The following is a 57,671-nucleotide window of genomic DNA, read 5'->3' on the forward strand; positions in this document are numbered from 1 at the left end:
CTGATCCCTTCCCGAACTCAGAAGTGAAACCTCTTAGCGCTGATGGTAGTGTGGGGTTACCCATGTGAGAGTAAGTCATCGCCAGCTCATTATTCCAAACACCCCCATTCTAAAGAGTGGGGGTGTTGCTTTATGGGCGGACTTTAATTTTTAATAAAAGATAGGTCCAAAATTAGATTTGTATTGTTACTATATTCTATGAATATAATGATGAACTCTATTATTTTTGGGTACGTCCATGAAAATCAATTCTTTCTCTCCAATACCTGAAGATGATGAAGAGCTATCTTTGCCTGCATTGATTTATTGGGCATCTCTAGGTGATATCGATCAAGTAAAAGAATTACTAATAGAGGGAGAGGATCCTAATCAGATAGATGATGAGGGATATAGTGCTCTACAAGCAGCTGCTGAAAATGATCATTTAGAAATAGTTCAACTCTTAATTGAAAAAGGTGCGCGTGTCGCTTACAAAAGTGAATACACAGCATTAGAGCTTGCAGAAATGGCAGGTAATACTAATATAGTGGAGTATTTAAAGAGTTTATAAAATTAAAAAGGCCTCTTTTGTTTAGAAAAGAGGCTTTTTGTTCAATTTAAGACAAATGATATTTTTGCAGCTTTTCAACAATTGATTGAAGTCCTTTTACTTCAAATTCATTGGCTTCAAATTTTTCATCTTTATTGCGTTTAAAGATATCTCGTATTTCTATTACAGCATTTGGGTCAACAATATTTAAACTTGAAGTGACTTGGCGTATTTGGCTAATAGAACGAGAGCCATTTGTTGAGCCATAGCCAATAAATGCGGCTGGTTTACCACTCCATTCTTTACCTACATAGTCGAGTGCATTTTTTAAAGCTGGACTGTAACCATGATTGTACTCGGGGCTAATAAAGATAAATGCATCAGCTTTGGCAATTTTATCTGCCCATTCTTGTTGTTTAGGTTGATCATAAATACCTGTTGCAGGTGGGTGAGAGCCTGAAAATAATGGTAAATTCCACTCTTTTAAATCAATTACTTCTGTCTGAAAATCTTCTAGATTAAATGATGGAATTGCTGTTTCTAACCAATTGGCAATTTTAATAGCTGTGCGTCCTTCACGAACACTTCCTACGATGATATAGACCAGCATATATTTTTCCTAAGGATTTTTATCTTTATAACTTAATTCATTACATAGGACGTGAGAATATAGAATTTGTAAGGATTCTTATGTCATGCATAAAACTTAAATAATAAAAAAGCCCTCAATCGAGGGCTTTTTTTACATTAACTTAATGCCTTGCTGGCCAGTTGGAGTTACTTTGAATATCTCTACTTCAAAAGTAATATTTTTGCCAGCTAAAGGGTGGTTGAAATCAATTTCAGTAATATCATCATTCACTGACTTCACGACGCCAAATAAAGTTGCTTTTGCTTTATCTTCAAACTCGATCATGTGACCAGGAATAGGTCGTTGTTCGAATTTAACCGTATCAAAAGTTTGTATATTTTCAGGGTTCCAAGGACCAAAAGCATCTTCTGGTGGAAGATGTACAGTACGTCGATCACCTGCACGTAAGCCGAATAAGGCTTTCTCAAAACCTGGTAACAAGTTACCGTCGCCAATAGTCAAGCTAACAGGTTCTTCACGGCTACGTGTATTGTCAATTTCTACGCCATTTTCAAGAGCAACAGAAAAGTGTAGGTCAACTTTAGAACCGTCAGTAATACGAATTTCTTCATTAGGTTGAATAATTTCGGTCATATTATGCATCCGAATTTTTAGGTCTTTGCTTCTCAAGGAAGAATGTATCGATGAGTAGCAAAATGGTACCTAGAGTAATGGCACTGTCCGCAATATTAAAAGCTGGAAAGTGATGATTTTGGTAATAAACATGAATGAAATCGACCACATAACCTAAAGTAATACGGTCAATTAGATTACCGAGTGCTCCACCTAAAATTAAAGCGATAGCTACAGGTAGCACCACCATTTTTTTAGGCATACGCAGCAACCAAAATACAAAAAGTATTGAAACTAAGCCTGCCAAAGATGTGAAGAAATAGCGTTGCCATCCCCCCGCATCAGATAAAAAGCTAAAGGCTGCACCATAGTTATGTAATAGTGTCCAGTTTAAAAATGGAAGCACAGGTACAGGATCTGCATAGTTCAGATGTGTACTTGCAATCCATTTTGTCCATTGATCCAAAACAATGGCAAGGACAGAAAGTCCAAGCCAAATGAGGTTGTGCGGATAAAACTGGAATAAGCCTTTTTTAGCTTGTGAATTAGGCATATTTTCTCACTTCGCCACGACCAGTGACGTTCACAATACAACGACCACATAAACCAGGATGATCGGCGTGTGTATTTACATCAGGAAGGACATGCCAGCAACGTGCACATTTTTCACCTTCAGCTGCAGATACTTGTACACGTAAGCCTTCCATTTCAGTTGCTTCACCTTGTTCAGCAAATGGATGTACTACTACTTGCGAAGTAATAAGAACAAAACGGAGTTCATCAGCCAGTTGGTTTAAAACTGTTTGTAATGATTCATTTGCCCAAAGTTCAACCTTGGCTGAAAGATTACTACCGACAAGTTTAGCGTTACGAGCTGCTTCAATCTGTTTATTTACTGCAGATTTTACGCTAATCAATGTTTGCCAGTCTGCTTCAGAAAGCAAGTTTGCTTTTGATGAAACAGGTAGGTCATACCATTCAGCTGTAAATACATACTTTTCAGTTTGTTCTGGAATAAGTGGCCAAGCTTCTTGAGCTGTGAAGCTTAGAATAGGACTCATCCAGCGAACAAATGCTTGTACGATATGGTAAAGCGCTGTTTGTGCAGAACGACGTGCTTGTGAGTCAGCCTTAGTGGTGTATTGACGGTCTTTGATGATATCTAGGTAGAAACCACCTAAGTCATTAATACAGAAGCTTGTTAACGCACTACACACGACATGGAAGTTCATTTCTTCATATGCAGTGATAATAGTTTGTTGTACTTCATTTGCACGTTGCAAGATGTATTGATCAAGAGCGATAAGATCATCTACTGCTAAAGCATCTGTACTTGGTTTGAAACCATTTAAGTTTGCAAGCAAGAAGCGTAGCGTATTACGGATACGACGGTAGCTATCACTTACACGGCTAAAGATTTCTTTTGATGCTGCAATTTCATAGCGATAGTCGCTAGACGCTACATATAAACGTAAACCGTCGGCACCAAGTTGTTTGATGATTTCTTCAAGCGGAATATAGTTGCCTAAAGATTTCGACAATTTACGGCCATTTTCATCCACTGTGAAACCATGTGTTAACAAGGCTTTGTATGGCGCACGATTATGAATTGCCATAGACGTTAATAAAGAAGATTGGAACCAGCCACGGTGTTGGTCTGAACCTTCTAAATATAAGTCAGCAGGGCTTTCTAATTCTTCACGTTGCTCAAGTACAGCGTAATGCGTTGTACCAGAGTCAAACCATACATCAAGCGTATCGCGAACCGCATTGTACTGTTCAGCATCTTCACCAATGAAGTCTTTGGCTTCACGGTTAAACCATGCATCAATACCTTCTTTTTCGATAAGTTTTGCAACTTCTTCGATGAGTTCAGGCGTACGAGGGTGCAATTCATTCGTATCTTTATGAACGAAGAAAGGAATTGGTACACCCCAAGTACGTTGACGTGAAATACACCAGTCTGGACGGCCTTCAATCATTGATTCAATACGGTTTTTACCCCAGTTCGGTACAAACTCGATATCATTTTCAATGGCGTTAAGCGCACCTTCACGTAAACCTTTTTGATCCATGCTGATAAACCATTGTGGTGTAGCACGGAAAATAATAGGAGTTTTATGGCGCCAGCAGTGTGGGTAGCTGTGTTTAATCGGTTGATGAGCCCATAAGCGGCCTACAGCACCTAAAGCTTCAATAATCTTTGGATTGGCTTTATAGATGTGCTCACCAGCAAAGATTGGTGCGGTTGGTAAGTAAACCCCGTTACCACCCACTGGGTTTTCAACTTTAAGGTTGTATTGAATACCTACTTTATAGTCGTCTGCACCGTGGCCAGGCGCAGTGTGTACAGCACCTGTACCGCTTGTTGCGATAACGTGTTCACCCAAAATAACCGGAACTTGGCGATCGGTAAGTAAAGGGTGTTGTAAAGTAAGGTTTTCAAGAGCTGAACCAGTAAAGTCAGCTAAAACAACTGGGTTTTCAAGCTTGTAACGCTCAATTGCAGAAGCAACTAAGTCTTTAGCAAGAATAAAGTTTTGCTTACCACGTTCAGTAGTCACTTGTACCAATTGATATTCAATTTCGGCATGCAATGCAACTGCTTGGTTCGCTGGCAATGTCCAAGGTGTAGTGGTCCAGATCACGATATCAGTTGGATCTTGAACATCTACATTTACACGAGCGCTTAAGTCTTTTAAATCTACAACGCCAAAACCAACGTCAATTGCGTCAGATTTTTTATCTTCGTATTCAACTTCAGCTTCAGCAAGAGCTGAACCACAGTCCATACACCAGTTCACTGGCTTTAAGCCCGGCTGGATATGACCATTTTTTTGGATTAAACCTAAAGCACGAACGATATCGGCTTCTTGATTGTAGTTCATGGTGAGGTAAGGATTATCCCAATCACCTAAAACACCAAGACGTTTAAAGTCAGCACGCTGTAAATCAATTTGTTTTAGCGCATATTCACGGCAGAGTTTACGGAAAGTCGCTGCGTCAACTTTTTCGCCTACTTTACCTACTTTTTCTTCAACTTTTAGTTCGATTGGCAAGCCATGACAGTCCCAACCCGGAACATAGGGCGCATCGAAACCTGCCAAAGTACGGCTTTTTACGATGACGTCTTTGAGTACTTTGTTAACCGCATGGCCCAAGTGAATTGTACCGTTCGCATATGGAGGACCATCATGCAAAATATATTTTTTCTTGCCAATACGCGATGCACGAATCTGCTGATAAATGTTGTCGGTATACCACTCTTCTAACCATTTCACTTCACGTACTGCCAAATTTGCTTTCATTGCAAATTCAGTATCCGGCAGGTTTAGCGTGGCTTTGTAGTCCACTGCATTTTCAGTAGTTTGCTTATCGCTCATGCAAGTTGTCTTCCAGTTTAATCAGCTTGGGAGCCGACATGTTTTACAATCAAAATTCGAATTAAAAAGGAAATTGTGTCGTGTCTTTACGATATTGTCGTAATTGTTGCACGTCATTATCAATTCCTGCCTTAAGTGCCTCAAGCGAAGGGTAGTTCAATTCACCATGAAGATAGTGAAGAAAAGTCACCCGCATAAATAAGCCATACAGATTAGCAGAAACATCAGGGAAATGTACTTCTAATCTCCACTCTGGATGCTCTTGCTGAATGGCTGGGCGAGTACCGACATGACCTGCACCATAAAGGCTATTTTCATGATATCCGGCAATTCCCGGTTTTTCAGGCGAGTCCTGAAGCACTTTTTGAGTTAGCGAAATTGTTTCGCAAATGACTTCAACGCCATAAATACCATTTAAACAAGGCTTATGGCGGTTGAGACGGACATTAATCGTTGGAAAATCTAAAGTTCGTCCAATTTGGTCGCCATATTGAACTCGTCCAGTAATACTGTATGGACGGCCTAATAATTTAGCAGCTAAGGCAAGATTTCCTACCTGAAGCACTTGGCGAATACGAGTTGAACTGACGCGTTCACCTTCGAGTTCAATCGTATGTAAATTTGTGACTTGAAAGCCGTAATTTCTTAAAAATTCGCTGTTGCCTTGACGGTCTTTGCCGAAATGAAAGTCATCTCCTAAAACCAAAGCCTGCGCATTTAATTTGTCTTTTAATAAATCTGCGAATTCTGATGCGCTCATGCTACGGAAATGCTGGTCAAATTTGGCAACCGCAATGTAATCCACCCCAAGTTCAGCTAGATATTCAACTTTTTCCCGTAATGAATTAATACGAGGTGGAGCATCGTAGCCTTTAAAGAACTCAAGCGGTTGGGGCTCAAAAATCATGACCAATGTTTTTAAGCCTTGTGCTGCAGCAATTTTTTTGAGTTGAGCAATCATCGCTTGGTGACCTAAATGGACACCATCAAAATTACCAATAGTTACCGCTGTTTGCGGCAACTGGAAATTGGGCGATAACGCATTAAGACGAAGCAGTTTCATGAACTTAAAATATGGCTATTTTTGCAAGGGCTATATATTGCCATAATCTCACAGATTCGTCTTGTTGTTGTGTTTTTACTCAGGTATTTTTCAATATGAATATCTTTTATATCTAAAAAATTGATGAATTAAATAAAAATAAATCAATTTTTCTTATTATTAATTTATCCTACTATAGCTTCATCCACTCTTTGACTAGAGATTCAAGATGAAAAGACCCTTTTACCAATTAAATCAAAGTAAAGATGTTATACGGCATTTTACCCCAAATTGGTTTACAGCAACTATGGGTACTGGTGTGGTGAGTATGATTTTAATTCAGCTTCCATTTGCCAAATCATTTTTATTCACACTAGCAACTTTGTTATGGCAATTTAATATTGTTCTATTTAGTGTTTTTTCCGGTCTTTATTTATTGCGGTGGTTTCTTTTCCCTCATGAAGCGAAGCAAGTATTTAATCATCCAAATATGAGCTTGTTTTTAGGCGCTATACCGATGGGGCTCGCAACCATATTAAATGGCTTTTTAAGCTTCGGTGTCGGGCTTTATGGTGAAGTAGCAATCCATATTGCTCAAGCTTTATGGTACGTCGATGTCTTTTTAGCGTTAGCAATTGCTTGGATTGTGCCGTTTTGCATGTTTAGCCGTCAGAACCATCAGCTACATACCATGACTGCAATCTGGCTTTTACCTGTCGTTGCTTGTGAAGTAGCAGCAAGCTCTGCGGGCATGTTGGTTGCACACTTACCAGCAGATTTGCATAGCTTTCATTTATTAATGGAGGGCTACGTACTTTGGGGAATTTCTGTTTTACCTGCATTCGCTATTTTGACCATTTTAATGCTGCGTATGGCTTTGCATCAGTTACCGGAAAAAGAAGTCGCAATTTCTAGCTGGTTATCTTTAGGTCCAATTGGAACAGGTGCGTTAGGTCTATTGTTGCTAGGTGAACAGGCAAAAAGAGTGGCGCCAAACGTAGGATTTCACCAATTTGCGAATGTCTTTCAAGCTTTAGGAATTGTGGGCAGTCTTGTGCTTTTAGGCTTCGGGTTATGGTGGCTTGGTCTTGCAATTTTAACAACGCTTCGTCACGCAAAGACAGGTATTCCATTCAATTTGGGTTGGTGGGGCTTAACCTTTCCATTAGGCGTATTTATTCTTGCACTGTTTAATTTAGGAGATCAAGTTGAAATTGTATTTTTACAATACGTTGCTGTGGCATTGAGTCTTTTATTATTGACAATGTGGAGCGTTGTAATGAAGAAAACCTTAGCCGGAGCCTATAGTGGGCAACTGTTCTTCTCTCCATGTTTAATCGCCTTACAACAAAAAATGCAGTAATAGTGAAAAGGTGCAAAAAAGCTTTTGCACCTGATTTATACTTATTTTCTAATTTATTTAATTTTGATTTGAGCTTTTTGAATGAACAAAGATATCGCTTTAATTATGGCACTTCCCAATGAATCTAAAGGTTTATTTGAGCAAGCAGGTATTGAAGTCCATTATAGCGGTATCGGTAAAATCAACGCTGCCTTTAAAGCATTTGAAGTCATTCAAAAAACAGGCTGTAAAACTCTAATTAACTTAGGTTCGGCAGGAAGTTCATCTTTTAATCGACATGATTTGGTCGAAGTAAAAACTTTTGTGCAACGTGATATGGATGTTTCACCATTAGGGTTTGAAGTCGGTGTAACGCCGTTAGATGAGCACTTACCTGCTGAAATTCATCTTCAATCACATTTTTCTGATTTACCAAAAGGCATTTGCGGGACAGGGGACTCATTTGAAACGGGTCAGCCGAAAGTCGCGTGTGATGTGGTAGATATGGAAGGGTATGCCTTGGCCAAAGTTTGTCACAAGCTAGGTGTACGCCTAATTTCAGTCAAGTATATTACTGATGGCGCAGACAATACCGCTCATTTAGATTGGGAAGAAAATTTATTATTGGGCGCGCAAAAACTCTTGGCTCTTTATCAAAATCATTTCTAAAAAAAGATCGGCAAATTTGCCGATCTTTTTTTGTTTTAACGAGGGATTACGCCGTAGAGCATGAGATGTACTGTATGCTCAATTGAGCGCTGGAACATACTGCGGTTACGAAGTGTTTTACCAGTCACCATTTCCATTTGAGTGGCAAAATCGGCATAGTTTTGCGTAAGGCCCCAAATATTGAGTATTAACAGCTCAGGATCGATATCTGGAGAAATTTTCCCTTCTTCTTGCCAAGTCTGAATGACTTTAGCTTTGCGCTTAAATAGCTTTTTCAAAGGCCCTTTCAGTATAGGCAAAATGTGCGGAGCCCCTTGGATAATTTCCAAAGCAAATAATCGCGAAGCCTTTGGTTGGCTACGAGAAAGTTCGATTTTTTGTATTAAATAGTGAGACAAAGCTTCGGCTGGTTCTAACTCAGCTTCTAAAGTTTGTAAGGGAGCAAGCCATTTTTGTAAAACTGTGGTCAGCACTTCCACATATAAAGACTCTTTATTTTCATAGTAATAGAAAATATTCGACTTATGCATGTCAGCGAGTTGGGCAATTTCATCCAGACTTGCACCACTAAACCCATATAGTGAAAACACATCAAGGGCGGCAGCAAGAAGCTGATTGCGCTTTTGAGTACTCTTCTTTTGTTCCATTTGCTGCATAAATTAAAAAGATAGTGTTCCCATTGTAAGGTAAATCGTTTGATTTGTGCACAGGTGTCTCACTTTTTTAGTGAAAAAACGGATAGTTATTTGAGCAATAGATATACTATTGTGCAAAAAATAGAGAGATTCACTAGTTTATTGTTATTCTTAAAAATATTTTTTGATCTTCGCCCTAAAAAAGAGCAATAAATCATCAGTTTTATTGCTCGTTAATTGGGCATTTTTCAGTTGAATGGTTCTCATTACTCATCTTAACCTTAAGTTGCTAAGACTGCGTCGAGTACTTGTTGTTCAAGCTGGGCAAAAGTTATGCTCTTTTTCCGCGGACGTGGCAAATTCACTTGGAAACTTTGAGCAATTTGACCCTTATCTAATAGGATAATACGGTCGGCCAACTGCACTGCTTCACTCACATCGTGTGTGACCAAAATGGCAGTAAAACCTTGCTCTTTCCATAAACGTTCAATCAAGCTTTGCATCTCAAGACGGGTGAGCGCGTCTAATGCACCTAACGGCTCATCTAACAGTAAAATACGTGGAGTATGCGATAACGCACGGGCTAAGGCTGTACGCTGACGTTGACCACCTGAGAGCTGTGAAGGCCATTGTCCCGATTTTTCTTTGAGGCCCACTTTTTCCAGTAATTCTTCTGCTAAAGCATGTTGTGATTTTGGTAGTCCAAGTTGAACGTTTTGAAGAATATTTCGCCAAGGAAGTAGGCGGGGGTCTTGGAACATAACCCGAATGTCATCGTTAGTAATTCCTTCACGTAAATGTCGGGCAGATTTAAACTTGATCTCACCAAAACTTGCTTTTTCAAGTTGGGCAATTAAGCGTAATAAGGTACTTTTACCGCAGCCACTACGACCTACGATCGCTAAAAATTCGCCCGGTTGAATATGCAGGTTAAGATCTTCAAGAACCTTCACCTCACCATAAAATTTATAAAGCTGTTCAATCAGAATCTCTGCACCTACTACAGGCTCTTGTGACTCTGGATGATTTTCTGGAATGAGCTCTACGTCATTCTGATTAATATTTAAATTCAGATTTGTCATATTTTAAGCTCCCTTATTTTTGATAACCAGCGTGCCAACGTAGTAAATAGCGTTCCAAAATTTGTGCTAAAACATCGGCTAACTTGCCTAATAGGGCATAAAGAAGAATACCGACCAGAACTACATCTGTTTGCAAAAACTCTCGTGCATTCATGGTCATATAACCAATGCCAGCTTGTGCTGAGATAGTTTCGGCTACAATGAGTAATACCCAAACCAAACCTAACGCAAAACGTAAACCGACTAAAATAGAAGGCATCGCACCAGGTAGAATAATTTCTTTGTAAAGCTGCCAGCGAGAAAGACCATAGCTTTTACCCATCTCAATCAATTGAGGGTCAACTGACCGAATACCGTGGTAGGTGTTGATATAAATAGGGAAGAAAACACCTACTGCAACTAAGAATAATTTTGCTGTTTCATCAATACCAAACCACAAAATCACAAGCGGAATAAGCGCAAGAGCCGGAATATTACGAATCATTTGCAAGGTCGTATCGAGCAGGGTAGAGGCGAAGCGCGAAGACCCATTGAGCAGACCTAATAGCAAACCTAAACCACCGCCTATTAGAAGCCCAAGCAGTGCACGACCAGCACTTACCTTAACGTGATGCCATAATTCGCCGCTAACGAGAAGATGCCAGAAAGCGGAAACGACAGCAGTCGGGGCTGGCAAAATACGGTTTTCTAAAAGACCCGAACTTGAGGCAATTTGCCAGATAACCAATAGAACAATTGGGAAAATCCAAGGCAGCAAACGCTGCCCGATTTGTTTTGTTCCACGTGAAACAATAGTTGTATCTTTACTCATGCAGGCTCCTTGACGGAACTATTTTGCTTCTTCTCGTCTGGAACATAGTTGTTGGCAATAATCTCACCGAATGGACCAGTTAAGTTTGGCTGAGCAAGTTTAGCTCGGGTCTCAATTGGTAATAATGGGAATACTAACTCTGCAAAGCGAATTGATTCTTCAAGGTGTGGATAGCCTGAGAAAATGAAGGTATCAATGCCAAGGTCTGCATACTCCTGAATACGAGCAGCAACTGTTTCTGGGTCACCTACAAGTGCTGTACCTGCACCACCACGCACTAAACCAATACCTGCCCAAAGGTTTGGAGAGACTTCTAACTTATCTCGGTTGCCACCATGTAGCGCGGCCATACGTTGTTGGCCTACGGAGTCCATTTGAGCAAATTTTTCCTGTGCTGCAGCAATAGTTGCATCGTCCAGATACTGAATAAGCTCGTTAGCTGCTGCCCATGCTTGTTCGTTGGTTTCGCGAACAATGACATGCAAGCGAATGCCATAAGTTAATTTACGGCCTTTAGCCTCTGCTTTTTCACGAACATGCTCGATCTTTTCTTTCACGGCTGCTGGTGGTTCACCCCAAGTGAGGTAAGTGTCTACTTGCTCAGCTGCAAGGTCTACAGCGACGTCTGAAGAACCGCCAAACCAAAGTGGTGGGTAAGGCTTTTGGACAGGTGGGTAAAGTAGTTTTGCATCATCTACTTGTAAACGTTCACCGTGGAATGTAAAAGCTTCACCTGTATGTGAACGCGTCAAAATTTCACGCCAGATTTTTACGTATTCATTGGCAGTTTGGTAACGCGTTGAGTGATCTTCATATAAACCGTCACCGCGTAGTTCTGTTTCATCGCCACCTGTCACCAAGTTGAGTAACACACGACCATTCGATAGGCGGTCAAATGTTGCAGCCATACGTGCAGCTAAAGCTGGTGTGGTTACCCCCGGACGTAACGCAACTAAAAACTTAAGGTGCTGAGTTGCATCAATAAGGCTAGCCGCCGTAATCCATGGGTCTTCACATGAACGGCCCGTTGGAATAAGTACACCTTCGTAACCCAAGTTATCTACCGCTACAGCAATTTGCTTCATATAGGCATGGTCAACCTGACGAGCGCCTTTACTTGTACCTAAATAGCGACTATCACCGTGGGTAGGAATAAACCAGAAAATTTTCATGTGCATTACCTATATGTCTATTGAAATTACTTGGCACCCCAAACAGCTTGTTTAATGCTGATTGGTTTTGGAATGATGCCTTGTTGAGTAAAGATGTCTGCAAGTTGCTGCTGCTCAGCAATCACTTTGCTGTTCAGCGGAGCTGCTGCTGATGGACGTGGACGACGTTTAATAAATAAGTCGCTGGTTGCAGGTTTTAGGCCTGTACTTTGGCCAATCACACTTGCAGTTTCTGCTTGATGGCTTTGAACCCATTTGTCAGCTTGATTGATCTGTTTGATGAGTTCAGGAACAGCTTTTGGATATTGCTTAACAAAATTTGGAGCGGCTAAGTAAAAGGTATAGTTCGGGCTTAGACCTTTACCAGATGCAAGTACACGAGCTTGGTCTTCTAGTTGTGCTGAAGCGTAGTATGGATCCCATATTGCCCATGCATCAACAGCACCTTTTTGGAATGCAGCGCGAGCATCGGCAGGAGTAAGCCAAATTGGCGTAATGTCGCTCCATTTTAAGCCTGCTTTACGTACGGCCTGTACAAGTAGGTAATGTGAGCTAGAACCTTTTTGCAAGGCAATACGCTTGCCTTTAAGGTCTTTAAGCTGGGTGAGCTGTGAGTTTTTAGGAACTAAAATTGCCGACGCCAATGGCTTAGCTGCTTCATAAGCAATGTAATATAAAGGCTTGCCCGCTGCTTGAGCATAGACTGGTGGTGTGTCTCCAGTGACTCCAACATCGAGTGAGCCAACAGCCAAGGCTTCTAAAATTTGTGGGCCGGCAGGGAACTCATTCCAAGTGATTTTTGCATTTGGAAATTCTTGTTCAAATAATTTTTGCTGTTTGGCAATTGCAAAGTTAATCGAGCTTTTTTGAAAACCAATACGAAGCTCTTTTACAGTAGGATCTATTGCCCAAGCGGGTGCAGCAATCGTTAAACCTAAGACAGCGACTGCGCTAAAGCGCTTAACTAATTGGGCCCACTGACCCTTATTAAATAATGATTGATGTTGCATATTGATATCCTTGTTCCCTTAAGGCAAAGCACAGCATTTACATCGTTATTTAAACTGTGCCAAGCTGGGTTTATTTCAGTTTTAAAATGGCATCTTGAATGGTGAGCTTGTTTGGAATGAGCTTTTGCGCATAAAAGGCATCGGCTACATATTGTTGTTCTTGGGCTACCTTGTCAGATATTGGCTGAACACCAAAACCCATACGTGAAATAGAAGTTTTGAGTACATCAAACTCAAGTGCAGTAGGTTTTTCGAGTAGCTTAGCCGCTTCATCTTGATGCGTGCTTACCCATTCAGTTGTCTGATTTAGCGTTTGCACAACAGTGTTGAGTACTTTCGGATTACTTTCTGCAAATTTACGATCAGCTAAGTAAAACTGATGATTGCTTACCAAGTTTTCACCTGTTGCTAAAACGCGGGCTTGAATTTGATGTTCAGCTGCTGCAAAGAACGGATCCCAAATTACCCACGCATCGACAGCTCCTTTTTCAAAAGCAGCACGTGCGTCTGATGGTGGTAAATAAACAGGTTGAATATCACTTAAGTTCAAGTGATTTGCTTCTAGAACTTTCAATAAAAGGTAGTGAACATTTGAACCTTTATTCAGTGCGACACGTTTGCCTTTTAAATCTTGAATAGAGTGAATAGGAGAGTCTTTTTGTACCAATAACGCTTCTGCTTTTGGTGCAGCAGGTTGGTTTGCAACATAGACTAAATTTGGATTGGCTGCTTGAGCAAAAATAGGTGGTGCTTCACCTGCTTCACCCAATGAAACACTTCCGACATTTAGTCCTTCAAGTAATTGAGGACCTGCAGGAAACTCGACCCATTTCACTTGTACGCCTTGATCTTTGAGTGCTTTTTCCAAGTCACCACGAGCTTTTAAAATAGGAAGGATGCCATATTTCTGATATCCAATATTTAAAGTTGTGGTGGTGTGTTCCTCTTTTTTGGCACAACCACCTAGCATCATCACTCCCGCAAGGCTGGCAGCAATGACTGAATATTTTGCCCATGAAGTGGAATTAAAAAGTGCCATGTGGTTTCGTGCTCCCCGAAAGAGAAAAAGAAAAATAATTGGATGAGCAGATACCCTAAAGGGATTTTTATTTCATAAAAAATAAGTATTCAGTCTTTATTTATGCAAAAAAAAGCTAAAAACATTCGGCGATAAACTTATGCAAAAAAATGATTTATTAAATAGAATAATATTTAAAAAATAGTGCTTAAGTTTTTGTAAATAAAGTGAAAAATATGAAATGAAGAAAATTTAAAGATTTAAAAAAAGTACAACCATATATTAATCGTATTTATGGTTGTACTTTTTGGACTAAGCTTATCTGAAATAAGAATATCTTAAAAAATGCAAAGCCTAGGGAAGCAGTTTTTTAAAGACTAAAGAATTTCTTTGGTAGTTATAAAGTGCCTGACGGGCATTTGGTAGTTCATCCACAGTAACTTGGTGGAAACCGTGTTCTAAGAACCAGTGCGCGGTACGGGTGGTTAAAACGAACAATTGACGAATACCTTGTTGTTTGGCCTTTTCCTCAAGGAATTGCAGAATCTGGCTGCCACGGTTGGATTTGCGATAACTTGGGTGTACTGCTACACAAGCAATTTCTGCCGAACGAGTTTCATTAAATTCAGTTGGAATTGGATAAAGAGCAGCACAGGCCAAAATCATACCGTCTCGTTCAATAACCGCAAACTGGCTAATTTCTTGCTCCAGACGTTCACGTGAGCGATAAACCAAAATACCTTCTTCTTCTAACGGACGTAATAGGTTCATTAAACCACCGACATCTTGAATATGCGCCATACGAACTTCTTCATAATGCGCATCGGTAATCATGGTACCCACACCATCACGCGTGAACAGTTCTTCAATGAGTGCGCCATCATAGGCATATGAAATCAAATGAACACGGTGTACACCCGATAGAGAAGCTTTTTTTGCTTCTTGTAAATGTAGGGTTAGGGTGGGGCTACTGGCTTGGTATTGTTGAATATAGTAGTCAAGTTGATGCGGACTCAATTCACGCAATAATTGTCCTTCTTCATTGAGCAAACCTTGTTGCTCACCTAAAAAGATTAATTTATCTGCTTTTAAATAGGTTGCAGTTTTCGTTGCTACTTCTTCAGCTCTTAAATTAAATACTTCACCTGTGGTTGAGTAACCAGTCGGGCCAAGTAAAACAATATTATCGTTATCAAGATGACGCTCAATCGCGTCGGTATCTATAGAACGAACTTCACCCGTAAGCTGAAAATCCATGCCATCACGAATACCGTAAGGTTTAGCAGTTACGAAATTACCTGATACAACATCTATTCGAGCGCCGTACATTGGAGAGTTAGCCAATCCCATAGATAACAGTGCTTCGATTTCTAAACGAATAGACCCGACAGCACTCATGACACAGCTTAATGATTCACGCGTGGTAATACGGCTGTTTTCATAAAAAGGAGTTTCGATACCTTTATCTTTCAGGTTTTGATTAATTTGTGGACGTGCGCCATGGACTAAAATTAAGCGAATACCGAGTGAATGCAATAAAGCAATATCATGGATAATATGCTCGAAATTAGGGTCGCGGACTGCTTCACCGCCAAACATTAGAACAAAAGTTTTATCGCGATGGGCATTAATATAAGGTGCTGAATGTCGGAACCAATGTACATAATGTTGGGTGTTATTATGTGATTTCTCTAAAGACTTAGTTGGCATACCGATCTCGAATCAACAGCAAAAAGATATAAAGATGATTCTAAACAAAAAAGCTTAAAGTCGCATGTATTAGATAGAAAAACACCCAAATTACATTTGGGTGTCTGATGTTTTATTAAATTAATGAATCACTTTAATGATTTTATGGCTTTGTTCATTTACCAGTACATAGTTTCCATTCACTTTATACCATTTTTGAAAACGCCCAGGTTTGGTCAATTTCTGGTGTGAGCGATAGTCAATTGCATAACGTGGGTGTTGATATTGATGCGGCACAACTTGGCCTTCTCGCCAGATATTCGCATGGTCATCTTTGTGAATCACTTTGACTGGTCTGACATCATGGTCTCGGTAGTTACCATGATGGTCATGATCATTTGGTGCAGCCATTGCTGTTGTTGCGATTAAACCACTCATTGAAAGAACAATTGCTGTTGTTAGTTTTTTCATCATGAACCTCGAATGATCAATTAAATTTCGATAATTGAAGGTTAGTGAAAAATTACAGATAAATCGTGAAGGCTAAGAACAATAAATGTGAAAAATATCTATCAAATAAGAAGAAATTTAGAATATATAAGTTTTTAATATCTTATTGATATAAAAATAAAAAAGGATAAAGCCCATTGGCTTTATCCTTTTTATTAACTGATAGTGAGGAGCTATCAGTTTTATAAGCCACGAATGCTAACAATACTGTTAGAGTCTGTGTCGACTAAAATATAGTCATTGTTAATTTTGTACCATTGCTGGTTACGGTCTGGTTTAGGCAAGTTACTGTCTCTATAGTCGACCTTATAGCCATTGCCGCGATAATGCTGTGGCATGACATAACCTGGCTGCCAGCGATGTTGTTTTAGACGCTCAAAACCGCGTTCTTCACGCATACGGCGCTCATCGCGAAAACGATCTTCATCATCGTCACGGTCATATTTGTGCCCACGATCATTCCATTCACCACGAGGCCCACCTTTAGGCCCTTTCTGGCCATGTCCTCGGTCAAATGGAGGATCAGCAAAGCTTGCCATACTGGTGGTCAGTACAGTGATGCTAAGGGCTAAGATGGTGAACAACTTTTTCATGATGCATCCTCGTTTACATCTGATGTCTCTCATGTTGAATACTGTACGCGCAAAATGCAGAGAAACTGTGAAGATCATTTAATGCTTCAATTAAAATTACGGATAAATCCAGTGTTTTATCAATAATAAAAAAGGCTTGTATATATCTTTTCAGGTATAGCCAAGCCAGATGTGATGATCGGCCGTAATTTATTTTAGCTTTTCATCTATAGTTATTTAATCCTGTGCATCAATACTTTGACCATTGAGCGATAGGCTATCTTCACCCATTAAATAAAGATAAGCCGGCATGATTGACTCTGGCGTTGGTAATGTTTTCGGATCTTCTTCAGGATAAGCTTTTGCACGCATTGCTGTACGTGTTGCACCTGGATTAATGCAGTTAAAGCGAATATTTGGATAAGTATGCTCGGCTGCAAAAATCTTGCTCACCGCTTCAATCGCGACTTTAGACACTGAATATGCGCCCCAGAGTGCACGTGCTTCGCGACCTACGCCAGAGCTGGTAAATACAACAGAAGCGTTATCTGATTTTTGCAAAAGCGGAAGTAGTGCTTGAGTCAGGGCAAAAGGCGCACGTAAATTTACTGACATCACATCATCCCATACCTCTGCTGGATAATGGGCGAGTTCTACTCGGTCACCTAAAATACCGGCATTGTGCAAAATACCATCTAGACGTCCAAATTGCTTTTCAAGTGTACTCACTAAAAAGTCATAATCACGATCAGAAGCACTCGAAAGCTGGAGTGGTAAAATTGCAGGTTGAGGGGCGCCTAAACCTTCAATTTCGTCATAAATTACTTCAAGTTTATTTAAGGTTCTACCATGCAAAACCACAGTTGCACCGTGTAAAGCATAACTGAGGGCCGCAGCTCGCCCAATTCCATCACCTGCACCGGTGATTAAAATAATTCGATCTTTGAGTAGATCTGGACGAGGTTGATATTCTGAATATTTCATTGGTAAACCTCCTTCTTTTTATATTGATATAAATAACCGTTAAAAAAGCCTGTAAAACTCTTGTGTTAACCTATCATACGCTGATTTTCCTGTAGAGCAGGAAGCTTTTGACGTAACATCTCGTGTAATTCTGTCACCGTATTTACAATCGAATCAGCTTGCCAAGCAGCTAGATCATCACGATGTTCAATAGGTAAATAACCGTATGCTGCCAAGATGGTATACATATTTGCATTGCGACCAGCATCAATATCACGAGGGTGGTCACCTACATAAATAATTTCATCTGCTGGAATATTTAACTGTTTTGCAGCCAAATACATCGGTTCCGGGTCTGGCTTAGTTTTAGAAACATCTTCTGGACATACCAACACTGCACAGCGCTCAGTCAGGTTTAATTTCTCTAATAATGACTCACTTAAACCGCGTGGTTTATTGGTCACAATACCCCACGGAATTTGCTGAGCTTCTAACTCTTCTAAAAGCGGATACATCCCTTCAAACAGGTCTGTGTCGACGACAATATTATTGCCATAAATATCTAAAAAGTTCTGGCGATGCGCCAAGAAAATTGGATTGGTCACATCCAGTTCTGGATAGACCAGTTTGACCATCGCACGTGCACCTTCAGACACCTGAGTGCGGATGAGGTCTGCTTCTACCACAGGACGTCTTTCATCTCTGCACATTTGTTGAATAATACGGATAAAGTCGGCAGCCGTGTCGATGAGCGTGCCGTCTAAATCAAATAAAACAGCTTTCATCATGCACCTGTCTTTACTGTATGAACCATATAGTTAACATCAACATTTGGTGCTAACCAATAACGTTTCGTAATAGGGTTGTAGTGTAAGCCCGTCATTTCTTTTAACGTTAGGCCTGCATTACGAATGTCATGTGCCATTTCTGAAGGGCGAATGAACTTGTGATAATCATGTGTACCTTTTGGAAGCATGCGTAGCACGTATTCAGCACCAATAATAGCGAACAAATAAGATTTTGGATTACGGTTAATGGTCGAGAAGAACACATGACCGCCCGGTTTAACCAAAGCCTGACATGCTTTAACAATAGATGCTGGGTCTGGAACGTGTTCCATCATTTCCATGCAAGTGACCACATCGTATTGACCAGCTTGTTCTTGCGCCAACTCTTCAACTGGAATTTGACGATATTCAATATTTTGAACATTTTCTTGTTGAGCATGCAAACGGCCTACGGCTAAAGGCGCTTCACCCATATCAATGCCCAGTACATCCGCTCCACGACGTGCCATGCTTTCAGCTAAAATACCGCCACCACAGCCGACATCAAGAACCTTTTTACCGGCAAGACCACCAACACGTTCGTCAATCCAATTTAAACGTAATGGGTTGATTTGATGGAGTGGGCGAAATTCAGAATGTTGATCCCACCATTTGGCAGCAAGTGCTTCAAATTTTGCGATTTCTTGTAAATCAACATTCAATTGCGACATGGTGTCACCTCTAAACTTGGGTTATCTTTTTGATGTAGTTCGCCGTTAGTGTAGCGATTATTGGGAAAAAAGCGATAAACCCAATAAAAAACTTCACAGAAGCAAAACGAATTTAGCATATTTGTTTTATATTTAGGGCATAAGCTAATGCATAACAACTTAGAGGAAAAGCTGTAGCAATGAAAAAATTGGTTTTGGGTGGTTTGAGTGCAGCAATTATGGCCGTATCGGGTAGTGCAATGGCAGCAGATTTCGTTGCTGGTAAAGACTACACCGTGATTGCCAATCCAGGCAAAGTGGAAGTACCGGGGAAAATCGAAGTACGTGAGTTCTTTTGGTATGGCTGTCCGCACTGTTTTAAACTTGAACCACATATGCAAGCGTGGTTAAAACAGGCGCCGAGTGATATACGTTTCGTACGTACACCAGCTGCTATGAACAAAGTATGGGAACAAGGGGCACGTACTTATTATACATCTGAGGCATTAGGTGTACGTAAGCGCACGCATTTACCACTATTCCATGCGATTCAGGTAAATGGTCAGCAGATTTTTGACCAAGCTTCTGCGGCTAAGTTCTTTACTCGTTACGGTGTGCCTGAACAAAAATTTAATAGCACTTACAACTCATTTGCTGTAACTGCAAAAGTTGCCGAGTCAAATAAACTTGCTCAACAGTACCAATTAACAGGTGTTCCAGCAGTTGTCGTTAATGGTAAATATGTTGTACAGGGTGAAGATGGTAAAGTTACTCAAGTACTTAACTACTTAATTGAGAAAGAACGTAAAGCAAAATAATTTTGATTGCGTTAGAAAAAGGGCTTCATTAGAAGCCCTTTTTTAATATTTAATTACTTTCACAATCACGAAATAATTCAATTAATTTTGATGACCTTCTTCTTCAATCTGGAAATTTAGCGCATCAAAATTGGTGGTTTGAGTAGGTAGTGACAATGCCTGATTAATATATAAATTAATTAATTTTTGGCGAGAACCAATCGAACGCTGATAGTAAGTCGAATTTAAAAGTAGTGATGCGCCGTAAGTCAGTGACCAGATATAAGATAAATAGTCACGAATCGACATATCATAATTTAATGATTTTAAATAACTTTCGGTAATATCTTTAATCGCTAGAATACGTTGCTGACGGATTTCATACAGCTCTTCAAAAAGGTGCTTCAACTTAGACTCTGTCATCGTCAGATTTTCTTCAAGTTGATGCAATAAAATGGTTTTTCCTGGGGTGAGTAAATGATGAAGCATGTAACGCGGTGCATACTCTTTGAAATCAGTATTATATTTTTGAGAAATTTCTAAAATTTGTTTTTCATTTTGAATAATGAGTTCAAGCAGAAGTTCATTTTTACTTCTAAAGTGCTTATAAAGCGTACCTTTTGCAATATCTAGCTCGGCCACTAATTCATCTAGAGTAATTTCCTGATTGTTTTCTAGTAACAATTTTTCAGCAACGCTTAGAATTTTTTCTTTGCGCATCAAAAATTGTGTATGACGATCAAGATTCATAGGTATTCCCGCACCAGTTTGGCCTAACGAATAGTTTACTTCCTGTAAAAAGAAAAAGACTTTTCTCGAAATTTTAGCCTTTTTCTTTCACTCTTTACGTATTAACACATAACCTGTTTTTTGTCATTTGCCAGTTTTACCGTTCCCAGTTGGCAATGCCTCTAAACAGTAAGCGAACTTGTGTAGATGCATTTTCAATAAAGGCAGTTTGCTGCTGTTTGAGTTGCTCACCTTGATATTGTTTGGCTAGGTTGAGCCACGTCATTGCCCACGTAAATGACATATTTGTCAAAATGGTAGATAAGACATTTAAGTCTTGAGGGTTTTGAATATGTTTAAAATTTTCGAGCTTAGTGAGATCTGTCGTTAAGTCTTCAATTAAAAATTCAATTTCTCTGGCAATGGCTGCACGAACGGTTTCCGAGCCGCCCCAACGTTCAGCAATCATAAATTGCCATTGTTTCGGGCTATGGTTCACTGCCTGCACAAATAGCTCAATGCTGGTTTGAGTTTTAGCAGATTTATGTTGTAAATAACTTTGTCCAAGTTGATGCAAAACGCTTTTTAAATGCAGCGCGACTTGATCAACCAGTTCTTTACCGAGTTCATCCATGTCTTGAAAATGACGATAGAACGCTGTTGGTACCAAACCTACTTCACGTGCAACTTCACGCAAACTGATACTACTGAACGAACGCCCAGACGTACTCAGATGCAAGGCTGCATCGAGAAGTGCCTGACGACTTTGCTGTTTTCGTTCATCCCGTATCGACATTAAAAAAACCTATTTAAACCGTGAGCCAAAGTCTAACAAAAAAGAGCAAACTTTCATAAAAAAAAAAATAGTGAACAAGTGTTGACTGAGTGAACACTTATAAATATAGTGTACATATGTTCACTATACGAACATGTGTTCACTCAAATAAATAGCCAGAAACAAAAGAGGAACGTATGAACGCAACACTTAACTATCAACCGCATTGGGTTCGAGAAGATTTCGTTGATTTTATTTTGCAAAAAATTAACGTGTCTTGGGCTTGGAAAAGGGTACTTGCAGAAGTTACCGTAGTTCAGCCACTTCATACCGATATGGTGCTCATCAAGCTTAAACCGAATCGTAATTTTAATTTTGATCAGGCTCGTGCAGGTCAAAGTATTTTACTGACTTTACTTATCGATGGTGTTTACCAACAGCGTAGTTACTCGATTATTGAAGTAACCACTCAAGGTGAAATCGCTTTAGGTATTAAAGTACAAGGCTTGGTGTCTCGTGCAGCTCAACTATTACATGTCGGTGAGTGTGTTGAAATTTCACAGCCACAAGGTGATTTCACTTTGCATCAAGGCCAGCAGCCTGCGATTTTGATTGCTTCAGGAAGTGGCATTACTGCAATTTATTCACTCTTGCAGCAAGCTTTGAAACAGCAGCTTGAACAAATTCATGTCATTTATTTTAATCGTGCAGAAATTTTTCATGCTGAATTAAAAGCTTTGGCAGAAAAGCACCCACAGCTTCAATATCATTTTTTTAATACTACTGAGCAAAAGCAGCATTTAACGGAAAGCTTACTGCAAAAGCTGGTTCCTGACTTTGAGCAAACAGCAACGTATGTTTGTGGTCATCACGGCATGATGCAACAGGCAAATGAAATTTATGCTCAAAAAGGTGCTCAGTCTCAGCTTCATCAAGAGTATTTCCAACCACTTCAAGTGACTGGTACACATGCAGCACAGCCTGTTATTTTCCGCCGTGCCCAACACGAGTTTTTAGCTGAAACAAATTTACTGAGCAGTGCAGAGCAAGCAGGACTACGTCCGCAACATGGTTGCCGTATGGGTGTCTGCAATAAATGCAGTTGTACCAAAGTAAGCGGAGTGACTCAAAATCTGTTAACAGGTGAAATTGAAGATCAACCGAACCGTCCAATTAAACTATGCGTGAGCCAGGCATTAAGCCCAGTCACGATTGATCTATAAAAAGAATTAAAGAGGATTAACCCTATGAATATGGCATTAGAATTTTCTACCGTTTCTAAATCTGCTCATTTAACACCTGAACAGACTGAAGAGTTTGGTCGCCGTGTTGAACAAATTCGTCAAGAAGTGATGCAAAGTCTTGGTGAACAAGACGCAAAATATATCTACAAAGTACGTAATTTTGTTCGTTATACCGAAATCGCATCGCGTGGCATGTTGATGTTTGGTGGGTGGATTCCACCTGTTTGGTTATTGGGAACAGGCTTACTTGGTATTTCTAAAATTGTAGAAAATATGGAACTTGGTCATAACGTTATGCACGGTCAGTTTGACTGGTTAAATGAACCAAGTCTGAACGGTAATACTTACGATTGGGATACTATTGCCTCGGGTGATGACTGGCGTGAAACACATAACTATGTGCACCACACCTATACCAATATTGTCGGTAAAGACCATGATGTTGGTTATGGCATTTTGCGAGTAAGTGATCAACAGAAGTGGGAACCTCGCCACCTGTTTAATATTCCACTCGGCCTACAGTTAATGTTTTTCTTTGAGTGGTATGTAGGTGTACAAAACTTACATCTTGAAGATGCATTAGTTTATAAAACCAAGAGCTGGAAACAAGTTTGGAAAGATTCGGCTAAAGTCCGTAAAAAAGCCACACGCCAAGTTTTAAAAGATTATGTATTTTTCCCTGTGATCTCTGGCCCTATGTTTTTACCGGTTTTTGCAGGAAATGTAGTTGCGAATATTATTCGTAACTTGTGGTCATCTGCGGTGATTTTTAATGGTCACTTTACTGAAGATGCAGAAACGTTTGAGCCGGATAATACCGACACTGAAACTAAGGCAGAGTGGTATTTACGTCAGATTCGTGGTTCAAGTAATTTTAGTGGGACAGAGTGGCTGCATTTTATGAGTGGTAACTTAAGTCATCAAATTGAACACCATTTATTTCCAGATATGCCTGCCAACCGCTATAAAGAAGTAGCCCCGAAAATTAAGGCACTTTGCGCTGAATATGGTATTCACTACAACGAGGCGAACTTTATGCGCCAGTTCTGGAGTGTATGGGTACGTTTAGCAAAATGTTCACTGCCAAACCATACCACAGGAAAAGTAATGCAGACATTGGAAAAGTTAAAAGCAAAATTTAAATTTGCGTAATCTTAGTTAATCCAAAATAGCTCCTTTTTAGGGGCTATTTTTATTTTTGAGTTATGAAACTTGCAGACTTACATTTGAAAGTAGGGAATAAACTCAACCTGTCAAAATCCTTTGCTATACTATGCCCAAGTTTGTATTTAAGAGAAGTTAGGAAGGATTATGCGTATTGACCAACGTGCATTAGACCAATTACGTGAAGTGAAAATTACACGAAACTACACCCGTTATGCTGAAGGTTCTGTGCTGGTCGAATTTGGTCACACCAAAGTCCTTTGTACTGCAAGCATTGATAACTCAGTGCCACGCTTTTTAAAAGGCCAAGGCCAAGGCTGGGTAACAGCAGAATATGGCATGTTACCGCGTTCAACACATTCTCGTTGTGACCGTGAAGCTGCTCGTGGCAAACAAACAGGTCGTACTCAAGAGATCCAACGTCTGATTGGCCGTAGTTTACGTGCTATGGTTGATTTGAAAAAGCTTGGTGAAAATACCATCACAATCGACTGCGATGTCATTCAGGCTGATGGCGGTACACGTACTGCTTCAATCACTGGTGCTGCAGTAGCCTTAGTTGATGCTATGAATGTTTTACTTGCACAGAAAAAAATTAAGCATGATCCGCTTAAAGGATTAGTGGCTGCAATTTCTGTAGGTATGTATCAAGACGAAGTACTTCTTGATCTTTGCTATGAAGAAGATTCGAACTGTCAAACTGACTTAAACGTAGTAATGACACAAGCGGGCGAGTTTATTGAAATTCAAGGTACAGCCGAAGATAAACCGTTTACTCGTGCACAAAGCAATGCCATGTTAGAAATGGCTGAAAAAGGGATTGCCGAGCTTATCAAAAAGCAGCAAGAAGCTTTAGGCTGGTAATTTCAAGTTATCTAAAAAACGCATCTTCGGATGCGTTTTTTTATGCCTTCATCAAATCGACATAAAAATATCACTTGCCTGTCACCTTTTCGCTTTATTAGTAGTTCGCATTTAAACCGTTTGGAAAAAACTAATGCGAAAACTTTCACTTTTATTTATTACATCTTTAGCGCTTATGCTCAGTGCTTGTAACGATGACAACAACTCAGATAATTCATCGCCAACAACACCGCCAACCAGCAATTGCAAAATGCACTGTGCACCATAATAAAAATTAAGGATGAAAAAATGAATCGTCGCGAATTTCTTTTAAATTCTACAAAAACTATGTTTGGGACCGCTGCTCTGGCGAGTTTCCCGCTGAGTATTCAAAAAGCGCTGGCAATTGATGCCAAAGTTGAAAGTGGAACTATTCAAGATGTTAAACACATCGTGATTTTGACTCAGGAAAACCGTTCATTTGATAATTATTTTGGAACGTTAAAAGGTGTACGTGGTTTCGGTGACCGCTTTACCATTCCAATGACAGAAAGTCGTAAGGTTTGGGAGCAATACGATGCTAAGAAAAATAAAGTATTGCCGTACCATCTCGACAGTCGTTTAGGGAACGCTCAGCGAGTTTCAGGTACACCCCACTCATGGTCTGATGGCCAAGCAGCTTGGGACAATGGTCGTATGAGTGATTGGGTTGCTTATAAAAAACCGCAGTCGATGGGCTATTACAAAAAGCAAGAAGTCGAATATCAATTTGCCTTAGCCAACGCCTTTACCATTTGTGATGCCTACCACTGTGCCATGCATGCAGGAACTAACCCAAACCGCAAGTTTATCTGGACTGGAACGAATGGCCCGACAGGCGCTGGTGTCGCGAGTGTGGTCAATGAATTTGATGGAATTGGGCCATCAACAGAAGGTTATGAATGGACGACGTATCCCGAGCGTTTACAGCAGGCTGGCGTGACATGGAAAGTTTATCAAAACATGCCAGATAACTTTACCGATAACCCTTTAGCTGGTTTCAAGCAATATCGCCGTGCAAATGAGCAATCTGGTCAACCTGTCAGTAATGACACCCCAACATGCCCAGCATACGATGAAAAGATTGACGCGACTCAACCACTTTACAAAGGTATTGCCAATACCATGCCAGATGGTGGTTTTCTAGGAACGTTTAAAGCTGATATTGCGCAAGGTAAATTACCGCAAGTGAGTTGGTTAGTTGCTCCAGCGACCTACAGTGAGCATCCGGGACCATCGAGTCCTGTACAGGGCGCTTGGTATATTCAGGAAGTATTAAATGCTTTAACTGAAAACCCTCAAGTATGGAGTCAAACGGTTTTATTGGTGAACTTTGATGAAAATGACGGTTTCTTTGACCATGTTCCTTCACCAAGTGCACCGTCTAAAGATTTAAACGGTGTCGTATATGGAAAAACTACGTTAAGTGATCAGCAAGTATCTTATGAATACTTTAACCATCCAGCAGTAGTGACTTCGAAATCTCAACCTAAGCCAGATGGTCGAGTGTATGGTCCGGGTGTACGTGTTCCAATGTACGTGATTTCACCATGGAGCCGTGGAGGATGGGTAAATTCTCAAGTCTTTGACCATACTTCTATTTTACAGTTCTTGGAAAAACGCTTTGGTGTGCAAGAGCCGAATATTAGCCCATACCGCCGTGCTGTATGTGGTGATTTAACGACAGCATTTAATTTTAAAACACCGAACCTTTTGCCTGTTGCTGAACTAGATGGGAAGAAAACTAAAGCCGAAGCCGATGCGATTCGTGTTGCTCAGGCTTTATTGCCCCAAGTTCCTGTTCCGAGCCAGCAGCAATTTCCGCAGCAGGAAATGGGGATTCGACCATCGCGTGCTTTACCTTATATTTTGCATACCAGTGCCAAAGTCGATGCCACTCAAAAAACGGTTAAGCTGATGTTCTCTAATACGGGTAAACAGGCAGCCGTTTTTCATGTGTATAACCGATTGGACCTAACGTCAATTCCACGCCGTTATATGGTTGAAGCGGGTAAACAGCTTGATGATGTGTGGAATACTATAAATGGACAGTACGATTTATGGGTACTTGGTCCAAATGGTTTCCACCGCGCGTTTAAAGGTAATTTGATCCAAATCAATCAAACCCAAGCATTACCAGAAATTAGAGTCTGTGTGGAAGAGTGTGATGCGAATTTGTATTTAAAAGTTCGTCACGACGGCAATAAGTCAGTCAAACTCACAGTTAAAGCAAATGCTTATCTACCAAATAAAACATGGAATATAGAAACCAACAGTTCCGAAAAAGAATTGGTTTGGGATATGTCTGAATTTGGTGGTTGGTATGACTTTACGGTGACATTAGCGGACGATGCGACGTTTAATCGTCGTTTTGCAGGACGTATAGAAACTCAAGAGGATTCAATTTCTGATCCGTATATGGGTTATGTAGAGTCTTAAGTTGCTGTAATAGATGAACGATTAAGCTGAAGTCTTAGATTGATAATTATTTTAAATTAGCTATCACGACGGAGTCTTATCGTTTATTCATCCAGTGGAAGTAGCTAATTTGTTACTTTGGTTTCGCCCAAAGTAACATACGTAATAAAGATTAATTAATCTTTATTACGTACCGAAAGACAACAGTTGGCTTAATAACATTCTTGCGCTTCGACAAAGCTATAATCGCTTTGTCTTGCTCAGGTTGTAGATGACATCTCGCACAATCTAATGTTGGGAAATATAACTAAAGGATGGCACCTGTGACTGCCATAAATATTAGGTTTGACCATTCTATAAAATTTTTAAAGGTCATATTCTGCTTTATAGATGAATAATAAAAATAAAGACTTACCTTTTGTAACAGAATCTCCTAAGCCTGGTCATATTTATCTTTTACCTTGAAACCCTGAATTTTTTAAAGTGATGGGGAAAATTTATGCTACAAGGTTTTATTGTATTACTAGCAGTAGTTACTTTTGTTTTAATGGCTGCCGACCCACGAGATAACGGGGCACAAGCGACTCAGTCAGCATGGCAAAAAACACAAGCGGCAGACATGACCAAGTCGCAAAAAAATACCAATAATGATGTGGATTTTATTTAAGCATTAAAACGCATTGATAAATCAACGGCTTTGACGTCTTTAGTCAATACGCCCATAGAAATATAGTCGACACCAGTCGTCGCTACTTCGCGTAAGTTTTCAATGGTGATATTGCCAGAAGCTTCAAGTTTACAACGTCCAGCCACATGTTTTACGGCATCAATCATTTGTTGCTGACTAAAGTTGTCTAGCATGACAATGTCCGCACCAGCCTCAAGTGCTTGGTTGAGCTCATCCCAAGTTTCAACTTCGACTTCAACAGGTTTGCCTGGGGCAATTTGGTGTGCTTTTGCAATTGCTTGAGCAATACCACCAGCTGCCATAATATGGTTTTCTTTAATTAAGAACGCATCAAATAAACCAAGACGATGGTTTTGTCCGCCGCCAATAGCAACCGCATATTTTTGTGCAATACGTAAGCCTGGTAAAGTTTTACGTGTATCGAGAAGTTTTGTATTTAAACCTTCAAGATGCTTAACATACTCAGCAGTTTTTGTAGCCACAGCTGATAATGTTTGAATAAAGTTTAAAGCAGGGCGCTCTACAGTCAGTAAGCTACGTGCAGAACCTGTAAGCTTTAAAAAGGCTTCATTTGCAGCAACACGGTCACCTTCTTGTTTTAACCAAGTTACCTGTACAGTGTTGTCATAAGCTGAGATGAGTGCATTTACCCATGGTTGTCCAGCTAAAACCATATCTTCGCGGCTAATGATGGTTGCAGTTGCCTGTTCATCTTCCGGTGTGAGCATGGCGGTAATGTCACCGTCCCCAATATCTTCTTGTAATGCTTGTTGAATATTGATTTGAATTGACTGTTCAAGCAAAGACTGAGGTATGCTCATACGGTTTCCATTTTGTCGATGACCCTAAAACTTGCGATATATTAGCACCGTCGACTTTAAAAATAAGCTGTTTTATTCGTTTAATCGCGATAAACAATCGTGCTGACTACTTTGAAAAGCACATAACTGTTTTAAACTAAAACAATTGGCAAGCAATTTATTGGCATTTCAATGAAGCAAATCACACCGTATGAAGTTATAGATGGACAATTAAAAGGGGCGAGACAAGTTCCTTCTCCAAATTTTAACCAGCGTCCGACTGGTACCGAAATTCAAATGATTGTGGTTCATAATATTAGCTTGCCGCCATCTCAATTTGGAGGTGGATACATTGAGCAGTTTTTCCAAAATAAGTTAGATTGGTCAGTTCATCCTTATTTTCAGACTATTGAGGGGATGCAAGTTTCTACCCATCTGTTAATTTTAAGAACAGGTGAAGTCCTACAGTTTGTTAATTTTAATGATCGTGCATGGCATGCAGGACGTTCGAGCTATTTAGCCAAAGTTGAATGTAATGATTATTCAATTGGGATAGAACTTGAAGGAAGTGATGATTTACCTTTTGATGAAGTACAGTACAGCGTACTAACCGATGTAGTTACTGCTATTCGTCAGGCTTATCCTGAAATTAAAAACCATATTGCAGGGCATTCAGACATTGCACCGGGTCGAAAAACCGATCCGGGGCCTTATTTTAAATGGCAACACTTTAGACAACTGTTAGCACAGAAAAAAACTTGAGTTCATTCATCATTTCACAACGAAAAGATTTTCTAGTTTCATTACAATAGCGACTTTCGAATATAGCTGTAGGTGAGTACGATGGCATTGTGGCGATCGACTTTTATTGTCAGTGCGATGACGATGTTGTCACGGGTATTGGGCTTAGTACGAGATGTCGTATTGCTCAACGTGTTTGGTGCGGGTAAAGATTTCGATACCTTTGTCGTTGCTTTTCGTATTCCCAACTTCTTTCGAAGGTTGTTTGCCGAAGGGGCTTTTTCACAGGCTTTTATTCCAGTACTAACCGAATATAAAACAGGCCGGGCACATGCTGAAGTTCAAATCCTGATTAGTCGGGTATTTGGTTGCTTACTCACGGTCATGACCTTACTCACTTTCGTGGCTATGGTCTTAGCACCTGCAATCATCTATATGTATGCGCCGGGTTTCCATAATGACCCTGAAAAGTTCGATTTAGCGGTCAGCATGTTCCGTCTGACTATTCCATATTTAATGTTTATGTCACTGACTGCTTTTGCCAGCAGTATCTTAAACAGTTATGGTTCTTTTGCTTCTCCAGCTTTTTCACCTGTATTGCTTAATGTAGCAATGATTGCAGGTGCATGGTGGCTTACGCCGTATATGGCTGAACCTATTAAAGCATTAGGATGGTCGGTTGTAGCAGCGGGTATTCTACAGTTAGCCGTACAAATTCCTGAGTTATGGCGTAAAAACCTACTAATTCCACCTAAAGTTGATTTTAAACACGAGGGTGTAGAGCGTATTTTAAAATTAATGCTTCCAGCATTATTTGGTGTGTCTGTGACTCAGATTAATCTATTGTTAAATACAATTTGGGCATCTTTCATGCAAGATGGTTCGGTATCTTGGCTCTATAGTGCTGAGCGTATGACGGAACTACCTTTAGGTTTAATTGGTGTTGCGATTGGTACAGTAATTTTACCTTCGCTTTCAGCACGCCATGCTGAGCAAGATCAAGAAAAGTTCCGCGGTATGATCGACTGGGCAGCAAAAGTTATTGTATTGGTGGGATTACCAGCAAGTATTGCTTTATTTATGCTTTCTACACCGATTATTCAAGCTCTATTCCAACGTGGTGAGTTTGACCTACATGACACTCAAATGACTGCACTTGCATTGCAATGTATGAGTGCTGGTGTAATTTCCTTTATGTTAATTAAGGTATTCGCACCGGGTTTCTATGCTCAGCAAGATACCAAAACACCAGTCCGTGTGGGTTTAATGTCTGTTGCCGCAAATGCCATTTTAAACGTTGTATTTATTGGATTCTTTAAACTAATCAATTGGCAAGCTGAACATATGGCGCTTGCCTTGGCATCTTCTGGTTCAGCTTTGGTAAATGCTGGTTTACTCTACTTCTATCTACATAAGCGTAATATTTTCCGATTTGGCGCGCATTGGAAAAAATTAGTCCTTCAATATGGTTTAGCAAATCTTGCCATGATTGCAGCGCTTTGGTTTGGGTTAAGTTGGTACAACGGTGAACTTTCTCAATGGATCCGTATTGCTGAGGTCGCGGGTCTATGCGTAGTAGGCGTAATCGCTTACTTAATTGGCTTACTGATTACTGGTTTTAGACCGAGAGATTTAAAACATTAAAATAAAAAAGCGATCATTTATGATCGCTTTTTTTAAACTAAAAAAATTTATTTTGGCAAAACTTGTAGTAATTCAACATCAAAAATTAACGTGCTATTTGGACCGATACTGTCACCAGCACCTACTTCACCATAAGCAAGTTTAGCTGGAATGAAGAAACGGGTTTTACCACCTTCTTTCATTGTTTGTAAGCCTTCTGTCCAGCCTGCAATAACTTGGTTTAATTGGAAATCTACAGGATGATTACGTGCAATTGAGCTATCAAAAACAGTCCCATCGAGTAAACGACCTTCATAGTTAACTTTTACACGAGAGGTAGCTTTAGGTGTTTTACCAGAACCTTCTTTTAATACCTGATATTGCAACCCAGATTTGGTCGTAACTACACCAGATTTCTTCGCATTTTCTGCAAGGAAAGCAGCGCCAGCCTGAGCATTTTGTTGACCTAATTTTTGAAACTCGACGAGCTGTTTAGCTTCTAAAGTTTTTTTATACTCATTAATTGCTTTCGCCATTTCTTCGTCTGTTAAGCGGGCATTTTTTTTCTGTGCACCTTCTTGAAGACCTTGGTAAAAGATATCAAGATTTAAATCTGTTAATGCATCAGTATTATTACGACCCATTAAATAGCCATAACTATAACTAAACTGATCCTTTGCTGGACTTTTATTTGTTATCGGTGTGGCAGCAAGAACAGATAAACTCATTGTTGATGCTGCAATAAACAAACTAATTTTTTTCATGCCATTTTCCAAAAAAACAGGAGAGTATAACGACTCTCCTGAATTGTTATTATTTCACTGAAATAAGTTCTACATCAAAAATCAGTGTACTGTTTGCTGGGATCCCAGGAAGTTCTTGTGGACCGTATGCAAGGTTTGATGGGATAAAGAAAGTCGCTTTTCCGCCTTCTTTCATGAGTTGAAGACCTTCAGTCCAACCTGGAATGACCTGATTAAGAGGGAACTCAACTGGCTGACCACGTTTATAAGAACTATCAAAAACCTGACCGTTAATTAAACGACCTTCATAATGTACTTTAACAACTGACTGAGCTGTTGGCTGCTTACCAGTACCTTCTTTAGTAATGATATATTGCAAGCCTGATGCAGTGGTTTTTACCCCAGCTTTAGTTTTGTTTTCAGTAAGGAATTGTGCATCTGCAGATTCAGAAGCTGTACCTGCTTGCTCTGATTTGTCTGGGTGCTGCATTTTTTGTTGTAACTCTTTTTCATAAGCTGCAACAGCTGCTTTTAAATCTTCTTGAGTATAAGCACTTGGCTGTTTGCCACGAGCATCATGGATCCCTTGAACAAAGGCCTTAGTATCCAATTCTGGAGGAGTTTGTTGTGCAACTTCATAACCAAGAACATAACTGATTTTTTGAATTGGAGAAGCATTTTTGTCTGCTTTACGTCCGACTTCTGTGGTCGGATGTTGAGTTGCATAATATACAGGTACAAGTGCAGCACCGCCTAAAACTACAGCGACAGCAATGGGTAAGGCTTTACTCATAAAAGGTTCCAAAAATAATCATTTGAGTCTAAAAGTCTGCTTCGATCTTAGCATGCTTAGACTTAAGCATAGAATGTTTAACAAAAAAAACGAGTGGTTTTTTTATATATTTTAGTTAGTTTTAATTTGGCGAAACTTAAAAAATCAAATAAAAAACCGGATCATTTGATCCGGTTTTTTTTAAGAAAACTCTTAATTAATCTTCTTTTTGTGCTTTATATGCATAGGCATAGTTATAGCCATAACCACCGCCACTAGAGCGTTGAATATCGTTAAGGATAAAGCCATTCACTTTAACACCAGCTTGTTCAAAGCGGTTAACTGTTAATTCAAGCTCTTTCATATGAGACTTAGCGTAACGAGCAACAATTAAGTTCACACCAGTGTACTGAGAAATAATAATACCATCAGTTACTGCAAGCACTGGTGGAGTATCAATAATGATATGGTCATATTGAGTTTGGAACTTCTCTAGTAAGTCTTTAAATTGTGTAGAGCTCAACATTTCTGATGGGTTGGTTGGACTCTTACCACGGGTAATCACGTCGAGATTCGCAACTTGTGTTTTATGTAAAACTTGTGTCAAGTCAGCTTGGCCACTTAATAATTCAGAAAGACCAGGTTTTACGTCAACATCGAAGTATTTATGCATATAGCCACGACGCATATCAGCATCAATCAATAATACGCGTTTATTTCCTTGTGCAAAAATAGTAGCCAAGTTAGTTGAAATAAAAGATTTACCAACTTCCGGAGACGGGCCAGCAATCATAATAATATTATTTTTTGCTGAGGTTAAAGCAAAGTGAATGGCAGTACGAATACTACGCAAACTTTCAATTGCAATATCATCACTACTTTTAACTGCTAAAATAGGAATACTCTTTTTCTTTTTCAAAATACTCATACGAGTCTCTTGAATAGGAGAACGAGGTACGGTCGCATAAACTGGCAGATCTAATTCATTTTCAATTTGAGTTGAATCATTAACTCCGCTACGCATCATTTTGCGTAATAATGCAATTAATACACCGATAAAACCACCAACAAAAATAGAAAGTATTAGAACAATCATTTTTTTAGGTTTAATAGGTTTAACTGGTTCTACAGCAGTATCAATAATGCGAACATTACCAATCTCACCCGCATTAGCGATTTTGAGTTGCTGATATGAGTTGAGTAATGATGTATATAGCTCAGTATTGACCTTTACATCACGATATAGTTGTAAATATAAACGTTGCGTCTCAGGAAGTTGAGTTAAACGATTATTAAGATCAGCAATCTTTTTATTAATCTCTGTAATTTGTGCATCAATTTGCAAGATTAATGGATGATCATTAGTATATTTAGCAGAAAGCTCAGCTTGTTTCTGTTGTAACTCAATTTTAAGCTTTTCTAAATCAATATTTTGTTTAAGTAATAATTCAGATTCAGCATTAACATCTACCGTTTTGTACTTTTCACGGAACTGGTTAAATTTGATCTCAGAATCTTCTAACTGTTTTCTAAGATCTGGTAACTGTTTTTCAAGGAAAGCTAAAGTCTGTTTTGTTTCTAACGACTTTCTCTCAATATTTTGTTCATGATAAACATTTAATACATTATTAAGTACTTGTGTAATGTGCTCAGGATCTTGGCCTAGATAATTTAAACCAATAACACCAGTCACTTTACCTTTTTCAGCAACACTATAGATATCATTAAAATTTTTAACGGCTGTTGGTAGAGCGAGCTTAGTTAAAGTGTAGCTTTGTTCTTTCAGATTACCTTGAGCATTAAGTTGTACCTGCCAAAGACCTCTATCTGTATTTAGTATATTTTTCTTGTTTAATTGACCATTAAATACAACTTGATCTTTGTAAGTTAAAGTAAATTGATTTGCATCTTTGAACTCTAACTTTAAGGGTTTATCTAAATAATATTCAGGTACTTTAAGTTCTCGTATAATCAAATTATTATTTTGATTACTGTACAGTACAGATTCATGACGATACTCAAGTCTACTCTTATCTTGTGAAATTAACTTATCGATCAATCCTGATTGGTTATCTTTGACGTTAATATCAAGATTAAGGTTCTGGATGACTTGTCCTAAAACCATTCTAGAACGAAGAATCTCTATTTCTGGATCAGCTGGTGATTTTTGAGATAGACCTCCACTGACTTTAGAAAGGTCACCAAGCAAAGCAGCAGAGGCAGCGCCTTTACTGTCCTCAACTTGTACCATTGCATCTACAGAATAAGTATCTGGCGTTATCCGTAAGTATAGCAAGGCACAAATTAAACTTAAGACCACGCAGCATGCTATGATTTTCCACTGTGCAATCAATGAAAAGAATAACTCTTTTAAATCGATGCTATCTTCGCTAGTTTTAGAGTTTTGGTTCATAAATTTACAACTAATATACAATTATAATTGAGTGCGCCAATCTTGCACATAGCTTTGAATGTTGCGGCAAGTCTGATCAAAAAAAGCTTGGTCATGTTGATAGGGGTCAGGTATATTTTGCCCTTGCCAATGGCCAAGCCTAAAAATTTTACCCTTAGCAAATGGCCAAGTTTGTTCAATATGCTTTTGCTGATTATTGCTCATTACCAAAATCAAATCATTTTGTTTGATCAATTCAGCGCTAAGCTGACGAGCCACGTGTGGTCTCATATCAATATTCAACTGATCCATACAATGAATAGCTTTGTCATCTGCAGTATGACCTACTAAGGCTGAAATACCAGCAGATGAGATATTTAATGTAGGATGCTGGGCCTTTAAAAAGTACTCTGCCATTGGGCTACGGCAAATATTACCAACACAGACCACTAAGATGTTTTGTAACTGCATGCTAGTTTTTACCCAATTGATCAAAGGTATAAAGTGCACTTGAGAACGGTACAATCTGGTTCATGATACGCTGCCAGCGTGTTAAACCAGTTGCATCGATATAAACAATATCATTTTTTTGCATTTGAAATTGATTAGATAATGCAAGGTTACCAATACTACTCAAATTGAGCTGATAAATTGTTGATTTTCTTGTGTGTAAATCGGTACGCATCACATAAATACGCGCAGCACTTGCAGAGTATGGGTTAACACCTTCACTTTCACCTAATACATCACTTAGTGTCATACCCTGATCTCTTAATGGAATAGCTGAGCTTCTATTGGACTCACCCATAACATAGAGTTTTTGATTTTGTTTGGTATTTACATAGATCGTATCATTGGGTTGAACCAATAATTTGTGAAGTGAATAGCCTTGTTTCTCAAGTGCAACAACATTTAAGTTATAAACTTCACCATTACGAATAAGCTGAATATCAGTATTGTCACCAGATTCTTGATTTACACCACCTGCCATACTGAGGGCTGTATAAATACTGATAGGTTGATCATCTAAGGTATATTGACCACTTTTCATAACCTGACCATTAACAAAGTAGCGTTTTGCCTGATAAGACAAGACTCGAACTACAACGTCAGGTGTTTTTAAATATTTAGCAAATTGATTACGTAAATATTTATTGGTCTCAGCAAGTGTTTTTCCGGCAATATGAACTTGGCCTACAAGTGGTAATTGAACATTTCCAGCAGAGTCAATTGGATAACCAAATGCTTTAATATCACTTGAAGCCCCTTGAATAGGGGGAGTAATTTCAGGATATGCCCAAAGTTGAATGGATAAGACATCTCCTGGACTTAAGCGATATTGATAAAAGGGAGTATTAAACAGAGCACTTACATTTCCCTGCGGACGCAAAGACTCAGAACTAATCTTTGGAATATTGTCTTGGGTGAGTTGGACAACAGAAACTTCTGCTCCTTGAGCTGTTTTAAAGCTCCCTTGTTCGGGTAAGTCGTAAGTTTGTAAGCCTGAGGTGACTGCACATCCTGTAAACGAAAGTGAAATGGCTAAAAATAATAATGTGCTCTGATGCTTCACATTCAAACCCTTTATTGTTTGTAATCCAATGATACTTTGCATGAAGATATTGGATTGTAGTCTATAATTAACCCAAATCATACTTTATTTGCTAAGCGCAGATTGTATATTTCAAGAAATTTTTGTTTAAAGTCTGCTATATTATCGTAGTAGGTCGTATCCATGATGTTTGTCCATTTAGATCTAAATGGTTAGGTTTTATATATGTTTCAACTCGAACAATTAAAAATATCAATTATCGGCTTAGGGTATGTTGGGCTGCCTTTAGCGGCTGAATTTGGTAAACATAAACCTACGATAGGCTTTGATATAAACCCGCAACGGATACGAGAGTTACAAAGTGGCTATGACCATACATTAGAAGTCACATCAGATGAGCTAAAACAAGTAGAACATCTCTCATACACTGCAGATATCAATGATTTAAAAAATTCAAATTTTTTTATAGTTACTGTACCTACACCAATCGATGATTTTAAACAGCCAGATCTGACCCCGCTAATAAAAGCATCCCAAAGCATTGCTAAAGTTCTAAAAAAAGGCGATATCGTTGTTTATGAGTCAACGGTTTATCCTGGTGCGACAGAAGAGGTTTGTATACCTGAATTAGAAAAACATTCGGGTTTAAATTTTAATAAAGATTTCTTTGTTGGTTATAGTCCAGAACGTATTAATCCTGGTGATAAACAACGACGTGTCACTAATATTTTAAAAATTACCTCAGGTTCGACTCCAGAGGTCACTGACTATGTTGATCAAGTATATAATTTAATTATTGAGGCGGGTACACATAAGGCCCCGAGTATCAAAGTCGCTGAGGCTGCTAAAGTCATTGAAAATACACAAAGAGATGTGAATATCGCTTTAATCAATGAGTTGGCTCTGATTTTTAATAAAATGGGTATCGATACAGAAGATGTACTCAAGGCAGCAGGTACAAAATGGAATTTTTTAAACTTTAGACCTGGTTTAGTTGGTGGTCATTGTATTGGTGTTGACCCGTATTATTTAACGCATAAAGCAGAGTCAATTGGTTTACATCCAGAAATTATTTTGGCAGCTCGTCGTTTAAATGATCGTATGGGTGAATATGTTGCAACCCAATTGATCAAAGAAATGGTAAAGCAGCGCATACAAGTGGTAGGTGCTCGTATATTAATTTTAGGTTTGAGCTTTAAAGAAAACTGCCCTGATATTCGGAACACCAAAATTGTAGATATGGTGAAAGCACTAAAGGAATACGATTTAGATCTTGATATTTACGATCCTTGGGTGGATAGTGCCGAAGTTGAAGGCGAGTATGGCTTAGCTCCGGTTACGGAATTAAAGCAAGATCATTATGATGCAATAGTTATTGCTGTTGCCCATGATCAGTTTAAAGCAATGTCGAGTCAGGAGCTCATTGCACTAGGCAAAGAGAAACATGTTTTATATGACTTAAAATATGTTTTAGATAAAGAACAAAGTGATATTCGACTGTAAAAATTACTAGTTATTAGCATAGGAATTTTATGAAAATTTTAGTCACTGGTGGTGCAGGTTTTATTGGTTCTGCTGTCATTAGAAATATTATAAAAAATACTCAAGATGAAGTATTAAATATAGATAAATTAACATATGCAGGCAATTTAGAATCATTGTCTGAAATTGATATGGATCCACGATATCAATTTGCACAAGTTGATATTTGTGATAGTGAGCGTTTAACAGAAATTTTTAAAATTTTCCAACCAGATGCTGTGATGCATCTAGCAGCCGAGTCACATGTTGATCGCTCTATTGATGGTCCCGCTGAGTTTATTACAACAAATATTGTGGGCACTTATACATTATTAGAGGTTGCACGTAAGTACTGGCTACAATTAAATGAAGAAAAGAAAGCCTCTTTTAAATTTCATCATATTTCAACAGATGAGGTTTATGGTGATTTAGAAGGTACAACAGATTTATTTACTGAAACAACATCTTATGCGCCAAGTTCGCCGTATTCAGCAAGTAAAGCAAGTTCTGATCATTTAGTTCGTGCTTGGCATAGAACATATGGTTTACCAACGGTAGTAACGAATTGTTCAAACAATTACGGTCCATACCACTTTCCAGAAAAGCTCATTCCATTGGTGATCTTAAATGCGCTAGATGGTAAGGCTTTACCGATTTATGGTAAAGGTGATCAGATCCGTGATTGGTTGTATGTCGAAGATCATGCCAAAGCTTTATATAAAGTTGTGACTGAAGGTAAAGTTGGAGAAACCTATAATATCGGTGGTCATAATGAAAAACAAAATATAGAAGTTGTGAAAACAATTTGTAAAATTTTAGATGAATTAAAACCACAAAATAATCATCAACCTTATGAGACATTAATCACTTTCGTAAAAGATCGTCCAGGACATGATTTACGTTATGCAATTGATGCCTCAAAAATTGCAAAAGATTTAGGCTGGAAGCCTGAGGAAACATTTGAAACAGGTATTAGAAAGACTGTTGAGTGGTATTTAAATAATTTAGAGTGGTGCCGCCGAGTACAAGATGGCAGTTACCAAAGAGAAAGATTAGGTGTAAGTGCATAATGAGTACAAAAGGTATAATTTTAGCAGGTGGTTCTGGGACACGTTTGTATCCGATCACAAAAGGCGTTTCAAAACAACTGTTACCAATTTACGATAAGCCAATGGTTTATTATCCATTGTCTGTTTTGATGTTGGCTGGTATTCGTGAAGTTCTTATTATCAGTACGCCAGACGATATAGATGGCTTTAAGCGATTATTGGGTGATGGTTCACAATTCGGTGTTGAATTAAGTTATGCCGTTCAACCAAGTCCGGATGGTTTAGCTCAAGCATTTATTATTGGCGAAGAGTTTATTGGCGAAAGTAATGTCTGTTTAGTACTTGGTGACAACATTTTCTATGGTCAAGGTTTTACGCCAATGCTACGCCAAGCTGTGGCCCGTCAAAAGGGTGCAACCGTATTTGGTTATCAAGTCAAAGATCCTGAACGTTTTGGTGTTGTTGAGTTTGATGAGGAAAAACGAGCAGTTTCATTAGAAGAAAAACCAAAACATCCAAAATCGAATTTTGCGGTTACGGGTCTTTATTTTTATGATAATGATGTAGTGAAAATTGCAAAACAAGTAAAACCATCAGATCGTGGTGAACTTGAAATTACGACAGTGAACCAGATGTATCTAGACCGTGGTGATCTCAATGTTGAGTTACTTGGACGTGGTTTTGCCTGGTTAGATACAGGAACACATGCAAGCTTACTTGAAGCAGCACAGTTTGTTGAAACTATTGAAAAACGTCAAGGTTATAAAGTGGCTTGTCTTGAAGAAATTGCACTTCATAATGGTTGGTTGACGAAAGCTCAAGTGTTAGAAATCGGCCAAAGCATGAGTAAGAATGATTATGGTCAATATTTGATTTCTTTGGTAACCGAATAACATGAGCCTTGTAAAATTAATTGACTTGCCGAGTTTTGGTGATGAACGAGGTGGTTTAGTTGCGATTGAGTCTAATCAGTCAATTCCTTTTGATGTGAAACGTTTGTATTACATCTTTAATACGTCACAAAAACCGCGTGGCTTTCATGCTCATATTGATTTAAAACAAGTTGCAATATGTTTGAAAGGTAGCTGTAGATTTATTCTGGATAATGGTTCTACTAAAGAAGAAGTTGTTTTAGATAACCCGACCCAAGGTTTGGTTATTGAAGGATTGATCTGGCGTGAAATGCATGATTTTTCAGAAGATTGTGTATTACTAGTTTTAGCAAGTGAACACTTTACAGAGCAAGATTATATTCGAAATTACGATGAGTTTCTGCGTGTAGTAAATCAGCCTTATATTCATCCATTATCCGATGTTAAATCTAAAAATATTGGTCAAAAAACAAAAGTTTGGCAATATAGTGTGATTTTCCCACAAGCGGTTATTGGAGAAAATTGTAATATTTGTGCGCACACTATGATTGAAAATGATGTGCAAATTGGTAATAACGTCACAATTAAATCAGGTGTATATGTATGGGATGGGATTACATTAGAAGATAACGTTTTTGTTGGTCCTAGCGTTACTTTTACAAATGATAAGGCTCCCCGTTCAAAGCAATATCCCGATGAGTTTCTAAAAACTATAGTTGAACAAGGTGCAAGTATTGGCGGTAATGCTACCATTTTACCAGGCATAAGAATTGGTCGAAATGCATTGGTTGGTGCAGGCGCAGTAGTAACTAAAGATGTTCCGGAAAATGCAATTGTAGTAGGAAATCCTGCAATTATTAAAGGCTATGTGAAATAATGATTCCTTTCTTAGATTTAAAAAGTATAAATAGTCAATATCGTGCAGAACTCATTGAGGCTTGTACTCGTGTCATAGACTCTGGCTGGTACATAGGCGGAAATGAGCTAGCTCAATTTGAACAAAACTTTGCGGAATATTGTGGAGTAAAATTTGCAATTGGAGTTGCAAATGGTTTGGATGCCTTGATTCTTACGCTTCGAGCATGGAAAGAGTTGGGGAAACTAAATGATGGTGATGAAGTAATCGTCCCATCAAATACATACATTGCAAGTATTTTAGCAATCACTGCAAATAACCTAACTCCAGTTTTAGTTGAACCGGATATTAATACTTATAATATCGATCCAAGCAAGATTGAGGCTGCAATTACTCCAAAAACGAAAGTAATCTTACCTGTTCATTTATATGGGCAATTAGCAGAAATGCCTGCAATCATGGCAATTGCTAATAAATATAATCTACTTGTTTTAGAAGATTCAGCTCAATCACATAGTGCTGAAATTAATGGAATAAAAGCTGGAAACTGGGGAGATGCTTCTGGTTTTAGTTTTTATCCTGGTAAAAATTTAGGTGCATTAGGGGATGCTGGTGCTGTAACCACTAATAATGAAGAACTTGCACAAATGTTACGTGCTCTTCGTAATTATGGTTCTCATGAAAAATATAAAAATTTAGTACCTGGCGTAAATAGTCGTCTTGATGAAATTCAAGCTGCCATGCTAGATATTAAATTAAAATATTTAGATCAAGAAATAGCCCATCGCCGTAAAATTGCGCAATTATATTTGCAGCATATAGTTAATCCTTTAATCCAATTACCCTTAGCTCAGAAAAATGCTGAAGAGTATCAGCAACACGTTTGGCATTTATTTGTGATTCGTACTGAGCATCGCGAGGCTTTACAAAAGTACTTGGCTGAACAAGGTGTACAAACTTTAATTCATTATCCTATCCCACCTCATAAGCAACAGGCTTATAAAGAATGGAATGACTTAAGTTATCCTGTATCTGAACAAATTCATGCTGAAGTGATGAGTTTACCTATTGGTCCTACACTAAGCGTGGAAGAGGCTGAGAAAGTAATTCAGATTTGTAATAATTTTAAAGTCTAAAATGAATTTACTAAAAACAAGTGTACTAAATGGCGTGGCTGTTTTAATTAAAACGGCCACGATGTTTATTTTAAATAAGATTTTAGCTATTTATGTCGGTCCAGCTGGTTATGCGGCTATTGGGCAGTTCCAAAATTTTATACAAATGGTGACAACCTTCGCCGGTAGTGCAATTAATACTGCAGTTATTAAATATACGGCTGAGTATTATGAAGATGAAACCAAACAACGAAATATATGGAAAACAGCGGGAAGTATTGTCTTACTTTTTAGCTTAATTTTTTCATTAATTATTCTAATTTTTCAAAAACAACTTTCAATTTATATTTTTCATACTGATCTTTATCAAACGGTTTTTGTTTGGTTTGCCGTATTCCTAACATTATTTACCTTTAATGCACTTTTTTTAGCCATTTTAAATGGAAAAAAAGAAGTTTTAAGATTAGTTATTGCAAATATTGTAGGCAGTATTTTTTCTTTAGCCGTTACCAGTCTTCTAGCGATAAAATATGGTTTATATGGTGCTTTAGTTGCTCTTTCAATTTATCAGTCTTTAGCGTTCTTAATAACTTTATTTTTATGTTACAAAGCTGATTGGTTTAAATTGTCTTATCTATTTGGGAAAATAGATAAAACTATTGCTAAAAAATTTATAGCTTTTGCTTTTATGGCTTTGGTTAGTGCTATCTGTGTTCCACTTTCTCAGATAGTTATTCGAAGCTACCTAACACACGAGTATGGGGTAACATACGCTGGTTACTGGGAAGCGATGATACGTCTCAGTGCAGCATATTTAATGTTAGTGACCACAACATTGGGCGTATATTATTTACCTAGACTTTCAGAATTATCAAGACTTGAGGAAATCAAGTCAGAAGTTTACTTGGGATATAAATATATATTTCCTTTGGCTGCTATAGGTAGTCTAGCTGTATATTTTCTTAGAGACTGGATTATATCTATTCTATTTACTAAAACATTTTTACCTATGCGTGATCTGTTTTTTTGGCAGATGATAGGTGACTCCTTAAAAATTGGTAGCTGGATACTTGCATATTTAATGTTAAGTAAGGCTATGACCAAATTATTTGTGACAACTGAAATTTTATTTGCAGTAACTTCAATATTGCTAACTTATCTATGTACTCATATGTTTGGATTTAAAGGAGTTTCTATAGCTCACTTAATTAATTATGGCGTATATTGGATAGTTATGAGTATTTGTGTTTTTAAAAGTCTAAAAGAAAAGGATACAGTATGAATGGTGAAAATCAACCTTTAGTTTCTGTTGTTATACCTTGTTATAACCATGGGAATTTTGTTCAGGACTGTATTCAGAGTGTAATAAGTCAAACTTATCAGAATATTGAATTAATTATTATTGATGATGGTTCAAAAGATAATTCTATTTCAAAAATAGAAGAAATGGTTGAAAAATGTGAAAAACGATTTGTTCGTTTTGAATTTAGGCATAGGGCAAATAAAGGTTTGAGTGCAACGCTAAATGAAGCCTTAGAGTGGTGTCAAGGTGAGTATTATGCAGCGATTGCTTCAGATGATATTTTATTAGAAGATAAAATAGAAAATCAAATTCAATTATTTGGAGATAATAATAAAGAAAATATTATAGCTGTTTTAGGGAATGTATATTTTATTGATGAAAAAAATGAAATATTAGCAAGCTCAGAAATTAAAGAAAATACAATTTATAATTTTGATCAAATTTTTATGCATCAACACTTATTATATGCACCCACTCAATTGATTAAGACTAAAGTGATAAAAGAGGTTGGTGGTTATAAACCGGGAATGCTAATAGAAGATTGGTATATGTGGTTAAAGTTGTCAAAAATTGGAAATATATTGGTTGTACCAAACTTATTTGTAAAATATCGACAACATGATAGCAATACAGTAAAGCAATTAGAAAAAATGCATAAAGGTAGATTGGAGGTTTTATCTTATTTTAAAGAGGAAAAGTTGTATCAAGACGCCTTATTTAAAGTGCATTGGATAAATAGTATGGAGAATTTAAGATTTACCTCTAAAAATAAATTTTTAGTTGTTATGAGTTTATTTTTCCAGTCTCCAATCCGGTTTTTAAAATTATTTGTAAAAAAAGTTATAGAGAAAAATGGGAAATAATTTATTTTTAAATATATATTATTTTTTAAAAAGTATAGTAGGAGTTAATACTTTACTTTTTAAAAAAATTGGTAATTTAATGTTGACTCTGATTATTAATGTAATAGGTAACTTTAAATTTAATATTAAGGTTGAAAATACTTCATTATCTTTTTTTAAAAAGATAGTGAATTTTCCTTTAATATTAGTTAACACAGTTCAGTCTTTAATCTGTTTGCGATATCAAGTGATTCTGAAAGTATACTCGACCGCAAAAGTTACGTCTTAACTGAAGTTATATGTCAGAATTGGTGAGTAATATAGAGTGAAGTGCAAGATTCTAAATAATGAGGTATATTGTAATGATATATGAAAGATCTCCTAGAAGAAAAATAAGGGGTTTTAGTGCTTCATTATGTTTCTTATTAATATTATTTTGTTCATTTTTTAGTGTGAACTCATTACCTGTTAACCCTGTTTACTTTATTGGTTTTCCAGTAATATTATTCTCTTTTTTATTCTCCAAGTCCAAGATAGATAAATTTCAATTTGGATTTTATTGTTATTTTTTAATTTCATGTATACTATTCGCAATAGGTAGTTATTATTTTTCTAATATTGATCCTAAAATAAGTTATTTATCTACAATACTTTACTTATATTGTATTCTTATCGGTGCTCAAACGGTCGCAACTGGAATTACAGTCGAAGTCTCGCGTCGAATTTATATTTATAATTTTATTTATAATATTTTAATATTTTTTATGATTCTTGAATTTTTGTTGAGAATAGTGAATTCAAGTCATACAGGTTCATTTTATGATTATAAGTGGAGTTTGTTATATTTTGATTCAAACTTTGTTTCTTTTATCATTTTATTTTTTTTAATGTTTGCTGTTTTTTTGAAAGAGAAAAATATTTTTAATATTGGTAAAATTCGATTTTCTCTTTTAATAATTTTACTGATTCTTACTTTTTCTAGAGCTAGTATAGTTTCATTTATAGTCACATATTTCTTTGTTAAGTCGGGTAGTAAATACAAAACTCCTATATTTATTTTGTTTTTAATTAGTTATTTTTATGCTGCTACTGACTTGGTTGGGAAATATACGTCTGGTACAAGTTATGTAGATGTTGATGGTAGTTTTAATAGTAAATTTTATTTAATTTCTGTTGCTATTGATAATTATGATTCAGTTCCACTAGTCAATAAAATATTTGGAATTGGATTGAGTAACTTCTTATATTATTCTGGAGGGATCTTTGCTCATAATATATTTATTACATTATTTTATGAGTTTGGAATTCTTGGTACATTAATGTTTGTATTTTTCTTAGTTTATTCATATTTTAAAATAGGGAAAGATATTACATATATTTATATTCCCTTGCTGGTGGTCGGATTCTCTTTGTTTTCAGCTTATGTGCCGTTTTTATTTGTATTAATAGCTTGTATGTACATTGAAACAAGATATCTTAAACAAAGAGTTTAAATATTAATTGTGTTTAGAAGCTCAAACATAGATAGGATAATTTAAATGTTAGTATCAAAACCTTTGATAAGTATTCTTATTCCGGTTTACAATGTTGAGGCTTTTGTTAAAGAAGCAGTCCTTTCAATTTGTAATCAAACATATAAAAATATTGAAATAATAGTAGTTGATGACTGCTCTACTGATAACACATATAATATAGTTGCTGAATTAGCTATTATTGATCCAAGAATTAGACTTTATAAAAATGATAAAAACTCAAAAATAGTAAAAACTTTAAATTTCGCATTAGAACAGGCGAAAGGAGAATTTATTGCAAGAATGGATGGCGATGACATAAGTACGCCAGAAAGACTAGAAAAACAGTTAGAATTTTTGTTAAAAAATCCTCAATATTATTTAGTTGGTTGTCATGTTAATACTATAGACCCTAATAATAGAATGATTGGTAAGCAAGAAATGCCAATCAATGATAATATTATTAATAAAACAATAAAGTATACTTCGCCAGTTCTACATATTTGGTTAGCTAAGCGAGAAGTTTATACTAAACTTAAAGGATATAGAGAAATTCCTGGTGCTGAAGACTATGATTTTTTATTAAGAATGCATTCACTAGGTTTACTCTTTACTAATCTAAATAGTCATGAATATTCAGTTCGTATTCGTGAAGGGAATACTACCTCTACAATAGGTTTTAATCAGAGATTGATGTCAAATTATGTGCTTGATCTATATGAGATGAGGCTGAAAACTGGAAAAGATGATTTTAGTGAATTGAATGTTTCACAATATTTAGAAAAATATTCTAAATATAAAGCGGATTTTGATCAGTCAAATATTTTTTTAAAATCTGCATTTATGGCAAAGGCTGATAAAAAGTTTTTGAAAATGTTATTTTTTATAGGCTTATGCGTCATGAAATCCAGATTTCAATTGCAATATCTTTTAAAACGATTGGTTTTTAAAATAATTACGATAGGCTAAGCTATGAAAATTCTTTTTGTAATTAATTCCTTAAAGAACAAATCTGGAACTGAACGTGTTGCTATTGAACTGGCAAACAAATTATCACTCATGGCTAATTATGATATTACTCTCTTAAATAGAGAATCAATTAAAAGTAATACAGCTTATCCAGTTTCTGATAATGTAAATGTAGTAGCAATTTCGGGTAACTTCTTTGAATTTTATAAAAAATTAAAGATACATCTTTCTCGTCATTCTTATGATATGGTGATTGTACATAATATGGGTAAGTTATCTTTATTATGTGCTCTTTTACCTAAAATCAAAAAATTGGTTACATTAGAGCATGTCTCTTTTATTAGTCGTCCTAAAAAAGTTCAAGTCTTAAGTAAATTCTTTTACAAGTGGGTTGATCAGGTTGTTACCTTAACTCAAAAGGATAAAAAGCAATTTGATAAATTTCATTCTAAAGTTATTGTTATTCCCAATTTTTCACCCTTCCCTATTGTCTCAGAATCTCCGCTGAGTAGTAAACAAATTGTAACCATAGGTCGTTTAACCGATCAGAAAAATTATCTTCATTTATTGAAAGCTTGGAAAAAAATATATCAAATGATACCAGAGTGGCACCTTAATATTTATGGTGAAGGTGAACATAAAAAAATGCTACAAGATTATATTGAAGAGAACTCTCTACAGCGCGTTCTTTTGAAAGGAAGTACATCAAATGTGCAAGAGGTATATAGACAATCAGACTTTTTTGTAATGTCGTCTAAATATGAAGGTTTACCTATGGTTTTAGTAGAGGCGCAGAGTTTCGGGTTACCTATTGTTTCTTATGATTGTCCTTTTGGACCAAGTGATGTTATTCAAAATCATAAAAATGGCTTGTTGGTTGAGAACCAAAATATTGAGGCATTGGCAGATGCGATTTTACAACTTGCTTCCTTTCCAGATATGTTGGCGCAATTCTCACAAAATTCATTGATTAATGCTAAAAAATATCAGCCTGAACAGATCTTAAAAGTTTGGATTGAAAAGGTTTTGGAAGGTTAAAATTGTATGTTTTCGGTTCTATTATCTCTATATCATAAAGAAAAACCTGAATATCTAGAAAAGTGTTTTGAAAGCATTTGGGATAATCAGAGCTTGAAGCCAAGTGAAATAGTTTTAGTTTTAGATGGGCCTATTGGTGAGCAACTCACAACTTCTGTACAGGAGTGGCAAGTTAAAATCGGTGAAAAACTAAAAGTAGTTGCGTTACCGCAAAACGTAGGGCTTGGTAAGGCATTAAATGAAGGGCTAAAACAGTGTAGTGCTGATTGGGTTTTTCGTATGGATACTGATGATATTTGTACATCTGATCGGTTTGAAAAACAACTTGCTTTCATAAAACAAAACCCCGATGTTGTTTTGTTTAGTTCTCAAGTAATGGAATTTAATCAAGATATTACTGATGCCGATGTAATCAAGTCTGTGCCTTTAACACATGACGAGATTAAAAAATTTGCACAAAAACGTTGTCCCTTTAACCATATGACCGTCGTGTACAAGCGTGATGTTATTTTATCTCTCGGAGGTTATCAGCATCATTTATTTATGGAAGACTACAACTTATGGTTACGTGTAATTGGGAATAATTATAAAGTTGCGAACTTACCTGACGTCCTTCTATATGCTCGTGTTGGTAATGGTATGCACGCACGACGAAAAGGTTTCCAATATATTAAAAGTGAAAAACAGTTACTAGATTTAAAAAAACAACTAAAGTTACAAAATCCTGTATATGCTAATATGCTGTTTCTGATACGGTCTGCGTTTAGACTGTTGCCAGCAAATATGCTAGGTAAAATTTATAATACCTTTCTTCGTAAAGATATTAAAAAATGAGTGAATGAAAATATGAAACGTTTAGTAGACATAGTCATTTCTTTAATAGCTCTAACCGTACTGTCGCCAATATTTCTGATAGTTGCTTATAAGGTCCGTAAAAATTTAGGTTCACCCATATTCTTTTATCAAGAAAGACCTGGGAAGGACGGAAAATTATTTAAAATGATTAAGTTCCGTTCGATGAAGGATGCTTTTGATGCGCAGGGGAATCCATTGCCAGATGAGGCTCGTATTACTCCATTTGGGCAGAAGTTGCGTTCTACTAGCTTAGATGAAATGCCACAGCTTATTAATGTCTTAAAAGGTGATATGAGTGTGGTGGGTCCTCGTCCAATGTTAAAAGACTTTGTTTCTTTATATTCTCCAGAACAAGCACGTCGCTTAGAAGTCCGTCCTGGAATGACTGGTTTAGCTCAGGTCAGTGGGCGTAATGAACTGGATTATGAAGAACGGTTTAAATGTGACGTTTGGTATGTAGATAATCATAGTGTTTGGGTTGATTTTAAAATCATGTTTAAAACAGTTAAAGTGATGTTAAGACGCGAAGGTATTAATGCACCAGGACATGTAGGACCATCTTTATTTAAAGGTAATGACGTCCAAGAAAATGTCGACTCATCTGTAAAGTAAATTTTATATCTTGAAATATTTCTTATGATCAAAAAAGCAGTTTTACCAGTAGCCGGTTTAGGAACGCGTTTTTTACCTGCAAGTAAGTCAATTCCAAAGGAAATGGTGACCGTTGTTGATCGCCCAGCTATTGAATATGTGGTGCGTGAAGCGGTGGAAGCAGGAATTGAACAGATTATTTTAGTGACTCACTCTTCAAAAGCTTCGATTGAAAATTATTTTGATCGAAACTTTGAATTAGAAACAATATTAAATGAAAAGAAGAAATTGGATTTGCTTGCAGAGATTACGCAAATTGTTCCTTCTCATGTGAGTGTTGTGAGTGTACGACAACCTCAACCTCTAGGCTTAGGGCATGCTGTTTTATGTGCGAAAAGTGTAGTAGGACAAGATGATTTTGCTGTGCTATTACCAGATGTATTGGTGAAAGATAGTTCGGGGCACAATGATTTATCGCGTATGATTTCTCGTTATGATGAAAGTAACGCGGCACAGATAATGGTAGAAGCTGTGCCTGATCACTTGGTAGATCAATATGGTATTGTTGATGTTGCACAGAGCCCAAATGAAGGCGAAAGCATTGCTATGCAGGGTATTGTTGAAAAACCTGCTGTAGGTTCTGCACCGTCTAATTTATCTGTTGTTGGTCGCTACGTTTTACCCGCAAGAATTATGCAACTACTCGAAAATACACCGAAAGGTGCGGGTAATGAAATTCAACTAACAGATGCAATTGCGATGCTGCAACAAACTGATGTAGTTGAAGCCTATCGTATGCAGGGACAAACCTTTGACTGTGGTAGTAAGCTTGGTTATTTAAAAGCTGTTCTACACTATGGTGTTGAACATCCTAAATTAGGAAATGATTTTAAACAGTTGATTCAAGAACTTAAATTATAAATTTTGTAGCTCAACTTAAGTATTTGTAAAAAATAATGAATATGTGAGCTGTTCAATATATTCTCTTCCCATAATGGGAAGAGAATTCTATAGAATATTAAAATCAGGTGTACAATGAAAATCGCGGTATTTGGAACCACCTTGCACGCTGGTGTAATGGCAGCGTTACTAGCTGAATATGGTAATCAGATCTATTGGTGTACAAGTGTCACCTGTGAAGAAAATATATCTGTACTTTCATATCAAGATCAAGAAGTTAATCATTATTTAAATAAACAAAGAAAGGCAGGTTTTTTAACAGAAAGTCCTTTTTCTCAAATTCCTTTAGATATTGAAGTTTATTTATTTTGTTTTAGCCCTACACAAATAGACCTTGCCTTAAAAACGGTTGAGAAGTTAAGCGAGCGTCCAATTGTTCATCCAAGGTTAATGGTTAATGGTTCAACTTTTGGTTTACATGGTACAGAAAAATTAAAGCAACATTTACCTAAAGACGAGTGGATTTATTTTCCTGACGTGATTCAGGAGGGTAATGCGATTAATAGTGTACTCAATGTAAAACATGTCATTGTTGGTGTTGAATCAAGCTATGCTCAAGACATAATGCAAGAGTTATTACGTCCATTCTTCCGTTTTAGTTATCAATATTTATTTATGCCGATTTTAGATGCCGAATTTACCAAACTTAGTATTTCAGGCATGTTGGCAACTCGCATTAGCTACATGAATGATCTTGCTCTAGTTGCTGAAAAGTTGGGCATTGATATTGCCAATGTAAAGCATGGCATTGCTGCAGATACACGTATTGGCGCAGCTTATTTATCAGCAGGTGTTGGATTTGGCGGTGAAAATTTTTCACATGATATTTTAACACTCTCCAGTACGGTTTCTGAAACAGGTGCGAAAAGCCGTCTACTAGAACAAGTGTGGGCGATTAATGAACAACAAAAAGAAATTTTATTCCGTAAATTATGGAACTATTATCATTGTGACTTGAGTGGAAAAACGGTTGCAATTTGGGGAGCTTCATTTAAAGAGAACACTCCAAGTACACATAACTCACCTATTCATATCTTATTGGCTGCTTTATGGGCTCAAGGTGTAAAAGTACGGTTACATGATCCGCAAGCTCTTGATGAAATTGCAGCTTTATATGACAACCGAGAAGACCTGATTTTATGCGCTGATCAATATGAAGCAGCACAAGGAGCACATGCTTTATGCTTAGTCACGGCATGGAAGCAGTATTGGAGCCCTGACTTTAAACAGTTACAACAATTGATGCAGCATCCTCTTATTTTGGATGGGCGTAATATTTATGATCCAGCATATGTGAAATCTAAAGGTTTTGCTTATGAAGGAGTAGGTCGATTATGAGTAAATCTATCGAGAAGTTTCCCAAAGAGCTAGTTTCCCCTATCGCGCAGCTTCATTCTTTGGTTGAGAAAAATTCAAATTTACATATAAAAGAATTATTTGTATCAGAGCCAGATCGATTTCAGCAATATTCTGTAAACTTCGATCAACTGGTTTTTGATTATAGTAAGCACCGTGTGACTAAAAGTGTGTTAGAGCAATTGGTGGCTTTAGCAAAAACTAAACAATTGACTCACTGGATTGAGCGCTTATTTTCCCAAGACAAAGTCAACTGTACCGAACAGCGTGCTGCAATGCATTGGGCTTTACGTTTACCATCGGAATATTCTAAATTTCCTGAACTCACAAAACAGGTTCATACCCAATTACAGCGTATGTACGCTTTGGTTGAGAAAATCCATGCTGGGCAATACCGGGGTGCTACGGGTGAAGTGATTCAGGATGTCGTTAATATTGGGGTAGGTGGATCTGATTTAGGGCCTCAAATGGTGACCCATGCATTATCGGATTTTAAAGTAAAAACAGCTAAACCACTTAATGTTCATTTCGTATCAACAATGGATGGTAGCCAGTTATCGGAATTGCTTCATCAACTGCGTCCAGAAACAACGTTATTTATTATTTCTTCGAAGTCATTTGGCACTATTGATACTTTATCCAATGCACAAACTGTTCGTCAATGGCTTGAGAAAGCTTTAGGGAAACACGAACGGGTGGTAAAAAGCCATTTTATTGGTGTTTCTACAAAAGCTAACAAAATGTCAGAGTGGGGGATTGCTCCTGAAAATCAATTATTACTTTGGGATTGGGTTGGTGGACGTTATTCTCTTTGGTCGTGTATTGGGTTACCTATCGCATTGTCAGTTGGGGTTGAATGTTTCCAACAGCTTTTAGCTGGTGCCCATGCTGTTGATGAGCATTTCCAAAATACAAGTTTTGAGCAGAATATACCTGTACTTATGGCATTATTAGGAGTCTGGAATAATAACTTTTTAAATATTCAGACCCATGCTGTATTACCTTATGATGGCCGTTTAAAATATTTTGCAGCTTATTTGCAACAGCTCGAAATGGAATCTAATGGTAAATCGGTACAACGAACAGGACAAAAAGTTGAATTAGATACTTGCCCAATTGTATGGGGTGAAGTTGGGCCAAATGCTCAACATGCCTTTTATCAATTACTCCATCAGGGAACTCAGGCAGTAAGTTGTGATTTTATTGCACCTATACAACGCTACAATGCAGATCATTTTACTTATGTAGAAAATGCTGAAGCATTGATTGAACAGCATCATCTTGCGCTTTCAAACTGTTTGGCGCAATCACGTTTATTGGCTTTTGGTAACGAAGCTCTAGATACAAAAGAACTAGAGAGTTTGCCTATTTATAAGCAATATGAAGGAAATCAGCCAAGTTCAACATTACTTTTAAAAGAGCTTAATCCTTATAGTTTAGGAATGTTGATTGCTTTATATGAACATAAAGTATTTGTTCAGTCTGTAATCTGGAACATTAATCCCTTTGATCAGTGGGGAGTGGAAAAAGGTAAGCAAATTGCTGACCAGTTACTCCCGATTTTAAATGGTGTTCAAAACGATCTTTCAACACTCGATGCTTCAACACGTGGATTGATTAAAATTTTATTAGGAAAAATAGATGGCTAAAATTCTGGTTACTGGTGGTGCAGGCTATATTGGTTCACATACTTGCGTAGAGCTTTTGAATGCAGGTCATGAAGTCATTGTTTTTGATAATCTTTCAAATAGTTCAGAAGAGTCTTTAAATAGAGTTCAAGAGCTCACTCAAAAAAGTTTAACTTTTGTAGAGGGAGATATTCGGAATGCAGATGAACTTGATCGCGTATTTCAAAATCATACAATCGATGCAGTGATCCATTTCGCAGGTTTGAAAGCAGTTGGTGAAAGCCAGGAAAAACCTCTTATTTATTTTGATAATAATATTGCAGGTAGTATCCAACTGGTTAAATCAATGGAGAAAGCAGGTGTTTATACACTTGTGTTTAGCTCATCTGCAACAGTATATGATGAAGCGAATACGTCACCTTTAAATGAAGAAATGCCAACAGGTATGCCAAGTAATAATTATGGTTATACTAAATTGATTGTTGAGCAATTATTACAAAAATTGTCTGTTTCTAATTCTAAATGGTCGATTGCTTTACTTCGTTATTTTAACCCGGTAGGTGCACATAAAAGTGGGCGTATTGGCGAAGATCCACAAGGTATTCCAAATAATTTAATGCCTTACGTTACACAAGTTGCTGTTGGCCGCCGTGAAAAATTATCTATTTATGGTAATGACTATGACACAGTAGATGGTACTGGTGTACGTGATTATATTCATGTCGTTGACTTAGCCAATGCACATTTATGTGCTCTAACTAACCGATTACAAGCAACAGGGTGCCGTGCATGGAATATTGGAACGGGTAATGGCTCATCAGTATTACAGGTTAAAAATACCTTTGAACAGGTCAATGGCGTATCTGTTGCTTTCGAATTCGCACCACGCCGAGCAGGTGATGTGGCGACTTCTTTTGCAGATAATACCCGTGCTGTTGCTGAGTTGAGTTGGCAACCGCAATATGGTTTGGAAGATATGTTAAAAGATAGTTGGAATTGGCAGAAGCATAATCCAGAGGGATATAGAACTAAAAATTAATTAATATTAATAGGATATTTTCAGAGATAGTATTCGTAATATATTAATGGGGCTTATTAAAAATAATGGGTCCCATTAATATTATTACTTTTTCAAAAAATTGGAAAAAAATGATTAAATCAATTCAATATTTGAGAGGATTGGCAGCTCTTGCTGTTGTTTTACATCATGCTAGTGGAGCTATATTGGTTCATTATGCAGTAGAACAAAAAGATTATTATTCTTGGGGGGCGGGAGGAGTAGATTTATTTTTTATTATCTCTGGTTTTATCATGATGTATATTACTTTTGGGAAAAAAGTAGAAGTTGGGGACTTCTTATATAAACGAGTGGTAAGAATTTATCCAATTTTTTATGTATATGCGACTATAGCTTTATTAATATTTCTTATTAGTCCAGAGTCAATTAATAGAAGTGCATCAGCACCAACAAAAATTTTACCCTCATATTTGTTAATTCCATATACAGAATTTGTTAATCTTGTTCAAGTAGCATGGACTTTAGTATACGAAGTCCATTTCTATTTATTGTTTGCAATATCATTATTATTAATTAATAAGTATAGATATATATTTACTGGTTTTGTTTTGTCTGCATTTTCAATATCTAGCTTAATCCAATATAAAACCTTTTATTTGGGTTATCTTTCAAATCCTATTATTTTAGAATTTTTATTTGGAATGATATTGTATTTTCTAATTTATAGAAGAGAAGCTAGAGATATGTGGTTCCTAATAGGGTTTGCTAGTATAGCTCTAATAACTTTATCAATAAATAATAGTATACCAGAAAGGCTGTTTATTTATGGGCTCCCTTCTTTTATATTAATGGGCCTATTGCTAACTTTAGATAATAAAGGTTTTTTTGATAAAAAAGAAACAAAATTATCTAATTTATTCTTGAGAATAGGTGATTCTTCATATTCACTCTATCTTTCACACTCATTTGTTCTAGGTGTAGGTGTAATTGTTTTAAATAAAATAAATTTAATAAATAATAATACAGTACAATTAATGATTATTTTATTATCAATAGGAGCATTAATATGGGGATGGATATCTTATAGCTTCATTGAGAAGCCAATGATTAGCTTCTTTATGCGAAGAGGCGTGGCTAAGTGGTTTTTGAAAAGAAAGAGCGGGGAGGCAGATCTAGCAAATTGATAGATCTACTAATTTGGCGATTACTTTTATGGTAGTATTCGCCATTGCTCTTTGTCACTTTACTTAAAGTCATGGTCTTCCTACGTCAACAATTGTTATTTATCTTTATTGCTTTTTTATCCACCTGTATAGGTGTATATGTTGCGTGGGATATGAACCTGACTTGGCATAAGTTTTATATCCATCTGATTTCAGAAAAGGCTATTTTTTCAATTCTTTTTAACTATGCGGTAATTCAACTATTTTTTATTGTGGTTGGTCGTAAATATGCTGCTATTTTTTTAAGCCAATTATTCGTTATATTTTTGAATTTTATTAATAAAAAGAAGCAACAGTATTTATTTAGTAATTTAAGCCCTGAAGATATTTTTTTACTACCAGAGGCAATGAAGGCTACTCCTTGGCACTTACAACTTATCTTTTTTACTTTGATTATTTTCTTTCTTATCATACTACTCATTGCTTTACGTAAAGAAAGTAAAGCCACTTTTCATACATATGTTCCCAATATTGTTATCTTCGGATTAATCAGTAGTGGTTTAATTTATTTAAACTTTATTAAAAATCCTACAGGGGCTTGTTTTTCTGAAAATAAACCGAAAATTTGTGCAAGCTTACAGGAGTTTCCAAATACTAGAAATGACTGGAATGGTGATTATCGGAATATTCAAGATTATGGATTTGTAACTTTTTACGTATCTAAGGTATTGGATAATGTAACAAGTGTTTTATTACCGAACCGTAAAGTATCTGAGCAAGACATACACCAGATTTTGCAGCAACATCATTCTACTCAACCTTTAGAAGAGAGTGGGAAGGAATATCCAAATATTGTTATAGTGATGGAGGAATCTTTTTGGGATGCTCATCATTTAGAAAGTGGTTTACCAAAAGACTTACTATCTTTTGTTCATCAAAATCAAGTCTCTAATTTATTGTCGCCCTCTTTTGGTGGAGGTACTGCGAATGTCGAATTTGAAGTACTGACGAGCCTCAATACAACTTTTTTCCCAAACGAGCTGTTATATGTTTCTAAATTGAAAAAGCCAATTTATTCTTTGCCTTATTTCTTAAATTCAATCGGCTATCAAACTGTAGTTATGCATAATAACTACAGTTATTATTATAATCGTAATAAAGTATATCCACAGTTAGGTTTTCAGAAATTTATATCACTTGAAAATATGGTCACTCAAAGAGATCAGAAAAAAGTCTTTAATTTAGGAGGCTGGGCTTCAGATGATTTTATTTTTGATTCGATTAAATCGACTTTAGATGAGAATGAGCAACAGCCAAAGTTTATTTATGCGATTACTGTTGAAAACCATCCTACGTATAATGATGATCGATTTGGTAAGCAAAATTATAAATTTAACAAAGAATTATCTGAAACCGAAAAGCAAAAATTAAGTACTTATACTGCTGGAACTGCGCGTGCTAACCAAAAGTTAAAAGAGCTCGCTGAATATTTAAAGACGGTAGATAGACCAACAATTTTAGTGGCTTTTGGCGATCATTTGCCGAATCTACAAGAAGTTTATGAGAGTTATGGATTTTTTAAAGATGATTCTGAGCGAACTAACTTAAAAAATTACCAGACACCTTTTGTAGTGTGGAGCAATTATAAATTAGATAAGAAGCCTTTGAAGCAGCCTTATATTGCTGCAAGTTTCGTTGCTCCAAAACTATTAAAGCTGGCAGGGTTGCCTTTGTCAGATTATTATCAATTTGTTGATGATGTCTCGAGTTGTTATAGTGCCATTCACCAAAAATTTATTAATGAAAATCAAACGTGTAATTTTGATAAGAAAGCGCTGTTGAAAGGTTATGAAAATCTAAATAAGGATGTATTAGATGGACATAATCATACTTATAAAATTATGCAGAATAGCCAAAAAGAGATGGAACAATAATGTTCCATCTCTTTGAGATGAGCTCTATTAAGACTGAATTAATCCAGTCAATTCATCTACATAAAATTGCATCGGCTGAGCTTGACGGTCTGCACGGCTTTCAATGTTGAGACGTAGTAAAGGCTCAGTGTTTGAAGCACGGACATTAAAACGCCACGCACCAAAGTCGAGGCTTACACCATCGGTACGGTCAATTTCTGGGTTTTGAGCAGCATAGAAATCAAAAATCTTTTGAATAGTGATTTGTGTATCAGCCACTTTAAAGTTAATTTCACCGCTACAAGGAAACTTGGTAATCATATTTTCAACAAGTGTTGAAAGTGATTGTCCTGTTTCAGAAAGTAGGGCAACCGTAAGTAACCAAGGAATCATACCGCTGTCACAGTAAGCAAAGTCACGGAAATAGTGATGGGCACTCATTTCGCCGCCATATACAGCATTATTCTCACGCATAACGTCTTTAATGAACGCGTGACCAGATTTTGACTGTACAGCAACACCTTTGTACTCATCTACGATATCAAATGTGTTCCACACTAAACGTGGGTCATGCACAATTTTCTCACCTGATTGTTTAATCAAGAAAGCTTGAGCCAATAGACCAACAATATAGTAGCCTTCAATGAACTGTCCCTTTTCATCAAATAAGAAACAGCGGTCAA

Annotated in this window: 56 protein-coding genes and 1 rRNA gene (1 of these 57 running past the window's edge); 31 read left to right on the top strand and 26 right to left on the bottom strand. The window is 37.2% G+C overall.

Going from position 1 to position 57,671, the window contains the following annotated elements; all coding sequences use genetic code 11:
* Together rrf and AC1PJ9_RS00990 are read left to right on the top strand one after the other, a co-directional pair.
* Window positions 1-87 (top strand): 5S ribosomal RNA (gene rrf / locus AC1PJ9_RS00985); the annotation flags it as partial.
* Between the two features lie 151 nt (window positions 88-238).
* Window positions 239-550, top strand: coding sequence for an ankyrin repeat domain-containing protein (locus tag AC1PJ9_RS00990; protein ID WP_311086666.1), 312 nt, complete (start codon window positions 239-241; stop codon window positions 548-550).
* A 46-nt stretch (window positions 551-596) separates the two neighbouring features.
* Here AC1PJ9_RS00990 and AC1PJ9_RS00995 read toward each other — a convergent pair whose 3' ends face one another.
* From AC1PJ9_RS00995 to ribF, 5 genes are all read right to left on the bottom strand, one after another.
* Window positions 597-1,139, bottom strand: coding sequence for an NADPH-dependent FMN reductase (locus AC1PJ9_RS00995; RefSeq protein ID WP_311069970.1), 543 nt, complete (start codon window positions 1,137-1,139; stop codon window positions 597-599).
* A 132-nt stretch (window positions 1,140-1,271) separates the two neighbouring features.
* Complete coding sequence (locus AC1PJ9_RS01000; RefSeq protein WP_311086667.1) at window positions 1,272-1,754, bottom strand: FKBP-type peptidyl-prolyl cis-trans isomerase; 483 nt, start codon at window positions 1,752-1,754, stop codon at window positions 1,272-1,274.
* Window position 1,755: 1 nt separating this feature from the next.
* Window positions 1,756-2,286 (bottom strand): signal peptidase II, encoded by a 531-nt coding sequence (gene lspA, locus AC1PJ9_RS01005; RefSeq protein WP_001133879.1) that lies wholly within the window; start codon window positions 2,284-2,286, stop codon window positions 1,756-1,758.
* Complete coding sequence (ileS, locus tag AC1PJ9_RS01010; protein ID WP_311086668.1) at window positions 2,279-5,116, bottom strand: isoleucine--tRNA ligase; 2,838 nt, start codon at window positions 5,114-5,116, stop codon at window positions 2,279-2,281. Before ileS ends, lspA begins: the two co-directional genes overlap by 8 nt.
* 61 nt (window positions 5,117-5,177) lie before the next feature.
* A complete protein-coding gene (gene ribF / locus AC1PJ9_RS01015) occupies window positions 5,178-6,179 on the bottom strand; it encodes a bifunctional riboflavin kinase/FAD synthetase (protein ID WP_311086669.1) in 1,002 nt (333 codons plus the stop codon).
* A gap of 208 nt (window positions 6,180-6,387) precedes the next feature.
* On the opposite strand from ribF, the gene AC1PJ9_RS01020 reads away from it, so the two are divergent.
* Entirely contained in the window at window positions 6,388-7,521 is a 1,134-nt protein-coding gene (locus AC1PJ9_RS01020; protein WP_311086670.1) for a TDT family transporter, read from the top strand.
* A gap of 81 nt (window positions 7,522-7,602) precedes the next feature.
* Complete coding sequence (locus AC1PJ9_RS01025; protein WP_311086671.1) at window positions 7,603-8,169, top strand: 5'-methylthioadenosine/S-adenosylhomocysteine nucleosidase family protein; 567 nt, start codon at window positions 7,603-7,605, stop codon at window positions 8,167-8,169.
* A 35-nt stretch (window positions 8,170-8,204) separates the two neighbouring features.
* Here the strand turns inward: AC1PJ9_RS01025 and AC1PJ9_RS01030 are convergent, their stop codons facing one another.
* The 12 genes from AC1PJ9_RS01030 to ubiG form a co-directional block, all read right to left on the bottom strand.
* Window positions 8,205-8,825 (bottom strand): TetR/AcrR family transcriptional regulator, encoded by a 621-nt coding sequence (locus tag AC1PJ9_RS01030; RefSeq protein WP_004706123.1) that lies wholly within the window; start codon window positions 8,823-8,825, stop codon window positions 8,205-8,207.
* A 260-nt stretch (window positions 8,826-9,085) separates the two neighbouring features.
* Entirely contained in the window at window positions 9,086-9,886 is an 801-nt protein-coding gene (locus AC1PJ9_RS01035) for an ABC transporter ATP-binding protein (protein WP_004706121.1), read from the bottom strand.
* Window positions 9,887-9,899: 13 nt separating this feature from the next.
* On the bottom strand, window positions 9,900-10,697 hold the full coding sequence (gene ssuC, locus AC1PJ9_RS01040) for an aliphatic sulfonate ABC transporter permease SsuC (RefSeq protein WP_311086672.1): 798 nt from the start codon (window positions 10,695-10,697) through the stop codon (window positions 9,900-9,902).
* Window positions 10,694-11,869 (bottom strand): FMNH2-dependent alkanesulfonate monooxygenase, encoded by a 1,176-nt coding sequence (gene ssuD, locus AC1PJ9_RS01045; RefSeq protein ID WP_311086673.1) that lies wholly within the window; start codon window positions 11,867-11,869, stop codon window positions 10,694-10,696. Before ssuD ends, ssuC begins: the two co-directional genes overlap by 4 nt.
* 26 nt (window positions 11,870-11,895) lie before the next feature.
* A complete protein-coding gene (locus AC1PJ9_RS01050) occupies window positions 11,896-12,879 on the bottom strand; it encodes a sulfonate ABC transporter substrate-binding protein (RefSeq protein WP_311086674.1) in 984 nt (327 codons plus the stop codon).
* 70 nt (window positions 12,880-12,949) lie between these two features.
* On the bottom strand, window positions 12,950-13,918 hold the full coding sequence (locus tag AC1PJ9_RS01055; protein WP_022574307.1) for a sulfonate ABC transporter substrate-binding protein: 969 nt from the start codon (window positions 13,916-13,918) through the stop codon (window positions 12,950-12,952).
* Window positions 13,919-14,251: 333 nt separating this feature from the next.
* Complete coding sequence (gene argA, locus AC1PJ9_RS01060; RefSeq protein ID WP_311086675.1) at window positions 14,252-15,607, bottom strand: amino-acid N-acetyltransferase; 1,356 nt, start codon at window positions 15,605-15,607, stop codon at window positions 14,252-14,254.
* Between the two features lie 120 nt (window positions 15,608-15,727).
* The gene (locus tag AC1PJ9_RS01065) at window positions 15,728-16,057 is read right to left on the bottom strand and encodes an RcnB family protein (protein ID WP_311086676.1); all 330 of its coding nucleotides are present in this window, start codon (window positions 16,055-16,057) and stop codon (window positions 15,728-15,730) included.
* A 221-nt stretch (window positions 16,058-16,278) separates the two neighbouring features.
* Complete coding sequence (locus AC1PJ9_RS01070) at window positions 16,279-16,689, bottom strand: RcnB family protein (protein ID WP_263612641.1); 411 nt, start codon at window positions 16,687-16,689, stop codon at window positions 16,279-16,281.
* A gap of 216 nt (window positions 16,690-16,905) precedes the next feature.
* Complete coding sequence (locus tag AC1PJ9_RS01075) at window positions 16,906-17,652, bottom strand: YciK family oxidoreductase (protein WP_263612642.1); 747 nt, start codon at window positions 17,650-17,652, stop codon at window positions 16,906-16,908.
* A gap of 65 nt (window positions 17,653-17,717) precedes the next feature.
* Window positions 17,718-18,419: an HAD family hydrolase gene (locus AC1PJ9_RS01080; protein WP_311086677.1), complete on the bottom strand. Its 702-nt coding sequence runs from the start codon at window positions 18,417-18,419 to the stop codon at window positions 17,718-17,720.
* Window positions 18,416-19,129, bottom strand: a complete 714-nt coding sequence (gene ubiG / locus AC1PJ9_RS01085) for a bifunctional 2-polyprenyl-6-hydroxyphenol methylase/3-demethylubiquinol 3-O-methyltransferase UbiG (RefSeq protein WP_311086678.1) — start codon at window positions 19,127-19,129, stop codon at window positions 18,416-18,418. Before ubiG ends, AC1PJ9_RS01080 begins: the two co-directional genes overlap by 4 nt.
* Before the next feature lie 179 nt (window positions 19,130-19,308).
* Here ubiG and AC1PJ9_RS01090 point away from each other — a divergent pair, with 179 nt between their 5' ends.
* The gene (locus AC1PJ9_RS01090; RefSeq protein WP_263612645.1) at window positions 19,309-19,926 is read left to right on the top strand and encodes a thiol:disulfide interchange protein DsbA/DsbL; all 618 of its coding nucleotides are present in this window, start codon (window positions 19,309-19,311) and stop codon (window positions 19,924-19,926) included.
* An 81-nt stretch (window positions 19,927-20,007) separates the two neighbouring features.
* On the opposite strand, the gene AC1PJ9_RS01095 is transcribed toward AC1PJ9_RS01090, so the two are convergent.
* Together AC1PJ9_RS01095 and AC1PJ9_RS01100 are read right to left on the bottom strand one after the other, a co-directional pair.
* Window positions 20,008-20,655: a TetR/AcrR family transcriptional regulator gene (locus AC1PJ9_RS01095; RefSeq protein ID WP_311069977.1), complete on the bottom strand. Its 648-nt coding sequence runs from the start codon at window positions 20,653-20,655 to the stop codon at window positions 20,008-20,010.
* 136 nt (window positions 20,656-20,791) lie between these two features.
* Window positions 20,792-21,430: a TetR family transcriptional regulator gene (locus AC1PJ9_RS01100; RefSeq protein ID WP_000027529.1), complete on the bottom strand. Its 639-nt coding sequence runs from the start codon at window positions 21,428-21,430 to the stop codon at window positions 20,792-20,794.
* A 176-nt stretch (window positions 21,431-21,606) separates the two neighbouring features.
* On the opposite strand from AC1PJ9_RS01100, the gene AC1PJ9_RS01105 reads away from it, so the two are divergent.
* The 6 genes from AC1PJ9_RS01105 (at window position 21,607) to AC1PJ9_RS01130 (ending at window position 27,784) form a co-directional block, all read left to right on the top strand.
* Window positions 21,607-22,632, top strand: coding sequence for a ferredoxin reductase (locus AC1PJ9_RS01105; protein ID WP_311069978.1), 1,026 nt, complete (start codon window positions 21,607-21,609; stop codon window positions 22,630-22,632).
* A 30-nt stretch (window positions 22,633-22,662) separates the two neighbouring features.
* Entirely contained in the window at window positions 22,663-23,805 is a 1,143-nt protein-coding gene (locus AC1PJ9_RS01110; RefSeq protein ID WP_311070023.1) for a fatty acid desaturase family protein, read from the top strand.
* A 159-nt stretch (window positions 23,806-23,964) separates the two neighbouring features.
* Entirely contained in the window at window positions 23,965-24,681 is a 717-nt protein-coding gene (gene rph / locus AC1PJ9_RS01115; protein WP_004706096.1) for a ribonuclease PH, read from the top strand.
* Between the two features lie 133 nt (window positions 24,682-24,814).
* A complete protein-coding gene (locus AC1PJ9_RS01120) occupies window positions 24,815-24,949 on the top strand; it encodes a hypothetical protein (protein WP_264653691.1) in 135 nt (44 codons plus the stop codon).
* Window positions 24,950-24,969: 20 nt separating this feature from the next.
* Window positions 24,970-27,138 (top strand): phosphocholine-specific phospholipase C, encoded by a 2,169-nt coding sequence (locus AC1PJ9_RS01125; RefSeq protein WP_311086679.1) that lies wholly within the window; start codon window positions 24,970-24,972, stop codon window positions 27,136-27,138.
* Between the two features lie 478 nt (window positions 27,139-27,616).
* Window positions 27,617-27,784 carry an ABZJ_00068 family colistin stress protein gene (locus AC1PJ9_RS01130; protein ID WP_004640355.1) on the top strand — a complete coding sequence of 56 codons (168 nt, stop codon included), beginning with the start codon at window positions 27,617-27,619 and terminating at the stop codon, window positions 27,782-27,784.
* On the opposite strand, the gene nadC is transcribed toward AC1PJ9_RS01130, so the two are convergent.
* On the bottom strand, window positions 27,781-28,626 hold the full coding sequence (gene nadC / locus AC1PJ9_RS01135) for a carboxylating nicotinate-nucleotide diphosphorylase (RefSeq protein ID WP_311086680.1): 846 nt from the start codon (window positions 28,624-28,626) through the stop codon (window positions 27,781-27,783). The genes AC1PJ9_RS01130 and nadC overlap by 4 nt on opposite strands.
* Before the next feature lie 171 nt (window positions 28,627-28,797).
* Between nadC and ampD the strand changes: the two genes are divergently transcribed.
* Together ampD and murJ are read left to right on the top strand one after the other, a co-directional pair.
* Window positions 28,798-29,367: a 1,6-anhydro-N-acetylmuramyl-L-alanine amidase AmpD gene (ampD, locus tag AC1PJ9_RS01140; protein ID WP_216984338.1), complete on the top strand. Its 570-nt coding sequence runs from the start codon at window positions 28,798-28,800 to the stop codon at window positions 29,365-29,367.
* 72 nt (window positions 29,368-29,439) lie between these two features.
* On the top strand, window positions 29,440-30,990 hold the full coding sequence (gene murJ / locus AC1PJ9_RS01145; protein ID WP_171073910.1) for a murein biosynthesis integral membrane protein MurJ: 1,551 nt from the start codon (window positions 29,440-29,442) through the stop codon (window positions 30,988-30,990).
* 47 nt (window positions 30,991-31,037) lie between these two features.
* Here murJ and bamJ (AC1PJ9_RS01150) read toward each other — a convergent pair whose 3' ends face one another.
* The 5 genes from bamJ (AC1PJ9_RS01150) to AC1PJ9_RS01170 all read right to left on the bottom strand — a co-directional run bounded on the left by bamJ (AC1PJ9_RS01150) (window position 31,038) and on the right by AC1PJ9_RS01170 (window position 36,449).
* A complete protein-coding gene (gene bamJ / locus AC1PJ9_RS01150; protein WP_311086681.1) occupies window positions 31,038-31,733 on the bottom strand; it encodes a BamJ family beta-barrel-assembly machinery protein in 696 nt (231 codons plus the stop codon).
* 49 nt (window positions 31,734-31,782) lie between these two features.
* A complete protein-coding gene (bamJ, locus tag AC1PJ9_RS01155; RefSeq protein WP_311069983.1) occupies window positions 31,783-32,505 on the bottom strand; it encodes a BamJ family beta-barrel-assembly machinery protein in 723 nt (240 codons plus the stop codon).
* A gap of 196 nt (window positions 32,506-32,701) precedes the next feature.
* On the bottom strand, window positions 32,702-34,897 hold the full coding sequence (locus AC1PJ9_RS01160; protein ID WP_311086682.1) for a polysaccharide biosynthesis tyrosine autokinase: 2,196 nt from the start codon (window positions 34,895-34,897) through the stop codon (window positions 32,702-32,704).
* Window positions 34,898-34,918: 21 nt separating this feature from the next.
* Entirely contained in the window at window positions 34,919-35,347 is a 429-nt protein-coding gene (locus AC1PJ9_RS01165) for a low molecular weight protein-tyrosine-phosphatase (protein WP_002050525.1), read from the bottom strand.
* A gap of 1 nt (window position 35,348) precedes the next feature.
* Complete coding sequence (locus AC1PJ9_RS01170) at window positions 35,349-36,449, bottom strand: polysaccharide biosynthesis/export family protein (RefSeq protein WP_479761684.1); 1,101 nt, start codon at window positions 36,447-36,449, stop codon at window positions 35,349-35,351.
* Between the two features lie 204 nt (window positions 36,450-36,653).
* Here AC1PJ9_RS01170 and tviB point away from each other — a divergent pair, with 204 nt between their 5' ends.
* The 18 genes from tviB to AC1PJ9_RS01260 all read left to right on the top strand — a co-directional run bounded on the left by tviB (window position 36,654) and on the right by AC1PJ9_RS01260 (window position 57,009).
* Window positions 36,654-37,931, top strand: coding sequence for a Vi polysaccharide biosynthesis UDP-N-acetylglucosamine C-6 dehydrogenase TviB (tviB, locus tag AC1PJ9_RS01175; protein WP_130174162.1), 1,278 nt, complete (start codon window positions 36,654-36,656; stop codon window positions 37,929-37,931).
* A gap of 29 nt (window positions 37,932-37,960) precedes the next feature.
* The gene (gene rfbB / locus AC1PJ9_RS01180) at window positions 37,961-39,019 is read left to right on the top strand and encodes a dTDP-glucose 4,6-dehydratase (RefSeq protein ID WP_100192177.1); all 1,059 of its coding nucleotides are present in this window, start codon (window positions 37,961-37,963) and stop codon (window positions 39,017-39,019) included.
* The gene (gene rfbA / locus AC1PJ9_RS01185; RefSeq protein ID WP_130174164.1) at window positions 39,019-39,891 is read left to right on the top strand and encodes a glucose-1-phosphate thymidylyltransferase RfbA; all 873 of its coding nucleotides are present in this window, start codon (window positions 39,019-39,021) and stop codon (window positions 39,889-39,891) included. Before rfbB ends, rfbA begins: the two co-directional genes overlap by 1 nt.
* A gap of 1 nt (window position 39,892) precedes the next feature.
* Window positions 39,893-40,747, top strand: coding sequence for a WxcM-like domain-containing protein (locus AC1PJ9_RS01190; protein WP_187142570.1), 855 nt, complete (start codon window positions 39,893-39,895; stop codon window positions 40,745-40,747).
* Window positions 40,747-41,862: a DegT/DnrJ/EryC1/StrS family aminotransferase gene (locus AC1PJ9_RS01195; protein WP_130174166.1), complete on the top strand. Its 1,116-nt coding sequence runs from the start codon at window positions 40,747-40,749 to the stop codon at window positions 41,860-41,862. The genes AC1PJ9_RS01190 and AC1PJ9_RS01195 overlap by 1 nt, the downstream gene beginning before the upstream one ends.
* A gap of 1 nt (window position 41,863) precedes the next feature.
* Window positions 41,864-43,123, top strand: coding sequence for an O-antigen translocase (locus AC1PJ9_RS01200; protein ID WP_311086684.1), 1,260 nt, complete (start codon window positions 41,864-41,866; stop codon window positions 43,121-43,123).
* Window positions 43,120-44,007: a glycosyltransferase family 2 protein gene (locus AC1PJ9_RS01205; protein ID WP_187142568.1), complete on the top strand. Its 888-nt coding sequence runs from the start codon at window positions 43,120-43,122 to the stop codon at window positions 44,005-44,007. The genes AC1PJ9_RS01200 and AC1PJ9_RS01205 overlap by 4 nt, the downstream gene beginning before the upstream one ends.
* A 341-nt stretch (window positions 44,008-44,348) precedes the next feature.
* On the top strand, window positions 44,349-45,479 hold the full coding sequence (locus tag AC1PJ9_RS01210; protein ID WP_311086685.1) for a hypothetical protein: 1,131 nt from the start codon (window positions 44,349-44,351) through the stop codon (window positions 45,477-45,479).
* 45 nt (window positions 45,480-45,524) lie between these two features.
* The gene (locus AC1PJ9_RS01215) at window positions 45,525-46,466 is read left to right on the top strand and encodes a glycosyltransferase family 2 protein (RefSeq protein WP_187142566.1); all 942 of its coding nucleotides are present in this window, start codon (window positions 45,525-45,527) and stop codon (window positions 46,464-46,466) included.
* A gap of 3 nt (window positions 46,467-46,469) precedes the next feature.
* Entirely contained in the window at window positions 46,470-47,504 is a 1,035-nt protein-coding gene (locus tag AC1PJ9_RS01220; protein ID WP_311086686.1) for a glycosyltransferase family 4 protein, read from the top strand.
* Between the two features lie 6 nt (window positions 47,505-47,510).
* Window positions 47,511-48,338 carry a glycosyltransferase gene (locus AC1PJ9_RS01225; RefSeq protein ID WP_130174171.1) on the top strand — a complete coding sequence of 276 codons (828 nt, stop codon included), beginning with the start codon at window positions 47,511-47,513 and terminating at the stop codon, window positions 48,336-48,338.
* Between the two features lie 12 nt (window positions 48,339-48,350).
* Window positions 48,351-48,971: a sugar transferase gene (locus tag AC1PJ9_RS01230; protein WP_031952051.1), complete on the top strand. Its 621-nt coding sequence runs from the start codon at window positions 48,351-48,353 to the stop codon at window positions 48,969-48,971.
* Between the two features lie 24 nt (window positions 48,972-48,995).
* The gene (gene galU / locus AC1PJ9_RS01235) at window positions 48,996-49,871 is read left to right on the top strand and encodes a UTP--glucose-1-phosphate uridylyltransferase GalU (RefSeq protein ID WP_187142564.1); all 876 of its coding nucleotides are present in this window, start codon (window positions 48,996-48,998) and stop codon (window positions 49,869-49,871) included.
* A 114-nt stretch (window positions 49,872-49,985) separates the two neighbouring features.
* On the top strand, window positions 49,986-51,248 hold the full coding sequence (locus tag AC1PJ9_RS01240; RefSeq protein ID WP_002123304.1) for a nucleotide sugar dehydrogenase: 1,263 nt from the start codon (window positions 49,986-49,988) through the stop codon (window positions 51,246-51,248).
* The gene (pgi, locus tag AC1PJ9_RS01245) at window positions 51,245-52,915 is read left to right on the top strand and encodes a glucose-6-phosphate isomerase (RefSeq protein ID WP_311086687.1); all 1,671 of its coding nucleotides are present in this window, start codon (window positions 51,245-51,247) and stop codon (window positions 52,913-52,915) included. The genes AC1PJ9_RS01240 and pgi overlap by 4 nt, the downstream gene beginning before the upstream one ends.
* Window positions 52,908-53,933: a UDP-glucose 4-epimerase GalE gene (gene galE, locus AC1PJ9_RS01250; RefSeq protein ID WP_311086688.1), complete on the top strand. Its 1,026-nt coding sequence runs from the start codon at window positions 52,908-52,910 to the stop codon at window positions 53,931-53,933. Before pgi ends, galE begins: the two co-directional genes overlap by 8 nt.
* A 110-nt stretch (window positions 53,934-54,043) precedes the next feature.
* The gene (locus tag AC1PJ9_RS01255) at window positions 54,044-55,096 is read left to right on the top strand and encodes an acyltransferase family protein (RefSeq protein WP_311082289.1); all 1,053 of its coding nucleotides are present in this window, start codon (window positions 54,044-54,046) and stop codon (window positions 55,094-55,096) included.
* Between the two features lie 251 nt (window positions 55,097-55,347).
* Window positions 55,348-57,009 carry an LTA synthase family protein gene (locus AC1PJ9_RS01260; protein WP_311086726.1) on the top strand — a complete coding sequence of 554 codons (1,662 nt, stop codon included), beginning with the start codon at window positions 55,348-55,350 and terminating at the stop codon, window positions 57,007-57,009.
* A gap of 27 nt (window positions 57,010-57,036) precedes the next feature.
* Here the strand turns inward: AC1PJ9_RS01260 and AC1PJ9_RS01265 are convergent, their stop codons facing one another.
* Window positions 57,037-57,671 carry the final stretch of a phosphohexomutase domain-containing protein gene (locus tag AC1PJ9_RS01265; protein ID WP_311086689.1) on the bottom strand. The gene runs 736 nt beyond the window's last position, so the window shows 635 of its 1,371 coding nt (coding positions 737-1,371); the start codon falls outside the window, past its right edge; it ends in the stop codon at window positions 57,037-57,039.

This window comes from Acinetobacter sp. 70_2 (assembly GCF_056736115.1).

Coding starts and splice junctions, on each gene's coding strand:
- AC1PJ9_RS00990 (WP_311086666.1), top strand. CDS start 239: ATGAAAATCAATTCTTTCTCTCCAATACCTGAAGATGATGAAGAGCTA.
- AC1PJ9_RS00995 (WP_311069970.1), bottom strand. CDS start 1,139: ATGCTGGTCTATATCATCGTAGGAAGTGTTCGTGAAGGACGCACAGCT.
- AC1PJ9_RS01000 (WP_311086667.1), bottom strand. CDS start 1,754: ATGACCGAAATTATTCAACCTAATGAAGAAATTCGTATTACTGACGGT.
- lspA (WP_001133879.1), bottom strand. CDS start 2,286: ATGCCTAATTCACAAGCTAAAAAAGGCTTATTCCAGTTTTATCCGCAC.
- ileS (WP_311086668.1), bottom strand. CDS start 5,116: ATGAGCGATAAGCAAACTACTGAAAATGCAGTGGACTACAAAGCCACG.
- ribF (WP_311086669.1), bottom strand. CDS start 6,179: ATGAAACTGCTTCGTCTTAATGCGTTATCGCCCAATTTCCAGTTGCCG.
- AC1PJ9_RS01020 (WP_311086670.1), top strand. CDS start 6,388: ATGAAAAGACCCTTTTACCAATTAAATCAAAGTAAAGATGTTATACGG.
- AC1PJ9_RS01025 (WP_311086671.1), top strand. CDS start 7,603: ATGAACAAAGATATCGCTTTAATTATGGCACTTCCCAATGAATCTAAA.
- AC1PJ9_RS01030 (WP_004706123.1), bottom strand. CDS start 8,825: ATGCAGCAAATGGAACAAAAGAAGAGTACTCAAAAGCGCAATCAGCTT.
- AC1PJ9_RS01035 (WP_004706121.1), bottom strand. CDS start 9,886: ATGACAAATCTGAATTTAAATATTAATCAGAATGACGTAGAGCTCATT.
- ssuC (WP_311086672.1), bottom strand. CDS start 10,697: ATGAGTAAAGATACAACTATTGTTTCACGTGGAACAAAACAAATCGGG.
- ssuD (WP_311086673.1), bottom strand. CDS start 11,869: ATGAAAATTTTCTGGTTTATTCCTACCCACGGTGATAGTCGCTATTTA.
- AC1PJ9_RS01050 (WP_311086674.1), bottom strand. CDS start 12,879: ATGCAACATCAATCATTATTTAATAAGGGTCAGTGGGCCCAATTAGTT.
- AC1PJ9_RS01055 (WP_022574307.1), bottom strand. CDS start 13,918: ATGGCACTTTTTAATTCCACTTCATGGGCAAAATATTCAGTCATTGCT.
- argA (WP_311086675.1), bottom strand. CDS start 15,607: ATGCCAACTAAGTCTTTAGAGAAATCACATAATAACACCCAACATTAT.
- AC1PJ9_RS01065 (WP_311086676.1), bottom strand. CDS start 16,057: ATGAAAAAACTAACAACAGCAATTGTTCTTTCAATGAGTGGTTTAATC.
- AC1PJ9_RS01070 (WP_263612641.1), bottom strand. CDS start 16,689: ATGAAAAAGTTGTTCACCATCTTAGCCCTTAGCATCACTGTACTGACC.
- AC1PJ9_RS01075 (WP_263612642.1), bottom strand. CDS start 17,652: ATGAAATATTCAGAATATCAACCTCGTCCAGATCTACTCAAAGATCGA.
- AC1PJ9_RS01080 (WP_311086677.1), bottom strand. CDS start 18,419: ATGATGAAAGCTGTTTTATTTGATTTAGACGGCACGCTCATCGACACG.
- ubiG (WP_311086678.1), bottom strand. CDS start 19,129: ATGTCGCAATTGAATGTTGATTTACAAGAAATCGCAAAATTTGAAGCA.
- AC1PJ9_RS01090 (WP_263612645.1), top strand. CDS start 19,309: ATGAAAAAATTGGTTTTGGGTGGTTTGAGTGCAGCAATTATGGCCGTA.
- AC1PJ9_RS01095 (WP_311069977.1), bottom strand. CDS start 20,655: ATGAATCTTGATCGTCATACACAATTTTTGATGCGCAAAGAAAAAATT.
- AC1PJ9_RS01100 (WP_000027529.1), bottom strand. CDS start 21,430: ATGTCGATACGGGATGAACGAAAACAGCAAAGTCGTCAGGCACTTCTC.
- AC1PJ9_RS01105 (WP_311069978.1), top strand. CDS start 21,607: ATGAACGCAACACTTAACTATCAACCGCATTGGGTTCGAGAAGATTTC.
- AC1PJ9_RS01110 (WP_311070023.1), top strand. CDS start 22,663: ATGGCATTAGAATTTTCTACCGTTTCTAAATCTGCTCATTTAACACCT.
- rph (WP_004706096.1), top strand. CDS start 23,965: ATGCGTATTGACCAACGTGCATTAGACCAATTACGTGAAGTGAAAATT.
- AC1PJ9_RS01120 (WP_264653691.1), top strand. CDS start 24,815: ATGCGAAAACTTTCACTTTTATTTATTACATCTTTAGCGCTTATGCTC.
- AC1PJ9_RS01125 (WP_311086679.1), top strand. CDS start 24,970: ATGAATCGTCGCGAATTTCTTTTAAATTCTACAAAAACTATGTTTGGG.
- AC1PJ9_RS01130 (WP_004640355.1), top strand. CDS start 27,617: ATGCTACAAGGTTTTATTGTATTACTAGCAGTAGTTACTTTTGTTTTA.
- nadC (WP_311086680.1), bottom strand. CDS start 28,626: ATGAGCATACCTCAGTCTTTGCTTGAACAGTCAATTCAAATCAATATT.
- ampD (WP_216984338.1), top strand. CDS start 28,798: ATGAAGCAAATCACACCGTATGAAGTTATAGATGGACAATTAAAAGGG.
- bamJ (WP_311086681.1), bottom strand. CDS start 31,733: ATGAAAAAAATTAGTTTGTTTATTGCAGCATCAACAATGAGTTTATCT.
- bamJ (WP_311069983.1), bottom strand. CDS start 32,505: ATGAGTAAAGCCTTACCCATTGCTGTCGCTGTAGTTTTAGGCGGTGCT.
- AC1PJ9_RS01160 (WP_311086682.1), bottom strand. CDS start 34,897: ATGAACCAAAACTCTAAAACTAGCGAAGATAGCATCGATTTAAAAGAG.
- AC1PJ9_RS01165 (WP_002050525.1), bottom strand. CDS start 35,347: ATGCAGTTACAAAACATCTTAGTGGTCTGTGTTGGTAATATTTGCCGT.
- tviB (WP_130174162.1), top strand. CDS start 36,654: ATGTTTCAACTCGAACAATTAAAAATATCAATTATCGGCTTAGGGTAT.
- rfbB (WP_100192177.1), top strand. CDS start 37,961: ATGAAAATTTTAGTCACTGGTGGTGCAGGTTTTATTGGTTCTGCTGTC.
- rfbA (WP_130174164.1), top strand. CDS start 39,019: ATGAGTACAAAAGGTATAATTTTAGCAGGTGGTTCTGGGACACGTTTG.
- AC1PJ9_RS01190 (WP_187142570.1), top strand. CDS start 39,893: ATGAGCCTTGTAAAATTAATTGACTTGCCGAGTTTTGGTGATGAACGA.
- AC1PJ9_RS01195 (WP_130174166.1), top strand. CDS start 40,747: ATGATTCCTTTCTTAGATTTAAAAAGTATAAATAGTCAATATCGTGCA.
- AC1PJ9_RS01200 (WP_311086684.1), top strand. CDS start 41,864: ATGAATTTACTAAAAACAAGTGTACTAAATGGCGTGGCTGTTTTAATT.
- AC1PJ9_RS01205 (WP_187142568.1), top strand. CDS start 43,120: ATGAATGGTGAAAATCAACCTTTAGTTTCTGTTGTTATACCTTGTTAT.
- AC1PJ9_RS01210 (WP_311086685.1), top strand. CDS start 44,349: ATGATATATGAAAGATCTCCTAGAAGAAAAATAAGGGGTTTTAGTGCT.
- AC1PJ9_RS01215 (WP_187142566.1), top strand. CDS start 45,525: ATGTTAGTATCAAAACCTTTGATAAGTATTCTTATTCCGGTTTACAAT.
- AC1PJ9_RS01220 (WP_311086686.1), top strand. CDS start 46,470: ATGAAAATTCTTTTTGTAATTAATTCCTTAAAGAACAAATCTGGAACT.
- AC1PJ9_RS01225 (WP_130174171.1), top strand. CDS start 47,511: ATGTTTTCGGTTCTATTATCTCTATATCATAAAGAAAAACCTGAATAT.
- AC1PJ9_RS01230 (WP_031952051.1), top strand. CDS start 48,351: ATGAAACGTTTAGTAGACATAGTCATTTCTTTAATAGCTCTAACCGTA.
- galU (WP_187142564.1), top strand. CDS start 48,996: ATGATCAAAAAAGCAGTTTTACCAGTAGCCGGTTTAGGAACGCGTTTT.
- AC1PJ9_RS01240 (WP_002123304.1), top strand. CDS start 49,986: ATGAAAATCGCGGTATTTGGAACCACCTTGCACGCTGGTGTAATGGCA.
- pgi (WP_311086687.1), top strand. CDS start 51,245: ATGAGTAAATCTATCGAGAAGTTTCCCAAAGAGCTAGTTTCCCCTATC.
- galE (WP_311086688.1), top strand. CDS start 52,908: ATGGCTAAAATTCTGGTTACTGGTGGTGCAGGCTATATTGGTTCACAT.
- AC1PJ9_RS01255 (WP_311082289.1), top strand. CDS start 54,044: ATGATTAAATCAATTCAATATTTGAGAGGATTGGCAGCTCTTGCTGTT.